This window comes from Allobosea sp. (assembly GCF_017308015.1).
Classification (GTDB): domain Bacteria; phylum Pseudomonadota; class Alphaproteobacteria; order Rhizobiales; family Beijerinckiaceae; genus Allobosea.
The window spans coordinates 111,264-168,543 of sequence record NZ_JAFKFW010000007.1 but is presented as its reverse complement, the minus strand read 5'-3'; the positions used below and the strand labels follow the sequence as shown (position 1 = coordinate 168,543).

The 57,280-nt window shown below is 66.1% G+C and carries 52 protein-coding genes and 1 tRNA gene (2 of these 53 only partly in view); 33 read left to right on the top strand and 20 right to left on the bottom strand.

Translation table 11 applies throughout. The annotated features are described in order from the left end of the window. Positions 1-985, bottom strand: partial view of an NAD(P)/FAD-dependent oxidoreductase gene (locus tag J0I42_RS08630; RefSeq protein WP_291654413.1) — the 5' portion only. It extends 311 nt beyond the left edge of the window; 985 of the gene's 1,296 nt are visible here — the first part of the coding sequence; its start codon is at positions 983-985; its stop codon lies off the left edge, out of view. A 47-nt stretch (positions 986-1,032) separates the two neighbouring features. Then, positions 1,033-1,212 carry a hypothetical protein gene (locus tag J0I42_RS08625; RefSeq protein ID WP_291654412.1) on the bottom strand — a complete coding sequence of 60 codons (180 nt, stop codon included), beginning with the start codon at positions 1,210-1,212 and terminating at the stop codon, positions 1,033-1,035. Positions 1,213-1,653: 441 nt separating this feature from the next. Between J0I42_RS08625 and J0I42_RS08620 the strand changes: the two genes are divergently transcribed. The 7 genes from J0I42_RS08620 (at position 1,654) to J0I42_RS08590 (ending at position 10,089) form a co-directional block, all read left to right on the top strand. After that, a complete protein-coding gene (locus tag J0I42_RS08620) occupies positions 1,654-2,553 on the top strand; it encodes a LysR substrate-binding domain-containing protein (RefSeq protein WP_291654411.1) in 900 nt (299 codons plus the stop codon). 106 nt (positions 2,554-2,659) lie between these two features. Beyond that, entirely contained in the window at positions 2,660-3,631 is a 972-nt protein-coding gene (locus J0I42_RS08615; RefSeq protein WP_291654410.1) for an ABC transporter permease, read from the top strand. Further along, positions 3,631-4,551: an ABC transporter permease gene (locus tag J0I42_RS08610; protein ID WP_291654409.1), complete on the top strand. Its 921-nt coding sequence runs from the start codon at positions 3,631-3,633 to the stop codon at positions 4,549-4,551. Before J0I42_RS08615 ends, J0I42_RS08610 begins: the two co-directional genes overlap by 1 nt. Before the next feature lie 3 nt (positions 4,552-4,554). Next, positions 4,555-5,526 carry an ABC transporter ATP-binding protein gene (locus J0I42_RS08605; protein ID WP_291654408.1) on the top strand — a complete coding sequence of 324 codons (972 nt, stop codon included), beginning with the start codon at positions 4,555-4,557 and terminating at the stop codon, positions 5,524-5,526. After that, on the top strand, positions 5,523-6,551 hold the full coding sequence (locus tag J0I42_RS08600) for an ABC transporter ATP-binding protein (protein WP_291654407.1): 1,029 nt from the start codon (positions 5,523-5,525) through the stop codon (positions 6,549-6,551). Before J0I42_RS08605 ends, J0I42_RS08600 begins: the two co-directional genes overlap by 4 nt. Positions 6,552-6,565: 14 nt before the next feature. Further along, positions 6,566-8,173, top strand: a complete 1,608-nt coding sequence (locus J0I42_RS08595) for an ABC transporter substrate-binding protein (RefSeq protein ID WP_291654406.1) — start codon at positions 6,566-6,568, stop codon at positions 8,171-8,173. 11 nt (positions 8,174-8,184) lie between these two features. Further along, positions 8,185-10,089 (top strand): CocE/NonD family hydrolase, encoded by a 1,905-nt coding sequence (locus J0I42_RS08590; protein ID WP_291654405.1) that lies wholly within the window; start codon positions 8,185-8,187, stop codon positions 10,087-10,089. Between the two features lie 146 nt (positions 10,090-10,235). Here the strand turns inward: J0I42_RS08590 and J0I42_RS08585 are convergent, their stop codons facing one another. Beyond that, entirely contained in the window at positions 10,236-10,901 is a 666-nt protein-coding gene (locus J0I42_RS08585; protein ID WP_291654404.1) for a L,D-transpeptidase, read from the bottom strand. A gap of 12 nt (positions 10,902-10,913) precedes the next feature. After that, entirely contained in the window at positions 10,914-11,552 is a 639-nt protein-coding gene (locus tag J0I42_RS08580; protein ID WP_291654403.1) for a DsbA family protein, read from the bottom strand. Positions 11,553-11,695: 143 nt separating this feature from the next. On the opposite strand from J0I42_RS08580, the gene J0I42_RS08575 reads away from it, so the two are divergent. From J0I42_RS08575 to J0I42_RS08520, 12 genes are all read left to right on the top strand, one after another. Next, positions 11,696-12,358, top strand: a complete 663-nt coding sequence (locus J0I42_RS08575; RefSeq protein ID WP_291654402.1) for a response regulator — start codon at positions 11,696-11,698, stop codon at positions 12,356-12,358. Beyond that, the gene (locus tag J0I42_RS08570) at positions 12,355-13,737 is read left to right on the top strand and encodes an ATP-binding protein (RefSeq protein WP_291654401.1); all 1,383 of its coding nucleotides are present in this window, start codon (positions 12,355-12,357) and stop codon (positions 13,735-13,737) included. The genes J0I42_RS08575 and J0I42_RS08570 overlap by 4 nt, the downstream gene beginning before the upstream one ends. Before the next feature lie 451 nt (positions 13,738-14,188). After that, positions 14,189-15,658, top strand: a complete 1,470-nt coding sequence (locus J0I42_RS08565; RefSeq protein WP_291654400.1) for an ABC transporter substrate-binding protein — start codon at positions 14,189-14,191, stop codon at positions 15,656-15,658. Positions 15,659-15,733: 75 nt separating this feature from the next. Next, the gene (locus tag J0I42_RS08560) at positions 15,734-16,711 is read left to right on the top strand and encodes an ABC transporter permease (protein WP_291654399.1); all 978 of its coding nucleotides are present in this window, start codon (positions 15,734-15,736) and stop codon (positions 16,709-16,711) included. A gap of 11 nt (positions 16,712-16,722) precedes the next feature. Next, positions 16,723-17,559, top strand: a complete 837-nt coding sequence (locus J0I42_RS08555; protein ID WP_291654398.1) for an ABC transporter permease — start codon at positions 16,723-16,725, stop codon at positions 17,557-17,559. A 1-nt stretch (position 17,560) separates the two neighbouring features. Continuing rightward, positions 17,561-19,216, top strand: a complete 1,656-nt coding sequence (locus J0I42_RS08550) for an ABC transporter ATP-binding protein (RefSeq protein ID WP_291654397.1) — start codon at positions 17,561-17,563, stop codon at positions 19,214-19,216. Positions 19,217-19,275: 59 nt separating this feature from the next. Beyond that, the gene (locus J0I42_RS08545) at positions 19,276-20,322 is read left to right on the top strand and encodes a histone deacetylase family protein (protein ID WP_291654396.1); all 1,047 of its coding nucleotides are present in this window, start codon (positions 19,276-19,278) and stop codon (positions 20,320-20,322) included. 38 nt (positions 20,323-20,360) lie between these two features. Further along, the gene (locus J0I42_RS08540) at positions 20,361-21,791 is read left to right on the top strand and encodes an aldehyde dehydrogenase family protein (protein ID WP_291654395.1); all 1,431 of its coding nucleotides are present in this window, start codon (positions 20,361-20,363) and stop codon (positions 21,789-21,791) included. Positions 21,792-21,883: 92 nt separating this feature from the next. After that, positions 21,884-22,570 carry a GntR family transcriptional regulator gene (locus J0I42_RS08535; RefSeq protein ID WP_291654394.1) on the top strand — a complete coding sequence of 229 codons (687 nt, stop codon included), beginning with the start codon at positions 21,884-21,886 and terminating at the stop codon, positions 22,568-22,570. 46 nt (positions 22,571-22,616) lie between these two features. Continuing rightward, a complete protein-coding gene (locus J0I42_RS08530; protein WP_291654393.1) occupies positions 22,617-23,774 on the top strand; it encodes a phosphotransferase in 1,158 nt (385 codons plus the stop codon). A 5-nt stretch (positions 23,775-23,779) separates the two neighbouring features. Then, positions 23,780-25,102 (top strand): aspartate aminotransferase family protein, encoded by a 1,323-nt coding sequence (locus tag J0I42_RS08525; RefSeq protein WP_291654392.1) that lies wholly within the window; start codon positions 23,780-23,782, stop codon positions 25,100-25,102. A gap of 211 nt (positions 25,103-25,313) precedes the next feature. Continuing rightward, positions 25,314-26,564 carry a Zn-dependent hydrolase gene (locus J0I42_RS08520; RefSeq protein ID WP_291654391.1) on the top strand — a complete coding sequence of 417 codons (1,251 nt, stop codon included), beginning with the start codon at positions 25,314-25,316 and terminating at the stop codon, positions 26,562-26,564. 251 nt (positions 26,565-26,815) lie between these two features. Here J0I42_RS08520 and J0I42_RS08515 read toward each other — a convergent pair. The 3 genes from J0I42_RS08515 to mnmA all read right to left on the bottom strand — a co-directional run bounded on the left by J0I42_RS08515 (position 26,816) and on the right by mnmA (position 28,846). Then, a tRNA-Met gene (locus J0I42_RS08515) sits at positions 26,816-26,892 on the bottom strand. A 66-nt stretch (positions 26,893-26,958) separates the two neighbouring features. Beyond that, positions 26,959-27,615 carry a class I SAM-dependent methyltransferase gene (locus tag J0I42_RS08510; protein WP_291654390.1) on the bottom strand — a complete coding sequence of 219 codons (657 nt, stop codon included), beginning with the start codon at positions 27,613-27,615 and terminating at the stop codon, positions 26,959-26,961. 43 nt (positions 27,616-27,658) lie between these two features. Continuing rightward, the gene (gene mnmA, locus J0I42_RS08505) at positions 27,659-28,846 is read right to left on the bottom strand and encodes a tRNA 2-thiouridine(34) synthase MnmA (RefSeq protein ID WP_291654389.1); all 1,188 of its coding nucleotides are present in this window, start codon (positions 28,844-28,846) and stop codon (positions 27,659-27,661) included. A gap of 256 nt (positions 28,847-29,102) precedes the next feature. Between mnmA and J0I42_RS08500 the strand changes: the two genes are divergently transcribed. From J0I42_RS08500 to flbD, 8 genes are all read left to right on the top strand, one after another. Then, positions 29,103-30,563: a flagellar hook-length control protein FliK gene (locus J0I42_RS08500; RefSeq protein ID WP_291654388.1), complete on the top strand. Its 1,461-nt coding sequence runs from the start codon at positions 29,103-29,105 to the stop codon at positions 30,561-30,563. A 15-nt stretch (positions 30,564-30,578) separates the two neighbouring features. Then, positions 30,579-31,250 carry a flagellar hook assembly protein FlgD gene (locus tag J0I42_RS08495; RefSeq protein WP_291654387.1) on the top strand — a complete coding sequence of 224 codons (672 nt, stop codon included), beginning with the start codon at positions 30,579-30,581 and terminating at the stop codon, positions 31,248-31,250. Between the two features lie 107 nt (positions 31,251-31,357). Continuing rightward, complete coding sequence (sciP, locus tag J0I42_RS08490) at positions 31,358-31,633, top strand: CtrA inhibitor SciP (protein WP_038359348.1); 276 nt, start codon at positions 31,358-31,360, stop codon at positions 31,631-31,633. A gap of 201 nt (positions 31,634-31,834) precedes the next feature. Further along, positions 31,835-33,532: a flagellar basal-body MS-ring/collar protein FliF gene (gene fliF, locus J0I42_RS08485; RefSeq protein WP_291654386.1), complete on the top strand. Its 1,698-nt coding sequence runs from the start codon at positions 31,835-31,837 to the stop codon at positions 33,530-33,532. Between the two features lie 104 nt (positions 33,533-33,636). Next, entirely contained in the window at positions 33,637-34,626 is a 990-nt protein-coding gene (gene fliG, locus J0I42_RS08480; RefSeq protein WP_291654432.1) for a flagellar motor switch protein FliG, read from the top strand. A 1-nt stretch (position 34,627) separates the two neighbouring features. Further along, complete coding sequence (locus J0I42_RS08475) at positions 34,628-35,215, top strand: FliH/SctL family protein (protein WP_291654385.1); 588 nt, start codon at positions 34,628-34,630, stop codon at positions 35,213-35,215. Between the two features lie 11 nt (positions 35,216-35,226). After that, on the top strand, positions 35,227-35,577 hold the full coding sequence (fliN, locus tag J0I42_RS08470) for a flagellar motor switch protein FliN (protein WP_291654384.1): 351 nt from the start codon (positions 35,227-35,229) through the stop codon (positions 35,575-35,577). Between the two features lie 44 nt (positions 35,578-35,621). Next, on the top strand, positions 35,622-36,986 hold the full coding sequence (gene flbD, locus J0I42_RS08465; RefSeq protein ID WP_291654383.1) for a sigma-54-dependent transcriptional regulator FlbD: 1,365 nt from the start codon (positions 35,622-35,624) through the stop codon (positions 36,984-36,986). A 12-nt stretch (positions 36,987-36,998) separates the two neighbouring features. Here the strand turns inward: flbD and J0I42_RS08460 are convergent, their stop codons facing one another. The 3 genes from J0I42_RS08460 to J0I42_RS08450 all read right to left on the bottom strand — a co-directional run bounded on the left by J0I42_RS08460 (position 36,999) and on the right by J0I42_RS08450 (position 39,249). Next, on the bottom strand, positions 36,999-37,313 hold the full coding sequence (locus J0I42_RS08460; protein WP_291654382.1) for a hypothetical protein: 315 nt from the start codon (positions 37,311-37,313) through the stop codon (positions 36,999-37,001). Positions 37,314-37,449: 136 nt separating this feature from the next. Continuing rightward, positions 37,450-38,892, bottom strand: coding sequence for an MFS transporter (locus J0I42_RS08455; protein ID WP_291654381.1), 1,443 nt, complete (start codon positions 38,890-38,892; stop codon positions 37,450-37,452). 69 nt (positions 38,893-38,961) lie between these two features. Continuing rightward, positions 38,962-39,249 carry a hypothetical protein gene (locus tag J0I42_RS08450; protein ID WP_291654380.1) on the bottom strand — a complete coding sequence of 96 codons (288 nt, stop codon included), beginning with the start codon at positions 39,247-39,249 and terminating at the stop codon, positions 38,962-38,964. Positions 39,250-39,471: 222 nt separating this feature from the next. Here J0I42_RS08450 and flhA point away from each other — a divergent pair, with 222 nt between their 5' ends. Continuing rightward, the gene (gene flhA, locus J0I42_RS08445; RefSeq protein WP_291654379.1) at positions 39,472-41,601 is read left to right on the top strand and encodes a flagellar biosynthesis protein FlhA; all 2,130 of its coding nucleotides are present in this window, start codon (positions 39,472-39,474) and stop codon (positions 41,599-41,601) included. An 83-nt stretch (positions 41,602-41,684) separates the two neighbouring features. Then, positions 41,685-42,572, top strand: coding sequence for a DMT family transporter (locus J0I42_RS08440; RefSeq protein ID WP_291654378.1), 888 nt, complete (start codon positions 41,685-41,687; stop codon positions 42,570-42,572). A gap of 115 nt (positions 42,573-42,687) precedes the next feature. Here the strand turns inward: J0I42_RS08440 and J0I42_RS08435 are convergent, their stop codons facing one another. Together J0I42_RS08435 and copM are read right to left on the bottom strand one after the other, a co-directional pair. Further along, complete coding sequence (locus J0I42_RS08435) at positions 42,688-43,725, bottom strand: lysylphosphatidylglycerol synthase transmembrane domain-containing protein (RefSeq protein WP_291654377.1); 1,038 nt, start codon at positions 43,723-43,725, stop codon at positions 42,688-42,690. 159 nt (positions 43,726-43,884) lie between these two features. Beyond that, complete coding sequence (gene copM / locus J0I42_RS08430; RefSeq protein WP_291654376.1) at positions 43,885-44,268, bottom strand: CopM family metallochaperone; 384 nt, start codon at positions 44,266-44,268, stop codon at positions 43,885-43,887. Between the two features lie 296 nt (positions 44,269-44,564). Here copM and J0I42_RS08425 point away from each other — a divergent pair, with 296 nt between their 5' ends. Next, entirely contained in the window at positions 44,565-45,458 is an 894-nt protein-coding gene (locus J0I42_RS08425; RefSeq protein ID WP_366509810.1) for a GNAT family N-acetyltransferase, read from the top strand. Between the two features lie 54 nt (positions 45,459-45,512). On the opposite strand, the gene fliJ is transcribed toward J0I42_RS08425, so the two are convergent. Continuing rightward, the gene (gene fliJ / locus J0I42_RS08420) at positions 45,513-45,917 is read right to left on the bottom strand and encodes a flagellar export protein FliJ (RefSeq protein WP_291654375.1); all 405 of its coding nucleotides are present in this window, start codon (positions 45,915-45,917) and stop codon (positions 45,513-45,515) included. A gap of 234 nt (positions 45,918-46,151) precedes the next feature. Here fliJ and J0I42_RS08415 point away from each other — a divergent pair, with 234 nt between their 5' ends. Continuing rightward, positions 46,152-47,357 (top strand): MFS transporter, encoded by a 1,206-nt coding sequence (locus J0I42_RS08415; protein WP_291654374.1) that lies wholly within the window; start codon positions 46,152-46,154, stop codon positions 47,355-47,357. A gap of 72 nt (positions 47,358-47,429) precedes the next feature. On the opposite strand, the gene fliI is transcribed toward J0I42_RS08415, so the two are convergent. Further along, positions 47,430-48,776: a flagellar protein export ATPase FliI gene (gene fliI, locus J0I42_RS08410; RefSeq protein ID WP_291654373.1), complete on the bottom strand. Its 1,347-nt coding sequence runs from the start codon at positions 48,774-48,776 to the stop codon at positions 47,430-47,432. A gap of 434 nt (positions 48,777-49,210) precedes the next feature. On the opposite strand from fliI, the gene ctrA reads away from it, so the two are divergent. After that, positions 49,211-49,912, top strand: coding sequence for a response regulator transcription factor CtrA (ctrA, locus tag J0I42_RS08405; protein WP_038359314.1), 702 nt, complete (start codon positions 49,211-49,213; stop codon positions 49,910-49,912). A gap of 185 nt (positions 49,913-50,097) precedes the next feature. Here ctrA and J0I42_RS08400 read toward each other — a convergent pair whose 3' ends face one another. The 6 genes from J0I42_RS08400 to chpT form a co-directional block, all read right to left on the bottom strand. Then, positions 50,098-50,982, bottom strand: coding sequence for a CheR family methyltransferase (locus J0I42_RS08400; RefSeq protein ID WP_291654372.1), 885 nt, complete (start codon positions 50,980-50,982; stop codon positions 50,098-50,100). Next, entirely contained in the window at positions 50,979-52,100 is a 1,122-nt protein-coding gene (gene cheB / locus J0I42_RS08395) for a chemotaxis-specific protein-glutamate methyltransferase CheB (protein ID WP_291654371.1), read from the bottom strand. The genes J0I42_RS08400 and cheB overlap by 4 nt, the downstream gene beginning before the upstream one ends. A gap of 82 nt (positions 52,101-52,182) precedes the next feature. Beyond that, entirely contained in the window at positions 52,183-52,548 is a 366-nt protein-coding gene (locus J0I42_RS08390; protein WP_038359309.1) for a response regulator, read from the bottom strand. 30 nt (positions 52,549-52,578) lie between these two features. Then, complete coding sequence (locus tag J0I42_RS08385) at positions 52,579-53,082, bottom strand: chemotaxis protein CheW (RefSeq protein ID WP_291654370.1); 504 nt, start codon at positions 53,080-53,082, stop codon at positions 52,579-52,581. Next, a complete protein-coding gene (locus tag J0I42_RS08380) occupies positions 53,079-55,706 on the bottom strand; it encodes a chemotaxis protein CheW (RefSeq protein ID WP_291654369.1) in 2,628 nt (875 codons plus the stop codon). The genes J0I42_RS08385 and J0I42_RS08380 overlap by 4 nt, the downstream gene beginning before the upstream one ends. 109 nt (positions 55,707-55,815) lie before the next feature. Further along, complete coding sequence (chpT, locus tag J0I42_RS08375) at positions 55,816-56,457, bottom strand: histidine phosphotransferase ChpT (RefSeq protein ID WP_291654368.1); 642 nt, start codon at positions 56,455-56,457, stop codon at positions 55,816-55,818. A 125-nt stretch (positions 56,458-56,582) separates the two neighbouring features. Between chpT and J0I42_RS08370 the strand changes: the two genes are divergently transcribed. After that, positions 56,583-57,280, top strand: the 5' portion of a protein-coding gene (locus J0I42_RS08370; protein WP_291654367.1) for a 3'(2'),5'-bisphosphate nucleotidase CysQ family protein. It continues 136 nt past the right edge of the window; only the first 698 of its 834 coding nucleotides appear in the window; its start codon is at positions 56,583-56,585; its stop codon lies off the right edge, out of view.

Here is a 57,280-nt window from a genome sequence, read left to right as displayed (position 1 = left end):
AGCGGCGCTCGAAACGGTCGCGCAATGCGCGCACGGCAGCGGCCTGCGCGATCTCGGCGTCATGGGCGTAGAGCGAACGGACCATGAGACGGTCACGGCCGATGCGGCGCAAGGTCGTGCCGAGCCGGTGTGCGGGCAGGAGGCCCCAGGCAGGGGACTGGCCGAGATGTTCGATATCGGCGTCCTTTACCGCTTCGGTGACGGCGGCATAGGTGAAGATCGTCGCCATGCGCGACTTCAGGTAGCCGAGCCGGGGAATGAAGCCGTTATTAGCCAGCACGACCGTCCGGCAGCGGATGCTGCCGCCCTCGGTGGCGAGCCGCCAACCGGAGCCTTCCCGGCGCATCTCGCGGACCGGACTCTGCTCGTAGAGCGTGATGTTCGCGGGGAGCGCATCGACAAGGCCACGGATCAAGGCCGCTGGCTGCAGCAGCCAGGTGTCGTGCAGATGGATGCCGTAGCGATAGTAATCCGCGCCGATGCGCTCGCGGATGCCGGCCCGGTCGAGGATCGTATGCTGGAGGTTGTTGGCCCGGGCGACCTCGGCGACCTTGCGCAGGGTGGCCTCGCCCTCTTCGGTCGCGGCGGCGCGGATCGAGCCGACCTTCTGCATGTCGCAGGCGATATCGTTGTCGCGGATGATGCCTTGCAGCCAGACGAAGGCTTCGGTGAAGAGCCTCGTCTGATTGCGGGCCTTGTCCGCCATTTCCAGCGAGGCCGTGCGCGGCAGCACGTCGGGGGCGGTGAAGCCCGAATTGCGCGCGGACGAGCCTTCGCCGACCGTCGTCGCCTCGATGAGGGCGATGCGCGCCTGCGGATCGAGCTCGTGCAGGCGCCGGGCCGCGGCAACCCCGGTATAGCCCGCGCCGATGACGGCATAATCGGCCGCTATGTCTTCGCTCAGCGCGGCGCGCGGCGTGCGCGCGGGAAGCATCGCGTTCCAGCCGCAATGGTTTGTGTACTTCGGGTAGGTCAGCTTGGACATGGCTTTGCTGCGAAAGGAGGGAGGCCGTGCCCGAAAGGCGCGGGCCCCTAGTTCAACGCGACGACGAGGAATGTCGAGAGGATCGTTGCGGACAGGGCGAAGGCCGAGAACAGGACGACGTGGAAGATGCCGGTGCCGAAGGCGGCGATCGCTGCTGCCGCCGCCACGGCGGCAAGGAGAAGAATGGTCAGGATCGTTCTGTTTCGCGTCACTTCGGACAAGGTCATGAGAGGCTCCGATTTTATCGTGGCGGATATAGCGGTCTGATCGGGACTGTCTTTGCGATGAAGCAAAGAGGGAGAGCGTTGCGTCCGCTCGCTCCGGGGGGCGGGAAAACACGGCATCCATAATGAAGGCGGCCTCTCGACCATCCAGCCGGGCTGACGCGCCGCCGACCTTTTCGTGCGGCCCGAGGAAGCGTGCGCGACCGGATGCCTTGGAGCGCGTGGCTCATCGTCGCCCAGGTCATCGGGCCCAAGCCATCGTCGATCATATGAGGGGAGCGTCGTGCCGAGAGCGGAGGGAAGGCGGCTTTTGCGTTACGGCCTTCTTGTCGAGACCCGATCGTCCGGGGCAGGAAAGAAGTGCTGGCGGGGGCGAATGATCCGCTATTGGATCAGGCCACCGGCTGAAGAGCCGGCACCGACCCATCGCGAGACTTCCGATCGATGAAGATCCGGCAGATCGAAATCTTCCGCGCCGTCATGGCCGGCGGTTCCACGACCGCCGGTGCCGCCACGCTCGGCCTGTCGCAATCGGCGGTCAGCCGGCAGCTCACGCAGCTCGAGGAGGAACTGGGCTTCGAGCTGTTCGAGCGCAGCAATGGCCGCCTTCTGCCGCGGCCGGAAGCTTTCGCCCTGATGGACGAGGTCGGCGAACTCGCTTCGCTGGTCGCGCGGCTGAAGCGCTATACCGAGGACCTGCGGGCGGGAACCGCCGGCCAGCGCTTCCTCAAGGTGGCCGTGCCGCATTCCTTCATCGCAACCGTGATGCCGGAGGTGATCGAGATCTATCTGGCGGAGCGCCATGACGCCTCGGTCGAGCTGATCGGCGGACATTACGACGCGATCGAGCAGATGGTGCTGGCGCGCGTCGCCGATCTCGGCTTCGTCAGCCTGCCGCCGCGCAACAAGGGTTTCGAGGCCCGCGAGATCGTGCGCTCGGAGTCAGTCTGCATCATGCCGGCCGGCCACCCGCTGGCGGAACGGCCGAATCTCGTGCCGCGCGACCTGTCGGGACATCCCCTGATCATGCTAGGCCGCCAGCGGCCGGCGCGCCTCGCCTTCGAGCGGCAATTGCGGCGGGCGGGCGTCTTCCCGATCGTGCGCATCGAGGTCCATTCGGTCGAGGCCACCTGCGGGCTCGTTGCCCGCGGGCTCGGCGTCGCGGTGGTGCCCGAGCTGATCGCCGGGCTCTACCGGCACCTGCCGATCGCGCAGCGCCCGTTCAGCCCCTGCATCCACGGCGCCTATGGCATCGTCACGCTCAAGGGCGCGCCGATGTCGCGCTCGGCGGAAGCCTTCACGGAGATCCTGAAGAGCCGGCTGGAGGCGCAGGCCGGCACATAGCCCGATGCGCTTTGCGCATAAGGTTGCGGAGATTCTCGGCGCCGCTCATGGTCGGCGCGACAGGTGAACGGCGATCACGCCGCCCTGCCGTAGCCGGGAGCCATCGATGACCGTCTTCGTCATCCGACGATTGATGCAGAGCCTGCTGGTGCTGGCGGCGACCGCCGTCATCGTCTTCGTCGGGGTCTATGCCATCGGCGATCCCGCGGAGATGCTGATCGCGCCCGACGCCACGCCGGCCGAACGGGCGCAGGTCGAAGCCTCGCTCGGTCTCGACAAGCCGCTGCCGGTCCAGTTCCTCGCCTTTCTCGGCAACGCGCTCAAGGGCGATCTCGGCCGCTCCTTCGTCTTCAACCAGCCGTCGATCTCGCTGATTCTCGAGCGCCTGCCGGCGACGCTGGAGCTGGCGCTGGTCGCGATCCTGATCGCGCTGGTCATCGGCATCCCGCTCGGGCTGATCGCCGGCCTGAGGCCACGCTCCGTCGTCGACGAGACGATCATGACCGGCTCGATCCTCGGCTTCAGCCTGCCGAATTTCTGGCAGGGCATGATGCTGGTGATGATCTTCTCGGTCTGGCTCGGCTGGCTGCCCTCCAGCGGGCGCGGGCCGACCGGGCAGATCCTCGGCATCGAGACCAGCTTCGCCTCCTGGGAGGGCATCCGCCACCTGATCCTGCCGGCGACCAACCTCGCCCTGTTCAAGCTCTCGCTGGTGATCCGGCTGACTCGGACCGGCGTGCGCGAGACCATGCCGCTCGATTTCGTCAAGTTCGCGCGTGCCAAGGGGCTGACCGAACGCCGGGTCGTGCTGGTGCATGTGCTGAAGACGATCATGATCCCGCTGGTCACCGTGATCGGTATGGAGATCGGCTCGCTGATCGCCTTCGGCGTCGTCACCGAGACGATCTTCGCCTGGCCCGGCATCGGCAAGCTCCTGATCGACTCGATCATGCGGCTCGACCGGCCGGTGGTGGTCGCCTACCTGCTGGTCGTCGTCAGCCTCTTCATCGTGCTGAACTTCGCGGTCGACGTGCTCTACTCGATCCTCGATCCGCGCATCCGCCTGGGGCGCAACTGATGGCGCTTGCGAAACCCGCCCTCTTCGCGGCGCTCCGCCCCGATGCCGACAGCCTGCTGGCGCGCTCGCTCGCCGGTATCCTGAAGAGCCCGAAGGCGACGATCGCGGCTATCGTCTGCGTCCTGCTGATCCTGACCGCGGTCTTCGGTCCGGCGCTGGCGCCGCAGGACCCTTACGACCTTTCGACGCTCGACATCATGGATTCGAAGCTGCCGCCGGGCTCCGAGAGCATGAGCGGCGCGACCTACTGGTTCGGCACCGACGTACAGGGCCGCGACATGCTCTCGGCCATGATCTACGGCCTCAGGACCTCGCTCTTCGTCGGCGTCCTCGCCGGCGTCGTGGCGCTCCTCGTCGGCACCGTGCTCGGCCTCTCGGCCGCCTATTTCGGCGGCCGCGTCGACAGCGTGATCATGCGGCTGGTCGACCTGATGCTGGGCTTCCCGACCCTTCTGGTCGCGCTGATGCTGCTCGCCATCCTTGGGCAGGGCGTCGGCAAGGTCATCTTCGCACTGGTACTGGTGCAATGGGCGATGTTCGCCCGCGCGGTTCGCGCCGCGGCGCTGGTCGAGAAGGGCAAGGACTATATCGAGGCGGCGAAGATGCTGGGCCTGTCGCGCCCGCGCATGCTCTTCGGCCATCTCCTGCCGAACTGCCTCTCGCCCTTGATCGTCATAGGCACGCTCCAGGTCGCGAACGCGATCTCGGCCGAAGCGACATTGTCCTTCCTCGGCATCGGCCTGCCGATCACCCAGCCCTCACTCGGCCTCCTGATCGCCAACGGCTATCAGGTGCTGCTCTCCGGCCAGTACTGGATCAGCGTCTATCCCGGATTGCTGCTGCTCACCCTCGTCTTCAGCATCAACATCGTCGGCGACAGGCTGCGCGAAGTGCTGAACCCCCGCCTCGCGGAGCGCTGAGCCATGACCCCGGTGCTCGTCGTCGAGAATCTCGAAACCCAGTTCGCCAGCTCCGCCGGATTGGTCCGTGCCGTGGACGGTGTCTCCTTCAGCGTCGACCGCGGTGAAATCCTCGGGCTCGTCGGCGAATCCGGCTCGGGCAAGTCGATCACCGGCTTCTCGATCCTGGGGCTGATCGAGCCGCCCGGACGGATTGCGGGCGGGCGCATCCTGTTCCAGGGCGAGGATCTCGTCGGGCTTCCAACCGAGCGGCTCAGGCGCCTGCGCGGCAAGAAGATCGCGATGATCTTCCAGGATCCGATGATGACGCTCAACCCGGTGCTCTCGATCGAGACGCAGATGGTCGAGGCCGTGCTCGCCCATGACGCGGTCTCGCGGGAGGAGGCGCGGGTACGCTCGCGCGATGCGCTCGGCCTCGTCGGCATTCCCTCGCCGGAGGAACGCCTGAAGGCCTATCCGCACCAGTTCTCCGGGGGCATGCGCCAGCGCGTCGCCATCGCGATCGCGCTGCTGCACAAGCCCGACCTGATCATCGCCGACGAACCGACGACCGCGCTCGACGTCACCATCCAGGGCCAGATCCTGTTCGAGGTGCGCCGGCTGGCGAGCGAGTTCGGCATGGCGCTGATCTGGATCAGCCACGATCTCGGCGTCGTCGCTGGCCTCGCCGACCGGATCGCGGTGATGTATGCCGGCCGCATCGTCGAGACCGGCGCCACCGACGATGTGCTCGACCGGCCAGCCCATCCCTACACGCGCGGCCTGATGGAGGCGCTGCCGGCCAACGCGGCGCGCGGCGAGCGGCTGCATCCGATCCCCGGCCTCTCGCCTTCGCCCTTGGCGCGGCCCGCCGGATGCGCCTTCCGCACGCGCTGCTTCGCGGCGAGCGAAATCTGCCAGCAGGAACCCGTCCTACAGGGCGAGCATCACAGCTTCCGTTGTCACCATCCGCTCTTGCCCGGAGTCGCCGCATGACCGGAGCGCTCATCGAAGGACGCGGCCTCGTCCGGCGCTTTTCCCGCGGCCTCGACGCGGCGGAGAAGCTCGCCCGCGCGCTCGGCGCAAACATCTCCGAGGAAACCGTCCATGCCGTCGAAGGTGTCGACATCGCCATCCGGCAGGGCGAGGTGCTCGGCCTCGTCGGCGAATCCGGCTGCGGCAAGTCCACGCTCGGCCGCCTGCTGGCCGGGCTCTTGCCGCTGACCGAGGGCACCCTGCTCTGGCAGGGCAAGGATGTCGCCTCGCTCTCGCGCAGCGAGGCGCTGGAGATGCGGCTTGCCGTGCAGGTGATCTTCCAGGACCCGATGTCCTCGCTCAACCCGCGCAAGCGCGTCGTCGACCTCGTCGGCGAGGCGCCGCGGGTGCATGGCCTCGTCCGGGCCGGCGAGGTCGACGACTACGTCGCGGAACTGCTCGAGAAGGTCGGGCTCGACCCGTCCTACCGCAAGCGCTACCCGCACCAGTTCTCCGGCGGCCAGCGCCAGCGCATCGGCATCGCCCGGGCGCTCGCGGTCAAGCCACGGATGATCGTCTGCGACGAGTCGGTCTCGGCGCTGGACGTCTCGATACAGGCGCAGGTCATCAACCTGTTCATGGACCTGCGCGAGGAGCTCGGCCTGACCTATCTCTTCATCAGCCATGATCTCAGCGTGGTGAAGCACATCAGCGACCGCGTCGCGATCATGTATCTCGGGCGCGTGGTCGAGACCGCGCCGGCCGATGCCTTCTTCGCCGCGCCGAACCACCCCTATACCGCGGCCCTGCTGCGCGAATTGCCCTCGGTGAAGGAGCGCCGGCGCGCCTTCACGCCGATCCGCGGCGAAATTCCCTCGCCGCTGCATCCGCCGAGCGGCTGCGCCTTCCATCCGCGTTGCCCGCGCATCTTCGCGCCTTGTGCGCAGGCGCGACCGCCTCTCGAACCGATCGCTGACGGACATCTCAGCGCCTGCCATCTCAATGCCATCGCCGCCGCGCCAGTCACGGCCGGCGGCAGCGCCTGAAGAGGAGACATCGCATGACCTCCAAGCTTCGCATGACCCGCAAGCCGCACCTCACCGCGCTCCTGCCCCTGCTGGCCAGCGCCGCCTGGCTGGGCACCGCGAGCCTAGCCGGGGCCGCCGATCTCATCATCGGTACGGCGAGCGAGCCCTCGGCGATGGACCCACTGTTCTCCCGCACCGGGCCGAACCAGAACATCGCCATGCAGATCTTCGACCGGCTGGTCGAGACCGACGCGCATCTGCGCATGCAGCCGAGCCTGGCCGAGAGCTGGAGCACGATCGACCCGACCACATGGCGGATCAACCTGCGCAAGGATGCCCGTTTCCAGAGCGGCAAGCCGGTCACGGCCGATGACGTCGCCTTCTCGCTGGAGCGCGCCCGCAACGTGCCCAACAGCCCGGCGCCGTTCTCCAACAACGTCTCGGGCGTGACCTCGGCCAAAGCGGTCGATGCGACGACGCTGGAGGTGAAGACCGAGGCGCCGACTCCCGACCTGATGGAGCGCATCGGCTTCGTCTACATCCTCGAGCGCGCCTCTGCCGAGGGCAAGAGCCTGCAGGACTACAACAAGGGCGACGGGCTCGTCGGCTCCGGCCCCTACAAGTTCAAGGAATGGGTGCCGGGCGACCGCGTCATCCTGACCCGCAACGAGGGCTATTGGGGACCGAAGCCCGCCTTCGAGACCGTGACGATCCGCTTCATCGCCAATGACGCTGCCCGCGTGGCGGCGCTGCGCTCGGGCGCGGTCGACCTGATCGACGGCGTGCCGCCGGCCGACCTGCCGGTGCTGGAGAAGACGGCGGGTCTCAAGGTTCACGCGATTCCCTCGGCCCGCCTGATCTATCTCGCCCTCGACACTGCGCGCGAGGAGAGCCCCTTCGTCACTGACAAGGACGGCAAGCCGCTGAAGCCCAACCCCCTGCGGGACCTGCGCGTGCGCCAGGCGCTGGCCAAGCTGATCAACGTGCCGGCAATCGTCGAACGGCTGCTCAACGGAGCGGGCGTGCCGGCCGGTCAGCTCGTGCCCGAGGGCGTCGCCGGCTTCGATCCGACGCTCAAGCCGGTCGCCAACGACCTTGCCGGTGCCAAGGCGCTGCTTCAGCAGGCCGGGCTGAAGGACGGGTTCGGCATCACCATCCATTCCTCGAACGACCGTTTCGCCGGCGACAAGGATATCGCGCAGGCGATCGGCCAGATGTTCTCGCGCGGCGGCATCAAGGTGAACGGCGTGATGACGCAGCCCTATAACGTCTATGCCGGCGCCGCGAGCCGGCAGAGCTTCTCCGCCTTCATCTTCTCGCTGGGCACGACCACGCCGACGGCGGGGCCGGGCATGCGCAACCTGTTCATGACCGCTGACTCGAAGGCCGGCACCGGCGGCTTCAACCGGGCGCGCTATTCCAACCCCGCCTTCGACAAGGCGCTGGCCGAGGCGCTGACGCAGTTCGACGACAGCAAGCGGATCGCCGGCATCCAGGCCGCGACCAAGATGGTTTTCGCCGACCTGCCGGTGATCCCGCTCTACTGGCAGAAGATCGCCTGGGCCTCGAAGGCCAACATCACTTACGAGGCCAACATGGCCGAGGACACCACTGCGGCGCGGGCGGGGCTGGCCAAGTGAACTCCCAATCGATGAAGGCTGCCGCCCCGGAAAGCGGCGATGATGTCGTCACGCTGAAGGACGTCATGGTGACGATGCGCGACGGCGTCCGGCTCGCCACCGACGTTTACCTGCCGGCGCGGGATGGCAAGGCCCTTCCCGGTCCCTTTCCCGTGGTGATGGAGCGCACGCCCTATGGCAAGGCGGAGCTCTCGCGGTCCGAGATCGGCCGCGGCGAGGCCAAGCCGATGGCCCGCACCGGTGTCGCGGCCCATTTCGTCCGGGCCGGCTATGCCGTGGTCTATCAGGATTGCCGCGGGCGCTATGGCTCGGAAGGCGAGTTCGTCAAATACGTCTCCGATGCCGAGGACGGCTACGATACCTGCGCCTGGATCGTCGCACAGCCCTGGTGCAATGGCCGGATCGGCACGATGGGCCTGTCCTATGCCGCCCATACCCAGGCGGCGCTGGCCTCTCTTACACCGCCCGGTCTCGCCTGCATGATCCTCGATTCCGGCGGCTTCTCGAACGCCTTCCAGTGCGGCATCCGCCAGGGCGGTGCCTTCGAGCTGAAACAGGCGACCTGGGCCTATAACCGGGCGCAGGAAAGCCCGGACGCGCTTACCGACCCCGTCGTTGCCGCCGGCCTCGCGGCTGAGGATCTGCACGCCTGGTTCCGCGTGATGCCGTGGAGCGAAGGCCGCTCGCCGGTGCGCTGGGTGCCGGAATACGAGACCTATCTGCTCGACCAGTGGCGCGCCGGCACGTTCGGCCCGGAATGGAAACGGCCGGGCCTGTGGCTGGAGGGCTTCTACGACGCGGTGCCGGACATTCCGATCCTGCTGATGTCGAGTTGGTACGACGTCTATGTGAAGACCACCTTCGACAATTTCGCGGGCCTCGGCGCTTCAGGCCGCCGGCATCTCAACGTCATCATGGGGGCCGGCCTGCATGGCAATCGGCAGTCGACCTTCGCCGGCGACGTCTCCTTCGGCGAGGCCGCGCCCTTCGACGGCAATGTTGGCACGAACTGGCTCGATTTCCGCAAGCGCTGGTTCGATCGCTGGCTTCGGGACGAGCCCAACGGGCTTGAGGCCGACCCGACCTTACGCCTGTTCATGATGGGCGGCGGCTCGGGCGAGAAGGATGCCGACGGACGCCTTGTTCAGGGCGGGCGCTGGATCGAGACTTCGCAATGGCCGCTGCCGGACACCGACCAGCAGTCCTGGTACATTCACGGCAATGGCCGGCTCTCACGCGATGCGCCGGCTGCGGACGCCGCGCCGCTGACCTATGATTTCGATCCGGCCGATCCGGTGCCGACCATCGGCGGCGCGCTGACCAGCGGCCAGCCGATATTCGAGGGCGGCGGCTTCGACCAGCGTGAGGGACCGCGCTTCTTCGGCTCGCGCGATGCCGGCATGCCCCTGATCGCGCGGCGTGACGTGCTTGCCTTCGAAAGCCGGCCGCTGGAAGAGGATATGGCGGTGATCGGGCCGATCACGGTCGAGCTCTGGGTCGCCTCCGATGCGCCAGATACGGATTTCACCGCCAAGCTGGTCGACATGCACCCGCCCTCGGCGGACTATCCCACCGGCTTTGCGCTCAACCTGACCGACGGCATCCTCCGCTGCCGCTATCGCAAGTCATGGGAGAAGCCGGAGCCGATCGAGCCGGAGGTTCCGTTCCGGATCACCATCGAGCCCTTCGCGACGGCGGCGCTGTTCAAGGCCGGGCACCGGATCAGGCTCGACATCTCCTCGTCGAACTTCCCGAAATTCGACGTGAACCCGAATACGTTCGATCCGGAAGGGCAGGGGCGTCGGCGGCAGATCGCCCGCAACACGGTGTTCTGCGATGGCGCGCGCGCGTCCCGGATCGTCATTCCGGTCGTGCCGCTGGCCTCGCTGACGTATCTGACAAGCCTCGCAGGCTGAATGAAAACTGCCTGCGTCATCCAGAACGACCCGGCGCCTCATGGAGCAGTTCGGCGATTCTTCGAAGCGCGGAACTGCTCCATGCCTCTGTTTCTCGATGCGCACGGGGGAGAAGCGGAGGGCGGTTGCGGTCGGTCACCCCGCGATCAACCTGCCAGGACCACGACTTTCGCGCCTGCAGCGACGCGGCGATAAAGATCGATCACGTCCTGGTTCATCATGCGGATGCAGCCCGACGAGACGGCCTCGCCGATCGTCTCGGGTTCGTTGGTGCCGTGGATGCGGTAAAGCGTATCGCGGCCATCCTTGAATAGATACAACGCCCGAGCACCGAGCGGGTTATCCGCACCGCCCTTCATCCCGCCTGCCCATTTCGCATATTTTCCGGGCTCGCGCCGGATCATGTCGGGTGTCGGCGTCCAGTTCGGCCATGCGCGCTTGGTCGCGACATTGGCTGATCCTGACCAGGCGAGGCCCTCACGGCCAACACCGACGCCGTAGCGCAAGGCCTTCCCGCCTTCCTGGACGAGATAGAGGAACCGGTGCTTCGGATCGACGATGATGGTTCCCGGCGTTTCCTTCGTCCGATAGTCGACGAGCTGGCGCAGATTGTGTGGACGCAAGTCCTCGAGCGAGACGGCCGGAACATGAAAAGGCTCGCCATCAACCTCGCCGTAGCGCTCGATGTCGAGCGCGCTGAAGCGCGGAGCGGGTGCAGGCTCGGGGCGCTGGGCCATTGTGGTGCATCCGGCGGTCACGGCAAGTGCCAGTGCCACGGCGAGCCCACGCAGCGGAAACACGGATGAAGCCATTTCCGGTCGTCCCTACTCGCCGGCCTGCTTCTTGTCGCCGGCCTGTTTCTTGCGGGCGTCGGAAACGACTTGCTTGAAGCCTTTGTAGTCCAGCGTCGAGGTGCGGAACGGCCCGACCAGATAGGTTGGCGTTCCCTGCAACCCGAGGGAGTCGGCCTGGGCCATGGTGCGCTTGAGCAGGGCGAGAATCTTGTCGCCGTGGCTATCGAGGTCGGCCTGGAGCCTTGCGAGGTCAAGCCCGGCTCCCTTGATCGCTGCCGAGATCTGCTGCCTGGTGAGCCTCCCTTTGGTCGCCATCAGCGCATCATGCGCTTTCTGGTAGCCGCCCTGGTACGCCGCGGCGAGGGCGAGCTGGGCGGCATAGACCGAGGTTTCGGCGATGACCGGCCAGTCCTTGTAGACGAGCCGAATCTTGCCGTCCTCCTTGACCACACGGGCGAGCTCGGCGGCCGATGTCTTGCAGAACGGGCAGTTGTAGTCGAGGAAGGCGACGATGGTGACGTCGCCACCAGGATTACCGCCGACGGGCGCCTCGGGATCATTGAGGATGGCATTCGTATCGATCTGGCTGTCCTGCGCCAACGCCAGGCTCGGGAGCCCTGCGGCGAGGAAAGCGAGTCCCCCCAGAACGGTGCGGCGGTCATGATGCATGGTTCTGCGCCTCTTCGATGTCCGGCTACGCAGCGCCGACGGTGGCGCGGCATCTGCGGGTCTCTTGCGGGTATCGGGCATCGACTTCCACCAGCTTAAGGCAGCCTTAAGCTGCGAAAGACAATCGGCGTCGAGGGAATGAAATGCGCGTTCTGATCGTCGAAGACGACCCCATCCTGGCCGACGGGCTCACCGTCGGCCTGAAGCTCCACGGTATCAGCGCGGAGGTCGTCGGTTCCTGTGCCGACGGCCGGCATGCGCTGGCTGCCGGCTCTTTCGACGCCATCGTACTCGACATCATGCTGCCGGACGGCTCGGGGCTCGACCTGGTCGACAGCCTGAGGACGGAAGGCGAGCGGCGGCCGATTCTTCTGCTTACGGCTCTCGACGATACGCGAGACCGGATCGCCGGACTCGACCGCGGGGCGGACGACTACCTGGGCAAACCCTTCGATCTCGACGAACTCGCCGCACGTCTGCGCGCGATTGCCCGGCGCGGCGAGGGCAGAGCTGCCGCCACCATCGCCGTGGCCGGGCTCGTTCTCGATCCCGCGAGCCACGAGGTCGCGCAGGATGGCGTCAGACTCGACGTAACGCGACGGGAATTCGCCATCCTGCGCGCGCTCGCCGAACGACCCGGCACGATCCGCTCACGCGCCGAACTGGAAGAGCGCCTCTATGGCTGGCAGGAGGATGTGGAGAGCAACGCGATCGAGGTGCATATCCATAATCTGCGCCAGAAGCTCGGCCGCGAACGGATCGAGACCGTGCGCGGCGTCGGCTATCGCCTGAGGGGCGCGCCGTGACGTCGCTGCGTGCCAGACTGTTCCTCATCCTTGTGGCCACCACCGGCGTGATCTGGCTGGCGGCGACGATCTGGATCTATCTCGGCACCAAGCGGGAGCTGGAGCATGTTCTCGATACGCGTCTTCAGGAGGCCGCCCGCATGGTTTCCTCGCTGGTCCGGGACGATGGCGGGGCGACCGGGGATGCGATTGCGGCGGCGCCGTCAGCCAACGCCGGTGGCTACGCGCGGCAGCTTTCCTGTCAGATCTGGTCGCTGGGCGGACGTCTCGTGGCGTCCTCCGGCACGGCTCCGGCAGAACGGCTGACCGAGGCGCGGGAAGGATTTTCGGACAGCGTCGTCAATGGCGAGACCTGGCGTGTCTACGCCATCGAAGATGAGGCGAAAGGCGTTCGCGTGCTGGTCGGCGACAGGCTCGGGCTGCGCGAGCGGCTCGTCCAGGATCTCGTCTCGGGTCTCGTCGTGCCGATTCTGCTCATTCTGCCACTCTTTGCCGGACTGATCTGGCTGAGCATCGGGCGCGGCCTGGGGCCGCTGAAACAGATCGCGGCAGACCTCAAGGGCCGGGCACCCGACGATCTCGCGCCGGTGCGCGCCGAAGCGATAGACGAGATCCGCCCGGTCACCGACGCGCTGAACGGCTTGTTCCGGCGGCTCGGAGCCGCCTGGCGGCACGAGCGCGAGATCACGGCCTTCGCTGCACATGAGCTGCGAACACCGCTCGCCGGCATCCGCACCCAGGCCCAGGTCGCTCGGGCGGCGACGGAGCCTGCCATGCGCCTTTCCGCTCTCGACCAGATCATCGCCGGCGTGGATCGGACCGGCCGGCTGGTGAGTCAGTTGCTCGCGCTTGCGCGCCTCGATGCGGGGCTCGCCGAGCCGACGGCAGGGCGCGTCCTGGTCGGGCCACTCCTGCGCGAGATCGATCGCGAGCGCCTGCGAAAGGATCTCATCGTCGAGATCGATCCGGAGCTCGATGCCTTTGCGATCACCGGGGCTTCCGACATTCTCCGGCTCGCGTTGCGCAATCTGCATGAGAATGCCTGCGGATACAGCCCGCAGGGCGGATGTGTCCGCTGGCGACGGATAAGTCAGCGCACCATCGCGGTCGAAGACCAGGGGCCCGGCATTCCCCCAGACGAGCTGTCCCTGGTCACTCAGCGCTTCTACCGAGGCCGCGGGCACATCCAAAATGGCAGCGGACTGGGCTTGGCGATAGCGGAGGCCGCGCTTGCGCATATCGGTGGCGGTAAAGTCGCGCTGGAAAACAATGTCGGTGGCGGACTGAGAGCGACCGTATCGGTTCCGGTCGCTCCGGGAGAGCCCGGGCCAGACGACAGGGAGCCCATAGGGGACCGGCACCGGGGCGCAGGCCCGTAAGCAATGACCGACGTTCGCTGCAATGCGGATGCTCACGCGTGGAGATGAACACCAACTGCCCGGCTGCGCGCTTAATCGCCGGGCGGCATATGGCGCGATAGGCGCATTCCAAGGCGCGTCGCGGGTCGCTCTTTCCCCATCGAAAGATGTGGCCGCCTCTTGACCGTTTATGATGCATCATAATATGATGCATCATAATTCGACGTCTGGAAGCAAGCAGCCGAGAGGCTTCCGGCAGGGGCTTTCAGCTTACGCGAGGTCGACGACAAGGCCAGGTAAATTAGAGTCGAAAACAGCAATTTGCGAATAATCGCAAATAATAAAAAATAATCCGGAGGAAATCAGCATGTTTCAATTGACGCGACGCGGCGCGCTCGCCGCTGGCCTTGTGCTTGCCGCAACAGGCGGCGTAACCGCTCAGGAAACGCCGGTCAAAGGCGGAATACTGAATATGATCGCGCAGCCCGAGCCTCCCATGCTGATGGTCGGCCTCAACACGCAGGGTCCCACTCTGTATGTCGGCGGGCAAATCTATCAGAGCCTCCTCACTTACGGCAAAGACCTGCAGCCGCTGCCGTCCCTGGCCAAGTCCTGGGCCGTTTCGCCGGATGGCCTGACCTATACCTTCACTCTTCAGGACAACGTCAAATGGCATGACGGAAAACCGTTCAGCGCCGACGATGTCGTGTTTACGGCCGACAAATTCCTGCGCGAGTCGCATCCGCGCTGGCGCCTGATCGCGGCGACCTATGTCGAGAGCATCACCGCACCCGCCCCGAACCAGGTCGTCTTCAAGCTGAAGAAGCCGTTCTCGGCGTTTCTCTATGCTTTCGAGCTGAGTTCCTTCCCGGTCATCCCGAAGCATCTCTACGACGGCACGGATTACCGCACCAATCCCGCCAACCAGACGCCGATCGGCACGGGCCCGTTCAAGCTCAAGGAGTGGAAGCGCGGCTCCTATATCCACCTCGTCCGCAACGAGGATTACTGGAAGCCGGGCAAGCCCTATCTCGACGAGCTCTATTTCCGCATCATCCCGGATGCCGCCTCCCGCGCGGTCGCCTTCGAGAAGGGCACGGTCGACGTGCTGCGCGGCGGCGATGTCGAAGGTTTCGAGGTTCGTCGACTGGTCAAGCTGAAGGATGTCGAGAGCACGACCAGCGGCTGGGAGGTCTATGGCCCGCTCGTCTTCATGCAGCTGAACCAGCGCAAGATGCCGTTCTCGGACAAGAACGTGCGCAAGGCCCTGATGCATGCGATCGACCGCGATTTCATCGTGAAGAACATCTTCTTCGGCCTGGGCAAGGCCGCTACCGGTCCGTTCGCGTCGACGACGCTGTATTACACGCCCGAGGTCACGGCCTATCCCTTCGATATGGCCAAGGCCAAGAAGCTGCTCGCCGATGCGGGAATCAACCCGGCTGACCACAGCATCAAGCTGATGCCCTTGCCCTATGGCGCGGCCTGGGACCGGATGGCCGAGTACATCAAGCAGCAGATCTCGCAGCTCGGTTTCAAGATCGACATTCAGGGCGTGGATGCCGGCGGGTGGTCCCAGAAGCTCGCGGATTTCGACTTCGACATGACCTTCAACTTTACCTATCAATATGGCGAGCCGGCCCTCGGCGTGGCCCGCCACTATCTGTCGGGCAACGTCGTCAAGGGCACGCCCTACGGCAACAACCAGAACTACCTGAACCCGAAGGTGGACGCGCTGCTGGCTGAGGGAGCGAGCGCGGTCAGCAAGGATGTCGCCACCAAGGCCTATGCGGAAGCGCAAAAGATCCTCGTCGACGACGTGGCGCTGAACTGGCTCTACGAGATGCAGAACGTCACGATCAACCGCAAGAAGGTAAAGAACCTCGTCAATACCGGTATTGGCCTGAACCAGTACATGGACGAAGTCTGGATCTCCAAGTAAGCGCGCCGATCACGTCCGGACCGGCGTCACGATGCCGGTCCGGCCCTACGCCATGCGGCCGTCGGGAGAATAACCTTGAAATCACTCGATTTCGTGTTTCAACGCCTGCTCAAGGCGGCCTTCGTCGTGCTCGGCGTGGTCATCCTGAACTTCCTGCTTATTCACATGGCGCCGGGCGATCCGGCTTCGGTGCTGGCCGGGGAGGCGGGAGCGGGCGATGCCAAGTACATTGCCCAGCTACGTGCGCAGTTCGGCCTGGACCAGCCGCTGTACCAGCAGCTCTTCACCTATCTGAAGGGCGCCGTGACCGGCGACCTCGGCTTCTCCTACCGCAACCAGCTCCCGGTAATGACCCTGATCCTCGACCGGCTGCCGGCGACGTTGCTGCTGACCGGGTGCGCCTTCGTGTTCTCGCTGGCGCTCGGCATCATGCTCGGTGTCGTCGCCGCCTATCGGCGCGGCAGCGTCACCGACAGCGCGGTCATGACCGGTGCCCTGATCTTCTACGCCACGCCGCTGTTCTGGGTCGCGCTGATGGCCGTGCTGGTGTTCTCTCTGCATCTCGACTGGCTGCCGCCCTTCGACATGGAAACCATCGGCAGCGGCTATAGCGGCTGGGCCCGGGCGCTCGACATCGGGCACCACCTCATCCTGCCCACCGTCACGCTCGGCCTGTTCTTCACCGCGATCTATACGCGTCTCACCCGCGCCTCGATGCTCGAGGTGATGTCGCTCGACTTCGTCAAGACCGCTCGCGCCAAGGGCGTCCCCCAGGCGCGGATCATCCGGCGGCACGTGCTGCGCAATGCGATCCTGCCGGTCTTCACCTTCGCCAGCATGCAGGCCGGGCAACTCGTCGGCGGCGCCGTGCTGACGGAAACCGTGTTCGCCTGGCCCGGCATCGGGCGCCTGATGTTCGATGCGCTCCTGCAGCGCGACTATCCGGTGCTGCTGGGCGTCTTCCTCGTCACCGCAGCGGTCGTGGTCTTCGTGAATCTCGTCTCGGACCTGCTCTACCGCTTCGTCGATCCGCGCATCGAAGCCGCAAGCTGAGGATCGCAGTCGTGAAATTCTTCCAACGCTACGCCAAGAACTACGGCGCTCTCATCGGCCTCGGCATCCTCGTCGTCGTGGCGATCGTCGCGCTCGCCGCCCCCCTGCTTTTCCCGGTCAGCCCCTGGCAGAGCGTCGGCGATCCGCTGCTGGCGCCGTCCGAAGATCCGGCTTTTCCGCTCGGCACCGACATGCTCGGGCGCGACATCGCCGCCGGTCTCGCCTATGGCGCACGCGTCTCGCTGCTCATCGGCCTGATCTCGACGGCGGTCGCAGTCGTCATCGGCGTCTCCATCGGGGCTCTCGCAGGCTACTACGGTGGCCGGATCGACGACGTGCTGATGCGCTTCACCGAGTTCTTCCAGACCATCCCGGCCTTCGCCATGGCCATCGTCCTGGTGGCGATCTTCAATCCGAGCATCACCTCGATCACGCTCGCCATCGCGATCGTCTCCTGGCCGCCCGTGGCGCGCCTTGTCCGTGGCGAGTTCCTGAGCCTGCGTTCGCGCGAGTTCGTTCAGGCCGCAGTGGTCATCGGCCAGAGCGGTCCGCGCATCATGTTCACCCAGATCCTGCCCAACGTGATCTCGCCGATCATCGTGACCGCCTCGCTCATGGTGGCGACCGCGATCCTGACCGAGAGCTCGTTGTCGTTCCTCGGCCTCGGCGATCGCAACATGATGAGCTGGGGCTTCATGATCGGCGCCGCTCGCACGATGCTGCGCGAAGCCTGGTGGATGAGCGTTTTCCCGGGCGTCGCCATCCTGCTGACCGTGCTGGCGATCAACCTGATCGGCGAAGGCCTCAACGACGCGATGAATCCGCATCTGCGCGGGCGGAAGGACTGACATGACAGGCCGCTCCACCCCTCTGCTCCGTGTCGAGAGCCTGTCGATCCCGCTGCCGGCCGGTCTCGATCGCGCGTTCGCCGTCGAGAACATCTCCTTCGATCTCCAGGCCGGCGAGATCCTCTGCATCGTCGGCGAATCCGGCTCCGGCAAGTCCCTGACCGCCAATGCCATCATGGGGTTGCTGCCGCGCTACCTGCAGCCGAGCGGCGGGCAGATCCTGTTCAATGGCCAGAATCTGCTCGCCATGAGCGAAGCGGAACTGGAGACCCAGCGCGGCCGCGCGATGGCGATGGTGTTCCAGGAGCCGCTTTCGGCCCTCAATCCGCTGATGAAGGTCGGGGATCAGGTCGCCGAAGTCCTGGAGGTCCATGGCGAGAAGAACGCGGCGGTCCGCGAGCGCCGCGTGCTCGAGCTGTTCGAGTTCGTCGGGCTTCCCGATCCCGCGACGTTGCGCAACGCCTATCCCTTCCGCCTCTCGGGCGGGCAGCGCCAGCGCGTGATGATCGCGATGGCGCTGGCACTCGAACCGGCGCTGCTCATCGCCGACGAGCCCACGACCGCGCTCGACGTCACGACACAGGCGCAGATCCTCGCCCTGATCCGCAAGATCCAGCAGGCGAAGGGTATGGGCGTGATGTTCGTCACCCATGATTTCGGTGTGGTCGCCGATATCGCCGACCGCGTCGCGGTGATGGAGCGCGGCGTCATCGTCGAGCAGGGCCCGGCCGCGGAAATCCTCAATCGGCCGCAGCATCCCTATACGCGGCGCCTGATCGCCGCCGTGCCCCATCGCGAGGACAAGGGCGTGGCTGCAAGCGCGACCGGCGCCGAAGGCGCGCGGCTGCTCGAGGTCAAGGGACTGCGCAAGGTCTATCGCAGCGGCGGCGGGTTCTTCTCCAGGCCGCGCGTAGTCAATGCCGTCAACGACATCAGCTTTAACCTCCGGCGCGGCGAGACGCTCGGCATCGTCGGTGAATCCGGCTCCGGAAAATCGACGCTCGGGCGCTGCCTGCTGAAGCTCACGGAAATCGACGCCGGCGAAATCCTGTTCCATGGCAAGGATATCGTGCCGCTTTCGCCCAGCGCCTTCCGCCCGCTGCGCCGGCATATCCAGATGATCTTCCAGGACCCGTTCGCCTCGCTCAATCCGCGCCAGACGGTCGGGCGTATCCTGACCGACGGCCCGACGGCCAACGGTGTCTCCCAGGCCGAGGCGGAGAGGAAGGCGCGCGAGCTGCTGGAGCTGGTTGGACTGGAGGCCTCCGCCTTCGATCGCTATCCGCAGGAATTCTCCGGCGGGCAGCGGCAGCGCGTCGGGATCGCCCGGGCCCTGGCGCTGGAGCCGGAACTGCTGGTCGCCGATGAAAGCGTCTCCGCGCTCGACGTCTCCGTCCAGGCGCAGATCCTGACGTTGCTGCAGGAACTCCAGAGCAAGCTGAACATCGCGATCATCTTCATTACCCATGACCTGCGCATCGCAGCGCAGATCTGCGATCGCATCGCCGTGATGCATCGCGGCGAGATGGTCGAATACGGGCCGCCGGAGCAGATCTTCGACGCGCCGCGGCACGCCTATACGCAGCGTCTGATCGCCGCCATCCCCGGCTCCCACTGGAACCCTCGCCTCGCAGTGCTGGACGAGGCTGCGCCATGAGGTGCGGCGCAGAAGCGCGCCGACCGATGATGTGATCAGGACGACAGGAGCAAGGCGCCATGCGAGCATTCTTCCATCCGGACCAGAGCCTGCACGATCCTCAGCAGTTCATGCAGGTCGGCCGCATCCGCGAGCCCAAGGACCTGCCGAGCCGGACCGAGGCGCTGCTGGGCGCTCTCAGGCAGCGGGGCATCGCGACGGAGCAACCTTCCGACTACGGGACGGCGCCGGCGCTGGCCGTCCACACGCAAAGCTATCTCGATTTCCTGGAGAGCGCCTTCGAGCGCTGGCGGCAGGTGCCGGAGGCCGGCCCCGAGGTCCTTCCCAACGTTTCGCCCTATTGGAACGGCCGACCGGACATGGCGCATCGCCGGCCTTGTCGTTCCAACTGGATCGTGGCCGAAGCCGGCTACTATCTGGGTGACATGGCGGTGCCGATCGGCCCGAACACCTGGCGGTCGGCTCTGCGCTCCAACCATACTGCTGTCGCGGCAGCGGACGCCGTGATCGCCGGCGAGACGACGGCCTATGCCCTGTGCCGCCCCTCAGGCCACCATGCCCGCGCCGACCGGGCCACCGGCTTCTGCTACCTCAACAATTCGGCCACCGCGGCCGAGCGTCTGCGCCAACGCTTCGGCAAGGTCGCCGTGCTCGATGTCGACGCCCATCACGGCGACGGCACGCAGGAAATCTTCTACCGCCGCAACGACGTGCTGACGGTTTCGATCCATGTCGATCCCAACAGCTACTATCCATATTACATCGGCTACGCGGACGAGCGCGGCGAGGGGGAGGGCGAGGGCTGCAACGTCAACCTGCCGCTCGCGCCAAAAGCGGACGACACCGCTTTCCATCAGGCGGTGGACCGAGCGCTCGCGACGGTGCGCGAGTTTGGCGCCGAGGCGCTCGTCGTGGCGCTCGGCTACGACAGCCACCGCGAAGACCCGATCGGCCTGCTCGACGTCTCGACCGCGGGCTTCCGCGGCATTGGCGAACGGGTCGGCGCCGCGGGACTGCCGACCGTGATCGTTCAGGAGGGCGGCTACCAGATCTCGGTCATCGGGGACTGCCTCGGGGAGTTCCTGGACGGGCTTATGACCCGCTGAAGCCATCCTCATTGCTTGCCAAGGAGTCGAGACAGATCATGACGCATAATCTCCAGTTCTACATCGACGGTTCCTGGGTCGCTCCGACGGGCGGCGCTACGCTCGACGTCGTCAATCCGGCCACCGAAGAGGCCTATGCGCGCATCGCCATGGGCGAGCGCGCCGATGTGGACAAGGCCGTCGCAGCCGCACGGCGCGCCTTCGCCTCCTATTCGCTCACCAGCCGGAAGGAGCGGGTGGAACTGCTGAGCAACGTCATCGCCATCTACAAGAAGCGCTATGACGAGATGGCGGCCGCCATCTCCGACGAGATGGGGGCCCCGCTCGGCTTCGCGCGGGATGCCCAGGCGGCTGCGGGTCTCGGCCACCTGTCGCAGGTTCTGGAGGTGCTCAAGACCTATGAGTTCGACGAGATCATCAACCGGACGCTGGTTACCCGCGAGCCGATCGGCGTGTGTGCCTTCATCACGCCGTGGAACTGGCCGATGAACCAGATCACCTGCAAGGTCGGCCCGGCGCTCGCCACCGGCTGCACCATGGTGCTGAAGCCCAGCGAAGTGGCGCCCATGTCCGGCCTGCTCTTCACCGAGATCATGCACGAGGCCGGCGTCCCGGCCGGCGTCTACAACATGGTCAACGGCGACGGCCCTTCGGTCGGCGCCGCTCTGTCGTCGCATCCCGATGTCGACATGGTCTCGTTCACCGGCTCGACCCGGGCCGGCATCGCCGTGGCGCGCGCCGCGGCCGACACCGTGAAGCGTGTTGCGCAGGAACTGGGCGGCAAATCGCCGAACATCATCCTGCCCGGCGCCGATCTTGCCAAAGCTATCACGCATGGCGCGCGCCAGTGCTTCAGCAATAGCGGCCAGTCTTGCAACGCCCCGACGCGCCTGCTGGTGCCGCGGGACCAGCAGGAAGCGGTGATCGAGATCGCACGAAAGGTCGCCGAGCAGACAGTCGTCGGGGATCCGCGTGATGCGGCGACAACGATCGGGCCGGTCGTCAGCAAGGTACAGTTCGACAAGATCCAGGCGCTCATCGAAGCCGGCATCGCGGAAGGTGCCCGCCTGGTGGCTGGTGGGCCCGGCCGCCCGGAAACCCTCAACCGCGGCTACTATATCCGCCCGACGATCTTCGCCGATGTGCGTAACGACATGACGATCGCACGCGAGGAGATTTTCGGCCCCGTGCTCTCGATCCTGCCCTACGACACCGAGGCGGAGGCGATCGCCATCGCCAACGACACGGTCTACGGGCTTTCGAGCTATGTTACCGCGGGTAATCTCGATCAGGCACGCAAGGTGGCACGGCAGATCCGCGCCGGCATGGTGCATCTCAACGGGGCTCCCGGCGATCTCGCCGGCGCCTTCGGCGGCTACAAGCAGTCCGGCAATGGCCGGGAATGGGGCAGGTTCGGCTTCGAGGACTTTCTCGAGACCAAGTCGATGTTCGGCTTCCAGGCTGCCTGAGATCTGGCCGGGGCGGGGGCCGACATCAGCCCTCGCCCCGCAAGGCCAACGCTAAGCAGGCCGGACAGCGCCAAGCTTATGGGGACCTCATCGTGAATTTCGAGCATCGAGGCGGGGGCCAGAACAGTCTCGGCGGCAGCGTGTACCAGCAGATCGCCGAGGCGCTGACCAAAGGCGCGCTGAAACCCGGCGACCGTCTCAAGATCCGCGATCTCGCCCAGCAGGCGGGCACCAGCGTGACGCCCGTGCGCGATGCGGTCCTCCGGCTGGTTCACGAAGGGGCGCTCGCACTGAGAAGCCCGCGCGACATCCGCGTCCCGAACCTGCCTGAAGAACGTTATCTCGAAATCCGCCTGATCCGCCTGAAGCTCGAGGGGCTCGCGGCGGAGAGAGCCGCCATGAACGCGACACCGGCCGATATCGCGAGGCTGGAACGGCTGACCGAAGACAACGAGCAGGCCCTGGCATGCAAAGAATTTTCGCGCGCGACGGCGATCAACCAGATTTTCCATTTCGAGCTGGCCGAGATCGCCGCCATGCCGACCCTGCGAGGCATCCTGCAGAATCTCTGGCTCCAGATGGGGCCTGTCATCGCCGCGGCCTATGCAGATGGCGGACGAACCATGATCGAGCATCACTACCACGTCATCGAAGCGATCCGGCGCCATGAGCCACAAGCGGCAAAAACGGCGATCCGTGAGGATATCCTCGCCGGAGGCGGCGTCATCCTCAACAACCACATCCTGATCCCGCCCGACAGCCCGGACCCGCAGTCCTAGCCGCGCGCGCACCGAACCTCCCGATCATGCGGCGACGAACCTGCCGATGGCCCTCCCGAGGCGCCGGCTGCAAGGAACGCACGGTCAAGATCAACACCGATGCATCGCCAATCAAGACCCCGCGGCGACGCATCCAGGAAGCCTTGCCATGACGATCAGCCAGATTGCGGACACAAGCGTCCTTCTCGACACGGCTTCGCCGGCGCTGTCGCTGCACGACGTCGAGCGCATGGCCCATGATGTCTTCGGCCTTGCCGGCGAGGTCCGCGAGCTGACCGGCGAACGTGACCGCAACTACCATCTGCGCCACGGCGAGGCGCACTACGTGCTGAAGGTCAGCAATCCTGCCGAGGATCCGCAGGTCATCGATTTTCAGACAAAGGCGCTGCTCCACATCGCGGCCGTCGATCCCGGCCTGCCGGTCCCCCGCCTCATGCGCACCCGTTCCGGTGCCGCCGACTGGCTGCTCGAGGACCGGGACGAGGCGCCGCGCCTGGTTCGGGTGCTGTCGTTCCTGCAGGGCGTCCCGATGCACAAGGTCGCCCCCGGCAAAAGCCTGCAGCACGATCTGGGGCTTCACGCAGCCCGCCTGGACCTCGCACTGCGCGGCTTTTTCCATGCCGGAGCCGGGCATGAGCTGATGTGGGACCTGAAGCACGCCAACACCGTGCGCTCCCTGCTGGCGCATATTCCCGATCCGGCACAGCGCGCGCTGGCGGAGCGCATGCTCGATCGGTTCGACCTGTACGCGATGCCCCGGCTGGGGGGCCTGCGGGCACAGGTGATCCATAACGATCTCAATCCGCACAACGTGCTGGTGGCGCCGGACGATCACGGCCGGGTCGTCGGGATCATCGATTTCGGCGACATGGTCCACGCGCCAATGATCAACAACCTGGCTGTAGCCGCCGCCTATCAGGTCTCTGAAACCGGTCATCCGCTGGAGATGGCGGCGGAGATGATCGCAGCCTATCATCGGCTCGTGCCGCTGGAGCCCGTCGAGCTCGACCTCCTGTTCGATCTCATCACGACGCGCATGGTTCTGACCGTGGCGATCTCGGGCTGGCGCGCAGCCCGCTACCCCGAGAACCGCGACTATATCCTGCGCAACAACCTGCAGGCCTGGGTGCGCCTGGCCCGCTGCGACGCGTTGGATCGGGCGGAAGCCCAGGCCTATCTGCGCCAAGCCTGCCGGTTGGAGTGAAGACGATGACGATGATCAATGCCTACGACCCTGCCGCCGCCCATGCCCTGGCCGAGCGCGAGCGGGAGATGGTCGACCGCCGCCGGCGCCTGCTTGGCCCGGCCTACCGGCTCTTCTATGCCGATCCGGTGCATGTGACCCGCGGCGAGGGTGTCTGGCTCTACGATCCGGAGGGGCGCCCCTATCTCGACGTCTACAATAATGTCGCCTCGGTCGGGCATTGCCATCCGCATGTCGTGGCCGCACTTGCGGAGCAGGCCGGGCGGCTCAACACTCATACGCGCTATCTCGGCGAGACGGTCCTGGACTATGCCGAGCGGCTGCTCGGCTATTTCCCGCCGGAGCTCGGCCATGTCATGTTCACCTGCTCCGGCAGCGAGGCCAATGACCTCGCCTTCCGTGTCGCCCGGGCCCATACTGGCGGCACCGGCTTCATCATCACGCAATTCGCCTATCACGGCGTCACCAATGCGATCGCCGAGATGTCCCCGTCGCTCGGCGCGGGCATGGAGCTCGGTCAGGATATCTATCGGGTGCCCGCTCCCGACGCGTACCGCAATCCCGACGAAGATATCGGCCGCATCTTCGCAGATCATGTCCGGCAGGCGCTGGCTCAGATGCGGGCCGACGGGGTCAGTCCGGCTGCGCTTCTGGTCGACACGATCTTTTCCAGCGATGGCGTGTTTGCCGATCCACCAGGCTTCCTGCGCGAGGCTGTCGAGGCCGTGCGCGAGGCAGGCGGCGTCTTCATCGCCGATGAGGTCCAGCCGGGCTTCGGGCGGACGGGCGATGGCATGTGGGGTTTCCAGCGCCACGGCGTCGTCCCCGATATGGTCACGCTCGGCAAGCCCATGGGCAACGGGCACCCCATCGCGGGCATGGTCGCGCGGCCGGAGGTGCTCGCACGCTTCGGCGAACGCCTCCGCTATTTCAACACCTTCGGCGGCAATGCAGTCTCGGCCGCCGTCGGCATGGCGGTTCTCGATGTCATCGAGCGCGAAAATCTGATCGAGAATGCCGCGACAGTCGGAGCCCATCTGCGCAAGGGGCTGGAAACCCTGGCTCAGCGGCACCTCATTATCGGCGATATCCGTTCCGCCGGCCTGTTCGTCGGGGCGGAACTGGTGCGCGACCGTGCGACGCGCGAGCCGGCGGCCGAAGAAGCGGCGCGCGTCGTCAACGGATTGCGCGCCCGGCGCGTTCTCATCAGCGCGGCGGGACCGACCGCAAACGTGCTCAAGATCCGACCGCCGCTCGTCTTCTCGAAGGAGAACGCCGACCTGTTCCTCACCGCGCTTGACGATGTGCTGACGGACATCACCGGCTGATCGGGTCCGTCCCGGGGGCTGATCCTCCGCCGTTCCAAGGCAAGGATCGGCGCATAACGAGCGACTGTTCGGGAACCGCGGGGGGCATCCGCCGATCGGTTCATATCCGTGATCGACCCGTATTCCGGAAGCTTCTGCCAGACACCAGAGGCGCGGTCCGGGTTTTGATCACATCGAATATCTATCGAACTTCCTATCCGGAGGCCTGAGCATGAACGTGCACAACAACGTAAGACCAAATATGGCGCGCCTTTGGTCGATGCTCATGCGCTCGGCTGAAATTGGGGCAACTCCCGGTGGCGGCCTGAACCGGCTCGCCCTGTCCGACGATGACGCGACCATGCGGCGCCAGTTCATCGATTGGTGCGTCGAAGCAGGTTGCCGGATCCAGATCGACGGGGTGGGCAATATTTTCGCTACTCGTGCGGGACGTGACCCTTGTGCAAAGCCGGTGCTCGTGGGCAGCCACCTGGATACTCAGGTTCACGGCGGCCGATTTGATGGTATTCTCGGCGTTTTGGCAGGGTTGGAGCTCGTCCATACGCTGAACGAGTTCGCGATCACGACAAAACATCCGATCACCGTCGTGAACTGGACCAATGAAGAGGGCGCGCGCTTCGAGCCGCCGATGATGGGCTCTGCGATCTTCACGGGCCACCGGACACCGGACTATGCATGGGCCCGCACCGACAGACACGGGGTCACTCTGGGCGAGGAACTCGACAGGCTCGGCTTCAAGGGAACCGACACGCTCACTCCCGATCTCTTCGATAGCCTGTTCGAACTGCACATCGAACAAGGGCCGCGGCTCGATGCAGAGAAGGTGCCGGTTGGCGTCGTAACCGGAGCCTTCACCGTGCACGGGCATGTGATCCAGATTCGCGGGGAAACGGGCCATGCGGGTCCGACACCGATGCCCAGCCGCCGAAACGCCCTCGTCGCCGCCAGCCTCGTGATGCTCGCCGTCGACGAGATCGGCTGGCAGTTCCACGGCGAAGAGGGCAAGTCGACCACCACGCGTCTCAAGGCCGAGCCCAACCTGCTTGGTGCAATCCCGAAATTTGTCGAGCTGAACTGCGACATGCGCCACCCGACCGCTGCCGGCGCAGACGCGATGATTTCTGCCTTCAGAAAGCGGCTCCCCGAACTCGAGGAGCGATCCCGCTGCTCCATCGAGGTTACCGAAAGCTGGACCTACGGGGGCGTGGAGTTGGACAAGACGTGCACCGATCTGGTTCGATCTGCCGCCGCACGCTTGGGTTATGCAACGAAAGACTTGCTGACCGAGGCAGGGCATGACGCGCTTCACACCGCGAGCGTTCTACCGGCCACGATCATTTTTACCCCTTGCGAAGGGGGAGTGTCGCATAACGAAAAGGAAAACGTCACGATTGCGGATATCGAGCCCGGCATGAACGTCTTGCTTCAAGCCGTTCTCGCGCGAGCCAAACTGGCCGAGTGATGCTCCCGGTGCGGTATCGTGCCTGGCGATGCGAGAGCGCTGAACCGTCGAGAGAAGCGGCCTGACGGTTCACCCCCGCCGAGATGTCCGAGCCAGAGCGGTTCCGCGATGATCCGAAACACGGAGCCGCTCTGCTTTCGTCTCAATGCATTTTCTTCATGCGAACGGGGCATTTCGCGCGAAAACGCTCCAAGCTCCCGAAAAAGTGCCGTGAGTCGGAGGACAAAGCCGAAAAGCGAAATGAAAAGAAATGGTAGCGGGAGAGGGACTTGAACCCCCGACACGCGGATTATGATTCCGCTGCTCTAACCAGCTGAGCTACCCCGCCACAGGGTCGAAGCCGGCAAGCCGGCTTGTCTTCGAGGCGCGATATAGGCGTCGCGCCGGGGCCGCGTCAAGCCTTGGATTGCGTGTTATCGGCAGAAGCACGCTTGCGCAGCCGGACGACCTTGAAGTAGCCGCGCCCGACATGGACTGTCTCGTAGCGGCCCGTCGCCTTCGCCCAATCGGTCAGGCGGCTGACCTTGAAGTCGGAGCTCCAGCCGATCGCCTTCGACAAGGGAGCAACCGCGCTCCAGAACGGCGCGAGCGGGCCGCCATCGTCGACGAGGCGGCTGGAGATGATGATCTCGCCGCCGGGCTTCAGGACGCGGTCCATTTCGGCCAGAGCCTGCTCGGGATTCGGAACGAGCGTGATGACGAATTGTGCGGTGACGGCGTCGAAGCGTTCGTTGCCGAAGCCGAGCCGGCAGGCATCCATCACCATCAGTCCGCGGACATGGTCGAGCTTCTGATTCAGGACCTTGCGATGGGCGACCTTGAGCATGTCGAGCGAGAGATCGGCGCCAAGCACGCGTGAATCCGTCGTGAAGTAGGGCAGGGTGAGGCCGGTGCCGACGCCGATCTCGAGGATGTCCCGCCCGCAGGCACAGGCCGCTTCCACCGCTTCGCGCTGCGGGCGCGCCAGCATGCGCTGATAGATCCGGTCGTAGAATTTCGCCCAGGTCGCATAGACGCGCTTCTGGCCGTCGAGATCGTAGGTCACCGGCATGAGTCTGGGGTCCGAGCGGAAGAGCGAGCCTGAGCCTGAGTGGTCAGGACAGGGCGAGAGCGGCCGGCACGCAGGCCGCCGACACAGTGAGCGGGCGCCGGAGGATGGTGCCGCCGCCGAGGACGCGGGAGCCGGGCCCGGCATCGGCATAGATCACGCAGGCCTGGCCCGGCGAGACGCCCTCCTCGTCGCTGGCGAGTTCGATGCGCAGGCCGTCCTCGTCGCGGAAGAGGCGGGCCTCGCGCGGGGCGCGGGTCGAGCGGACGCGGACGGCGACGTCGAGCCCTTCCGGTGGCAATGCATCGAGCGAGGTCTCGCCGATCCAGTTAAGGTCGCGCAGGCGAATCTCGCCCACGCTCAGGGCCTCGCGCGGGCCGACGATGACACGGGCGGCGTCTGCGTCGAGGCGCAGCACGTAGAGCGGCTCGCTCGCGCTGATGCCGAGTCCCTTGCGCTGGCCGACGGTGTAATGGAGCACGCCGTCATGATGGCCGAGGATGCGGCCGTCGAGATGGACGATGTCGCCGGAGCGGGCGGCGCCAGGCTTCAGCCGCTCGATGACCTCGGCATAGCGGCCGTTGGGCACGAAACAGATGTCCTGGCTGTCGGGCTTGTCGGCGATGGCAAGGCCGAGCTCGGCTGCGAGCGCTCGGGTCTGCGTCTTGTCGATATGTCCGAGCGGGAAGCGCAGCAGGTCGAGCTGCTCCTGCGTCGTCGCGTAGAGGAAATAGCTCTGGTCGCGGCTCGAATCCGCGGCGCGGAACAGGCCGCGATGGCCGGTGCCGAGATCGCGGCTGAGCACGTAGTGCCCGGTCGCCAGCGCGTCGGCGCCGAGTTCCTTCGCCAGATCGAGGAGGTCGCGGAACTTCACCGTGCGGTTGCACTCGACGCAGGGGATCGGCGTCTCGCCGGCCAGATAGCTCTCGGCGAAGCGCTCGATCACCGCATCGCGGAAGCGGCTTTCGTAGTCGAGCACATAATGGGGTATGCCGATGGCCTCGGCGACGCGGCGTGCGTCATGGATGTCCTGCCCGGCGCAGCAGGCTCCGGCGCGATGAACGGCGGCGCCATGGTCATAGAGCTGCAGGGTGACGCCGATGACATCATAGCCCTCGCGCTTGAGCAGGGCGGCGACCACCGAGGAATCGACGCCGCCGGACATCGCCGCGACCACGCGTGTCGCCGCGGGCGGCTTGGCGATGTCGAGGGAGTTGCGGAAGGGCGCGGTCATACTCGGTTGTGTCGTGGCTGGCTCGGAGGCTCGAAAAGGGGCGGCATCGGCGCGTCTGCCGGCTCTATACCGGCTTTGGCCGGATGCCGCCAGCAGGATCGGCAAATCCTGCCGGCCCGGGCTTGCGGAGTCGGGCTCATATTGCCTGCTCCGGCGATGATGTGGTGCTAAGGCCTTGATTCAGCAAGGGGCGCTTCTGGCGCGTAACTTGCTGAACAGGGCCGGGCGCGTTGTTGCCCGCGTCACGGAACCATTCATGCCGATCCAGTCCGCGTTCTCCAGTCAGGCCACTGCCGAAGCACCGGCTGCCCGTCCGCGCGCCGGCCAAACCGGGCAGCGCGAGGGAGGCGAAGCGTTCTCGCTGCCCGAGATCGAGGCCGCCGCGGCCAAAGCTGGCGCGACCGTCAAGGCGGCGGCGCCCCCGGAGGCGGCGGCAGTCGAAGACGCCGCCGGCGCGGAAGGACACGTCGACGCGGCCAAGGTGCGGGGGCAGTTCGAGCCATCGCGCGCCGTCGTCCCGGCTGCCGTGCCGACCACTCAGCCCGTTCAGACGGGCATGCCCGCGCCACAGGAGCCAAAGCCGGATGCGAGCGGAGTCGCGTTCCTGATCGCGATGGCGGCAACTCAGACGGGCTTGCAGGCCAAGCCCGCCGGCGAAGGCGAGGCTGCCGGCGAGACGCAGGAAAGTTCGACCGAGAAGGGGGCCAAGGCAGCGGGCGAAGGCGAGACTGTCGCGCCGGTGACGCTCCCGGTCGCGGAAGTCCAGATCCCGGCGCCGCCTGCTCCCCTCGCGATCCTGCCCGCATTGCTGCCCCAGGGGCCACTCCTAGCCATCGATGCCGCCGAGGGGGATGCGGTCGAGGCGATGCCGACCGCGGGCAATGCGAAGAAGGATGCCCCGCGGCCGCAATCGATGGCTGCAACCGTGGCGCTGTCTGCCGTCAGCATGCCCGCGGCTGAACAAGCTCCCGCTGCTGGTGCCGTCGCTCACGATGGCAAGACCATACCGGGTGGTATCCATGCCGTCGGAGCGGCCGGGCCGGAGCTCGTGGAGCGTTTCGTCAAGACCGACCAGCCGGCTGCGACCAATGGCGCGACGGCTTCCACCGATGCGAAAGCGCTCGAGGCCCTCCAGCAGCAGCCGACCGCACCGTTCGACCTTTCGACCCTGTTGCAGCAGGCACCCGGCAAATCCGGGCATGACCGGCTGCTTCAGCCCTTCGACCCGAATGCGGCAGGAGTGCCCGCCGGAGCTTCGGGGCAGGGCACGGCGAGCGGCCAGCCGACGCCGATCCATGTCGTGCCGATCGAGATCGGCCTGCGCGCGATGTCCGGCTCGCGCCAGTTCGATATCCGGCTCGACCCGGACGAGCTCGGCCGGGTCGACGTCAGCCTGTCGATCTCCGACAAGGGTGAGGTCAGCGCAAAGCTGGTCGTCGATCGCGTCGAGACGCTTCACCTCCTGCAGCGCGATGCACGGACGCTGGAGCGCGCTTTCGAGCAGGCGGGCTTGAAGCCGTCCGATGGCGGCGTCGACATCACCCTGCGCGATCCGTCCGACCAATCGGCCTTCCGCCAGAACCGCCAGCAGGACGAGGCGCCGCAGCGCCCGCGCCAGTCTGGCGGCAGCGAACCGACCGAGGACGCCCCCCTTTCGATCGACCCCGTTCCGCAGCGCCGTCTCATCCGGCTCGGCGGCGTCGATCTCAGCATCTGAACGAGGACAAGCGCCATGGCGGTTTCGGGAACGAGCGGCACCTCCGGCACATCGGGTACCGGCAATAGCGGTGTGACGGGTAGCACCACCGGCATTGCCAATAATTTCGATCAGTTCCTGAGGCTGCTGACGACGCAGCTCAAGAACCAGTCGCCGCTGGACCCGCTCGACACCAACCAGTTCACCCAGCAACTCGTGCAATTCGCCGGCGTCGAGCAGCAGCTCAGGACCAACGAGACGCTCGCCTCCTTGCTCAGCCTCAGCGCGGCGGGGACAGCCACGAACGCGGTCGGGTTCATCGGCTCCACGATCACGGCCGACGGTGCCACGTCACGGCTGCTCGACGGCAGGGCCGACTGGAAAGTCACCATGCCCTCTGCTGGCACCGCGACGATCACGATCAAGGATTCGAAGGGCAGTGTGGTCCAGACGGAGACCAGATCGTTGAGCGCCGGTGACCAGACCTATAGGTGGGATGGAACGACCTCCACGGGCAGCAAGGCGGCGGACGACGAGTATACCGTCACGATTGATGCCAAGAGCGTGGCTGGCGATGCCATCACGGCGAAGACGCAGATCAGCGGCGTGGTCGACGGCGTCGACTTCACCTCCTCGATTCCGATGCTCAAGATCGGCGGGATCAGCATCCCGATCGACAAGGTGAAGAGCGTGGTCCGCGGCGATTGAGTGGTGGCGAATCAGTCGTGGACATCCGAGGCGATCGTTTTAGCCAATTCTTAAAGCCGCCCGCCTATGCTGCCCTCAGTAGCTCTGTTGAGTTGTGTGAGAGTACCATGACCGAGCCATTGCGACCGCGGGTGAAATACGTGATCGGACCGGACGGGAGTCCGCTGACGATTGCGGATCTCCCGCCGATGAATACCAGGCGCTGGGTCATCCGGCGGAAGGCCGAGGTGGTGGCTGCCGTGCGCGGCGGGCTGCTCAGCCTCGAAGAAGCGTGCCAGCGCTACACGCTGACCGTCGACGAGTTCCTGAGCTGGCAGATGTCGATCGATCAGCACGGCCTCGCCGGTCTGCGGACGACCCGCATCCAGCACTACCGCCAGTAGGAAGCAGCATTTCTGTTTCTTTTCAAAGGCGTCGGCCCGGACAGGGCCGGCGCCTTTGGCGTTTGCATCGTAGGCCCGGCAAGAAAGATTAACGACCCGCGTCCAAAAATTAACCGCCCGCTAACCATGCGCTGGGAAAAACTTGCCTAGTGGGTCGGAGCAGGTGCGCCGTCCCTGCGATTCTGTGGGACGGATGGCGGCGTGAACGGCCTGATCGAGCAGTTTGCCAAATTCGGCGCGGCGCGCCTGGCGGCCATGCTGGCCGTTACGCTGGTTCTCGTCGGCTTCTTCGGCTTCGTCATGCTCAGGATGTCCCAGCCGGCGATGAGCGTGCTGTTCTCGGAACTGTCGAGCCAGGATGTCAGCGCCATCCTCAAGGATCTCGACGCCCGCGGCATCAAATACGAGCTGCGTGGTGACGGCCAGACCGTGCTGGTTCCGAAGACCGACGTGCCGCGCCTGCGCCTCGATCTCGCCAGCAAGGGCATTCCGGCCGGCGGCGGCGTCGGCTACGAGATCTTCGACAAGGGCGATGCCTTCTCCTCGACCAGCTTTGTCCAGAACATCAACCATCTGCGTGCGCTCGAAGGCGAATTGTCACGCACCATCCGTTCGATCGGGCGGGTGCAGGCGGCGCGCGTCCATCTCGTCATCCCGGAGCGACGCCTGTTCGAGCGTGACCGTGAGCCGCCGCGCGCCTCGATCGCGCTCAAGCTCGCGGGCGATCTCGACGCCGCGCAAGTCCGGGCCGTGCGCCATCTCGTCGCTTCGGCGGTCGACGGTCTGAAGCCGGAGCGGGTATCGATCGTCGACGAGCGGGGTCGTCTGCTGGCGGACGGCGCGCAGAGCGACCAAGGCCTGATCGGGCTGGGCATCGAGGAGCGCCAGACGGCGATCGAGAAGCGCATCAAATCGCAGGTCGAGGACATCGTCGCCAGCGTCGTCGGCCATGGCCGGGCACGGGTGCAGGTTTCGGCAGCGCTCGACACCAACCGGGTCGAGAGCCGTTCCGAGAGCTTCGACCCCGAAAGCCGGGTTCTGCGCTCCAGCCAGAACCGCACGGAGGCCTCGACCACGACGGAGGGCGGTAACGGCACGGTCACCGTCGGCAACGAATTGCCGGGCGCCCAGCAGACGCAGGGCGCGCAGCAGAACCAGCGCGAAAACTCCTCGAAGAACGAGGAAGTCTCCAATTACGAGATTTCGCGGACGACCCGTACCGAGGTGCTGGAGGGCGGCCGGGTCAAGAAACTGTCGGTCGCGGTTCTCGTCGATGGCAACTACACGCGCAGCCCGGCTGGCGAGCTCTCCTACCAGCCGCGCAACAACGAGGAACTGGAGCGCATCGGAGAGCTGGTGCGCACCGCCGTCGGCTTCGACCAGGGCCGTGGCGACAAGGTCGAGGTCGTCAACCTGCGCTTCGCGGACGCGCCGCCGCCGCCGTCCGAGCTCGCCGAACAGACGCTGATGCAGCAACTCACCTCCTTCACCAGGGAGGATCTGATCCGCTTCGCGGAGCTCGGCGTCATCTCGCTGCTGACGCTCATCGTGCTGATGACGGTGGTGCGTCCGCTGCTGAAGCAGGTCCTGGCTTCCGACAACAGCAATGTCCGGGCGATCCCCTCCTTCATGCGCAACGGCGGTGCAGTGCTCGCCGGCCCGGCCGGCGCGACCGGCGATCCGGCCGGGAGCGGGCGGGCGGTGACGGTGGGGACCGACGGCGAGCCGCTTTCTGTCGAAGTGGAAGCGGCACCCTCCGAGCGGATGCTGGCGATCGCGCAGGTCAAGGGGCAGCTCAAGGCGCAGTCCGTGGAAAAGATCGGGGCTCTGGTCTCGCAGAATCCGGCCGATTCGGTCGCGGTGCTGCGGAGCTGGATCCACGAGAAGTCCGCAGCGTGACGGAGCGCTGAACCATGGCCGAGACCCGCTCCATCGCGACGCGCAATACGGGCTTCCAGGAAGCCGTCGAGGGCGGCGGCTTCGGCGTGACCACGATTGCGGAGATGACCGGTCCGCAGCGCGCGGCGGTCATCCTGCTCGTGCTCGGCGAAGATCATGGACGTTCGATCTGGCAAGAGTTCGACGACGACGAGATCCGGATCATCACACGGGCCATGGCCGAACTCGGCACGGTCGATGCGGACGAGGTCGAACGCCTGATGCTCGATTTCGTCGGCAAGCTTTCCAGCGCAGGCGCCGTCACGGGCTCCTTCGACCGGACGATTTCGCTGCTCGAAAAGATCCTGCCGACCGAGCAGGTCGCGCTGATCATGGAGGAGATCCGCGGGCCGGCGGGCCGCAACATGTGGCAGAAGCTCGGCAATATCGATGCCGTCGTGCTGGCGAACTTCCTCAAGAACGAATACCCGCAGACCATCGCGGTCATCCTGTCGAAAATCCGGGCCGAGCATGCCGCGAACGTGCTGCGCAATCTGCCGAACGATCTTTCGATCGAAGTCGTCGGGCGGATGCTGCGGCTGGAATCGGTGCAGAAGGAAGCGCTCGATCATATCGAGAACACGCTGCGCACCGAGTTCGTCTCGACCTTGACCCAGACCCGCCGGCGCGATCCGCACGAGATGATGGCCGAAATCTTCAACGGCTTCGACCGGCAGACCGAGATACGCTTCCTTTCGGCGCTCGATGCCTCGAACCAGGAATCGGCCGAGCGCATCCGCGCCCTGATGTTCACCTTCGAAGACCTCGGCAAGCTCGACCCGGCCGGCCTGCAGACGCTGATGCGCCAGGCCGACAAGGACATGCTGGCGCGCGCGCTCAAGGGCGCCAGCCAGACAATGCGCGATTTCTTCTTCGGCGCCATGTCGCAACGCGCTGCCAAGAACATGCAGGACGACATGGAGGGACTGGGCCCGCTGCGTCTCAAGGAGGTCGACGAGGCCCAGACCAAGCTCGTGCAGATGACCAAGGACCTGGCCGACAAGGGCGAGATCGTGCTGTCCAAGAACAGCGCTGACGACGAACTGGTGTATTGATATGGCCGCGACCAAGTTCATGTTCGGGACGGACTTCCGCGAAGGCAGTCGCAAGGCAGCCGGCGAGGCCGAGCTCACCGCGGCCCGTGCGGAGGGGTTCCATGCAGGGCAGGAGCAGGCGCATCGCGAAGCGCAGTCGCAGCTCACGGGCCTGACGGGGCAGCTCGCGCGCTCGGCGGAGCGGCTTTTCGCGCAGGAGGCAGCCCGCACGGCCGCGATCGAGGAGCATGCGGCGCATGTCGCGATTGCGACCGCGAAGGCGCTGGCCGGGGCCGCGCTGGCGGAGAAGCCGCTGGCCTCGCTCGCGGGGGCCATCCGGGAGTGCCTGGGCCATGCCCGTACCGCGCCTCATCTGGTGCTGCGCGTCCATGACAGCGTGGTCGAGGCCGCCGAGGAACTGGCCCGGAAGCTTGCGACGGAGCACGGTTTCTCCGGCAGGCTGATCGTGCTCGGGCAATCCGACATCACGCCGGGCGACGGGCGCATCGAATGGGCGGAGGGCGGTTTCGTCCTCGACAGCCAGCAACTCACGGCCCTGGTCGAGCAGGCGGTCGCCCGCGTGTTCGGCCATGGCCACGCAGAATCATGAAGGTCTGAGCCATGAGCACGGAGAACGATCTCAACCTGCCGCCGCTGAACCAGGCCGACCTGTCCTTCGATCAGAACGACATGTCTGTTGCGCGTTCGGGGCCGGTTCCGGTCAAGACGGCCGAGGATCTCGAACAGGTCTTCGACGTGCCGGTCAAGGTTTCCGCCGTGCTCGGTTCCTCGAAGGTCGCGGTCGGGGATCTGCTTCAGATCGTGCCGGGCGCCGTGATCGAGCTCGATCGGCGCGTCGGCGAGGCCATCGACATCTTCGTCAACGAGCGGCTGGTCGCGCGCGGGGAGGTCGTGGTCGTCGAGGACCGGCTCGGTGTGACCATGACGGAAATCATCAAGGCGGACCGGTGACGGCCCGCTCCATGACCAGAACGACAAGCAAAAGGACCTGAGCCATGCGCCTCGTCATCGCCGGCGGTCTCAAGGGACAGATCATCGCAGCCGCCAAGATCGCCATGTCGCATGGCGCGGCCGTCACCCATACCGAAAATCTCGACCAGACGCTCGCCGTACTGCGTGCCAAGGGTGCCGACCTGCTGATGGTCGATGTCGTCCAGCCGATCGCCGCTTACGTGGCGGCTCTGGAAAGTGAGCGCATCCGCACGCCGATCGTCGCCTGCGGCACCTCGACCGATGCGCGTGCCGCCGTGGCCGCAATCCAGGCCGGCGCCCGCGAATACGTCCCGCTGCCGCCCGACCCGGAGCTGATCGCGGCGGTGCTGGAGGCGGTCGCGGCCGACCAGTCGAGCCTGATCTGGCGCGACCCGGCAATGGAGCGCGTCGTGCAGCTCGCCTCGCAGATCGCGCGCTCGGAAGCACCGGTTCTGGTCACTGGCGAGAGCGGTACCGGCAAGGAGGTCATCGCGCGCCACCTCCACCAGAAGTCCGGCCGCAAGGATCGGCCCTTCATCGCGGTGAACTGCGCGGCGATCCCAGACAACCTGCTCGAATCCGAATTGTTCGGCCATGAGAAGGGTGCCTTCACCGGCGCCATCGCGCGGCGCATCGGGAAATTCGAGGAGGCCAATGGCGGCACGCTGCTACTCGACGAAATTTCGGAAATGGATGTCCGCCTGCAGGCGAAGCTGTTGCGCGCGCTGCAGGAACGGATGATCGATCGCGTCGGCGGCGCGCAGCCGGTCAAGGTCGATATCCGGATCATCGCGACTTCGAACCGTAATCTCGCCGAGGCTGTGCGCGAGGGCTCATTCCGCGAGGACCTGCTCTATCGTCTGAACGTCGTGCACCTGCGTCTGCCGGCGCTGCGCGAGCGGCCGGCCGACATCCTGGTGCTGGCCGAGCATTTTGCGAAGAAATATGCCGAACTGAACGGGTTGCCGGTGCGGCCGATCGCAGCCGACGCGCGCAAGCTATTGCTGGCCAGTGCCTGGCGCGGCAACGTCCGTGAGCTGGAGAATACGATGCACCGGGCGGTGCTGCTGGCGAGCGGGGCCGAGATCGCGGCTTCGGCCGTGCTCAGTCCGGAAGGGGAAGCGCTGTCGCCGGCTCCGTCGCGGGACCCGGCAGCACGCGCGGCCCAGACGGCGGAGGCGATGACGCGCTCGCTGGTCGGACATACGGTCGCCGATGTCGAGCGCGAGTTGATCCTCGATACGCTCGATCATTGCCTCGGCAACCGCACGCATGCGGCCAAAATCCTGGGAATCTCGATCCGCACGCTGCGCAACAAGCTCAGCGAATATACGTCGGCCGGCATAACGGTGGCCGAGCCGGGTCAGACGCGCATCAATGCGGTCTGACCCGAGAAACGATCAATAGTAGCGCCGGCGGTAGTAGTAGCGCGGGCGGGCGTAGTAGCGCGGCCGATAGTAGTAACGCGGGCGCGCATAATAACGTGGGCGTGCATAGTAGCGCGGCCGGCGATAGTAATAATACTGGCTGAACTCGGCATCCGCCTTGTCCAGCGCCTCCTTCATCTCGGCGGTCACGGCTTCGTCGCCCTTGCTTGGCTCGACGTCCGGCAGCGGTGCCAGCTTGGGCTGTGCCGCTTCAGCGGCGGCGATGCCGCCCATGCCGGCCGCGGCAAAGCCACCAACCAGTGTCATCAGGAATGAGCGTCTGTCCACGACGGCCTCCAGGCTGTTGTCACCACATCTCCCACGGCATCCCTAGGCGAGGAATGCCCGTGTGGAATAATGCATTTAAATGATGCTTTGTTCCATCCGGGCAGATTTCGCCCGCTATGGTTACGCGGGCTCACGCTCAATCCACCGCGTTGAGCGGCCGGGCAACGCTTTCGAGCGGCTGGCGCTCGGCACGAATCGCGAACCGGGCGGCGATGATCGCCGCCGCCAGCATCAGGGCAGCCCCCAGTAGGTAGCCACCGAAGACGCTGCCGCGCGAGCCTGTGTCGATCAGGATGCCGAAGAGCCACGGGCCGGCGATGCCGCCAGCACCGGTGCCGACCGCATAGAACACCGCGATGGCCAGCGCCCGCATCTCGACCGGAAAAGTCTCGGAGACCGTGAGATAGGCCGAGCTCGCTGCCGCTGAGGCGAAGAAGAACACGACACTCCAGCACAGCGTGAGTTGCGAGGCCGTCAGCCAGTCCCTCCAGAAGAGATAGCCCGTCCCCGTCAGCAGCAGGCCGGAGAGGGCATAGGTCGCGGCGATCATCGCGCGGCGGCCGAGCGTGTCGAACAGCCGTCCGATGAGGAGCGGCCCAAGGAAATTGCCGGCGGCGAAGGGCAGGATGAACCAGCCGATATTCTGCGAGGGAACCGCATAGAAGTCGGTGAGGATCAGAGCGTAGGTGAAGAAGATCGCATTGTAGAAGAAGGCCTGCGACAGCATCAGGGCCAGGCCCACCAGCGCACGCTCGCGATGGGCGACGAACAGAGTGTGGAAGACCTCGCGGAGCGGGGTGGCGGCACGCGGACGCAAACGGGTCACTGGCAGTCTTTCGCCTTCGGGCGGGACGAAGCCGGCGCGGCGCTCGATATCGGCGACGATCGCCGCGGCGCGTTCGGGATGGCCATGGCTGATCAGCCAGCGCGGGCTTTCCGGAATCCACTGCCTGAGGAACAGGATGATCAGGCCGAGCAGGGCGCCGATGAAGAACGCGAGGCGCCAGCCATATTCCGGATCGATCCAGGCGGGATCGAGCAGGACGATCGAGCCGATCGCGCCGAGCGCCGCACCGACCCAGAACGAGCCGTTGATGACGAGATCCGTCCAGCCACGCACGCGGGCGGGGACGAGTTCCTGAATGGTGGAGTTGATGGCGGTGTATTCGCCGCCGATGCCCATGCCGGTCAGGAATCGGAAGAGGATGAAGCTCGCGACGTTCCAGGAAAAGGCGGTAGCGGCCGTCGCGGACAGATAGACAAGTACGGTGATCGTGAAGAGCTTCTTGCGCCCAAGGCGATCAGTGAGCCAGCCGAAGAAGACCGCTCCCAGCACCGCGCCGGCGATATAGGCGGCGCCGGCGAGGCCGATCTCGGTATTGGTGAACTTGAGGGTCGGGCTTTCCTTGAGGGCACCCGAGACCGAACCTGCGAGCGTGACCTCCAGCCCGTCGAGGATCCAGGTGATGCCGAGGGCCACGACCACGAGCGTGTGGAAGCGCGACCAGGGCAGACGGTCGAGCCGTGCGGGCACGTCGGTTTCGACCGTGCCATGGTGCTGGTTGCCCGGCGGCGTCATGCCGGAGGTCTCCCGATCTTCGGTGGCGAATGAAAAGGCCGGCACCGCGAGGTGCCGGCCCGTTGCAGGTCAGCGGACCCAGTAGACCCGGCCGTTGCGGACCACGCGTCGCGGGCGGCGGTGATGGACCGGCGGCGGTGGCGGGCGGCGGTGACGCCGCGGGCGGCGGTGATGATACTGGGTGAATGCGGCATCGGTCTCGTCGAGGCCGGCCTTGAGAGCAGGATCGATGTCGCCGGTCTTGGGTTCGACAGGCGCGGGGGCGGTTTCAACCAGGCTCTTCGCCATCGCGGTGCCGCCGACCGCGGCAACCGCAAGGCCGCCGACAAGGCTCGTCAGGAAAGAACGTCGATTCAAGATGACCTCCAATATCGTCGGGATCCGGCGAAGTTCAGCCGTCCCTGAGCCAAGTGGGCCGGCGAATGCGGCCACAACGCGGCGTTTTGACAACCATCCGTTCATCTGATGGTTCCGAGAGGGTATTAATCCGTTTCTTAACAATTCGTTCACCATGCGCCCGGCAAGAATTGCCGAGCTGCACCCCGCTTCGGGGCGCGCGGGCGTGGGGCGGAGCGGTCGATGACCGATGTGACGGCAGGGCAGGGCAGAGGGTTCGCCGTTCCCGATCGCGGAGCGCTTGGCAAGCTGTTCAACCGGCCCGACCTGTTCCTCGCCGTCGGCGTCATGGGCATCCTGGTGGTGCTCATCTTCCCGATGCCCGCGGTTCTGCTCGACCTGCTGCTGGCGCTGTCGATCATCCTGTCGGTGCTGGTGCTGATGACCGCGCTCTTCATCGAGGAGCCGCTGGAGTTCTCGGCGTTCCCGACCGTACTGCTGATCGTCACGATGTTCCGGCTGGCGCTGAACCTCGCCTCGACGCGTCTGATCCTCGCCCATGGTCATGAGGGTTCATCGGCGGCTGGACATGTGATCGAAGCTTTTGCCGGTTTCGTGATGAGCGGCAATTTCGTGATCGGCGTGATCGTCTTCACGATCCTGATCATCGTCAATTTCGTCGTCATCACCAAGGGTTCGGGCCGCATCGCCGAGGTGGCGGCACGCTTCTCCCTCGACGCCATGCCGGGCAAGCAGATGGCGATCGACGCCGATCTCTCCGCAGGCCTGATCGACCAGGAAACCGCAAAGGTTCGCCGCAAGGCACTGGAGGACGAATCCTCCTTCTTCGGCTCGATGGACGGTGCCTCGAAATTCGTGCGCGGCGACGCCATTGCCGGCCTGCTGATCACCTTCATCAACGTGCTCGGCGGCATCATCATCGGAGTGGCACAGCAGGGGCTGAGCTTCGGTCAGGCGGCGACGAACTACACTCTCCTCACCGTCGGCGACGGTCTCGTCAGCCAGGTCCCGGCGCTGATCGTCTCGACGGCGGCCGGCCTGCTCGTGTCGAAGGCCGGCGTGCGCGGCGCGGCCGACAAGGCGCTCGGCAAGCAGCTCTCGGGTTATCCGAAGGCGCTCGGCATGTCGGCGGCGGTGATGCTGCTGATCGGGCTGCTGCCGGGCATCCCGATGCTGCCCTTCCTGCTGCTGGCGGCCGGCGCCGGTTTTCTGGCTTACCGTTTCGGCAAGGCGGCCAAGGCCCGCGAGGCTCAAGCGGGCATGGCCGATCCGGCGCAGGCCGGTGGCGCGGTCGCGGCGGACGGTACGCCGCGCGAGGAAACGCTGAACGACCTCCTCAAGATGGACGAGCTCAAGATCGAGATCGGCTACGGCCTCCTGCCGCTGGTCAATGCGCCGAGCGGGCAGGACCGGCTGACCGACCAGGTCCGGGCGCTGCGCCGGCAGCTTGCGGCCGAGCTCGGCTTCGTCATGCCGGCTGTGCGCATCGTCGACAACGTCCAGCTCGAGGCCAACCACTATTTCATCAAGATCAAGGAGATCGATGCGGGCCAGGGGATCGTCTATGCCGGCCAGTACATGGCGATGGATCCGATGGGCGGGGCGGTGAACCTGCCAGGCCACAACGTGCTGGAGCCGACCTTCGGCCTGCCTGCGACCTGGATCGATGCTGCCTTGCAGGATGAGGCGCAACTGCGCGGCTACACCGTGGTCGATGCCGCCACCGTGATCTCGACGCATCTCACCGAGGTGCTGAAGTCGAACATGCCGGAGCTGCTCTCGCATTCCGAGGTGCAGAAGCTCTTGCGCGAATTGCCGAAGGACCATGCCGATCTGGTCAAGGAGATCGTGCCGAGCCAGATCTCGACCACCGGCATCCAGCGCGTGCTGCAGCTCCTGCTCTCCGAGCGCATCTCGATCCGCGACTTGCCGACGATCATAGAGGGGGTTGCCGAGGTCTCCGCAAGCGTGCGCAGCCCGCGCGAGCTCGCCGAGCATGTCCGTGCGCGGCTCGCCCGCCAGATCTGTGCCCAGTTCTCGAACATGCAGGGCGTACTGCCGATCATCACGCTGTCGCCGGCCTGGGAGAGTGTTTTCGCCGAGTCGATCATCGGCCAGGGTGAGGATCGCCATCTCGCCATGCAGCCCTCCCGCCTGCAGGAGTTCGTGCATCACGTCCGTGACAAGTTCGAGGACGCCGCGCGCATTGGCGAGATGCCGGCGCTGGTCACCTCGGCCATGGCGCGGCCCTTTGCCCGCCAGATCATCGAGCGCTTCCGCCGGGAGACGCCGGTGCTGTCACAGGCGGAAATCCATCCGCGCGTGAGGCTCAAGACGGTGGGCAGCGTCTGATATCAACGCGCCTCCGCTTTCCACGGGGGCGCGATGCCTGCGGCGCAATGGTCAGCGCCATAGGCTGCGGCTAAGCGGACATCATGTCGCGCAATGCTGCTCTCTTCACTGTCATGTGTCTCGTCTGGGGTCTGACCTGGATGCCGATGAAAGTCGGTTCGATGCATGTGCCGCCGGTCTTCCTGGCGGCGGCGCGCTTCTCGATTGCCGGCGTCCTGATGCTGCTTTGGGCAGGGCGCGACGTGGTCAAGGTGCCGGGCGGCGCCTGGCCGCGCCTGATCGGCACCGCGTTGTTGCTCAATACCGCCAATTACACGCTGCTGTTCTGGGGCACGGCGCATGCGCCGACCGGGCTCGCGGCGATCGTCAATTTCGCGACGATCCCGATCTACACGCTGCTGGCGAGCCGGGTAATCGAGGGCGTGCGCATCGACCGGCGCAAGATCGTGGCGATCGCCCTTGGAACCGTGGGGCTCGGTTTCCTGTTCGCGACACGGGCCATGGGAGGGCTCTCGGCCGCGCAAGGCGATCCGATGGAGATGATCGGGCTCGCCGCCGTCGCGGCAGGCACGCTGTTCTACTGCGTCGGCGCGGTGCTCTCCCGGCCGATCGCCGGGACGATGCCGACGCTGACGCTCGCCGGCTGGCAGACGCTGATCGGTGGCATCGGGCTGACGATCGTCTCGCTCGCGCTGGAGCCGGTCGGTCTTGACGAGATCCGCGCGCTGGCGAGCTGGCCGGTGTTGCCGGCTGTCCTCTTCCTCATCGTCGGCGGCTCGCTGATGGGCTTCACCATCTACATGCGGCTGCTGCGAGACTGGGGGGCGTTCCGTGCCGGGCTCTACGCCTTCGTCAGCCCGGCCGTCGCGGTCACGGTCGGCGTCGCGGCGCTCGGTGAGCCCTTCGGCTGGTCGGAGGCGATCGGCGCGCTCCTGATGTTCGGCGCCGCGGCGATCGCACTGAAGCGATAAAGGCGTCATTCCCGGCGGAGCGAAGCGCAGTCCCGAGAGTTTCCGGCAGTACCGAACGCAATAGCCCCTTTCGGCATCTGATGCTCGGGTCACGCCCCGGCATGACGAGGCGTTCCTATGGCGGCGGGGCGATGCGGGTGCTGCGCTTGAGCTGCGCCCGTTCGAAGGCGAGCACGATCGGCAGCGAGAAGACCAGCGGCAGGATGAGATAGAACAGCCGCCAGATCAGCAACGCGGCGAAGACTGCCGGCGCAGGCACACCCGGCATCACCGCGAGGAAGACCGCCTCCATCACGCCGACGCCGCCCGGCACCTGGCTCAGGAGGCCGGCCGAGAACGACAGCAGGAAGGCGCCGAGCACGATCAGGAAGCCCGGATTGCCCTGCTCGGGCAAGGCGAAATAGATGATGCCGGCCGCACCTGCGAGCTCGATCGGGGCGGCGAGATATTGCCGGGCGACGATCGGCAGGCGCGGATAGATGATCTCGAACTTGCCGATCTTCAGCGGCTTGAAGCGCAGCCAGGAGCCGACCGTGTAGAGCGCGACGAAGGCGAGCATGCCGACGCCGATCCACCGGGCGGTGCTGTCGGTGATCGCGAACCATTTCGACATCCGCTCCAGCGGATGCAGGATCTGCGGCTCGTACAGCAGCACGAGCCCCATTAGGAAGATCGTCCCGAAGGCGAAGGTGAAGGAGCAGAGCGCGACGAGGACCGCGACCTCGGCCGCCGTCAGGCCCTTCGCGGTATAGGCGCGGTAGCGCACCATGCCGCCCGAAAAGACCGAGGCGCCGATATTGTGCGAGAGGGCGTAGGTCACGAAGGAGCAGAGCGAGATATAGGGCCAGGAGATGCCCTTCTCCTTGCCGAGATGGATCAGCGCGATGCGGTCGTACCAGGCGAGCGCGGCATAGGCGACGAGCGTCGCGAGCGCCGCATGGAAGAAGGCGTCCGGCGGGATCACCGCGATCTTGTGGCCGATGCGATGGGCGATGATCTTGATGCTCTGCCAGAGCCCCGCATTTTCCAGCAATGCTTCGACGGTGGCGTCCGACCCGGCCTCGGCCTTGAGTTTGCCCCAGAGCAGTTCCACCGACCAGACGACAGCGACGAGCCCGATGATCGGCCAGAGATAGTCGAGATAGCGTTTCATGGAGGCCGCGGAGCTCAGGACGGATTGGTGACGGCGACAGTTGGCCCACGTCTTCACCGCTGCGGCGCGAACCTGTCCCTTCTCTGCCAGCGGGAAAGGGCGAGGGCAAGCGCCTCAAGACGCCCGCGCTCGCCCAAGGTCCAGGCGTTGAGGAGAGGGCTACTTGCCGTTCTTCTTCAGCCAGTCCTGCATCATCGCCACTTCCTTCTCCTGATCGCGGATGACGTTCTCGGCGAGCTTGCGGATCTCGGGGTCCTTGCCATGGGCGAGGACGATCCTGGCCATATCGATCGCGCCCTGATGGTGCGGGATCATGCCGCGGACGAAATCGGCATCGGCATTGCCGGAATAGGGGATGTCCATATCCTTGTGCATCCTGGTGTTGGCGTCCCGATAAGCCTTGGTCGAGGCGCTGTCGCCGGGCTTGGCTGCGGCGGGAGTGCCGTGGCCGGCATGGCCGCCATGAGGCTGCTGGGCCTGTGCCGGACCGGCCAGAAAGCCGGCGGCGAGCAGGGCTGCCAGGATGATCGTGTTACGCTTCATCTGTCTTGATCCTTGGTCGATGAAAATGCGGACCGCGCCGAAAAGCGGCATCTTGATCCGCCGGAATCGAGGGTTCAGGCGAAATTCGCGGGTCGCGGCGGTCGTTCTGCCGGCTCGGTTGAGCGATTTCGAGCCGCAGCGACCGGTGTCGGCGGCAATCGCGACCAACAGACCGTGGCGAGCAGCAAGGGGGCGGCTGGCGCTTCGGCGATCAGGCCGCAGCCGATCGTGCAGCAGGGAGGTGCCGCGGAGGCCGGGGTCTTCGCATCTCCGTCCTCATGGCAAGGGGCGGATGCTTGCGCCTGCTCGTCGAGGGTGGCTTGCATAGATCCGGCATGGTGTGCCGGGCCGGGCATACGCAGCATCGTCGCGGCCAATGTCAGATGCGGCAAGACGGCGAAGCACATCACCAGGAGACCGAACAGCCAGCCGGAAGACCGGCCACGCCGTGGCCGCCGCCATCCACCTATGCTCTCGGGCCGGGCGTGTGTCATTGCGTCGTGATCTTTCGAACGCGATCATGTCATGATCGCGGCGATGATCCTGATTTTCGAGCGAGCCGCGACCTCCCATCCATGACCCAGAGCCTGAGCATCACCCTGACCGGAACGACCGACCTGCCGCCCGGCAAGATCGCGACGATCGTGACATCGCTGGAGATGTTCGCGCACCCCCCGCAACGGCCCGATCCGGCCGGTACCGAACGTTTCTCGCTCGAACTGATGAGGCATTCAGAGATCGAACGCTATCTCACCGTCTACCGGCTGCTCGGCGAGCGCTGGATGTGGTTCAGCCGCCTGACCAAGCCGCGCGCCGAGCTGGAGGCGATCTTCACCGACCCGGCCATCACAGTCTACGCGGTTCGCTTCGAGGGGCGCGATGTCGGGTTGCTCGAACTGGATTTCCGCGTGTCGGGCGAAGGCGAACTCGCGTTCTTCGGGCTGGATGAGCCGGTGGTCGGGAAGGGGGCGGGCCGGTGGTTGATGAACCGGGCGCTCGCGCTGGCCTGGACGAAGCCGATCTCGCGATTCTGGGTGCATACCTGCACGCTCGACCATCCGGCTGCGCTGGGCTTCTACCAGCGCTCGGGCTTCACGGTCTTCAAGCGCGGGGTCGAGGTCGACGACGATCCGCGCCTGACCGGCAAGCTGCGGCGCGACTCCGTCGAACACCACCCCATCATCGCATAAAGAAAAAGGCGACGTCCCGAGGACGCCGCCTTTTTCTGAACTGTGTCTGCACTCTCAGGCGCGCGATCGCAACCCGATCGCATCCATGGCCGACTGATCCCGGGCGGCTTCCGCCGCGCGCTCCGAGGCGCGTTCGCGATCGTCGAGGATCTCGACCTTCTTCATCTCCTCGAAGGCTTCCTGCAACTCGGCCTTGGCCTCGTCGAGCTGGCCCTTCAGGTTGTCGGCCGACTGGCGCAGGTTGTCACGGCGGCCGAGAGCTGCCTTGGCATAGGTCGGATAGGCGAAATGGGCGGGGTCGGCGATGCCGGCGCGCGATTCCTCCGCCTGGATCTCGCGATCGAGATCGCTCGCCATTCGGTGAAAATCGGCGATCATCATCTCGATCTGGCTTACCCGGCGACGTTTCTCGTCGACCTGGAAGCGCTTGAGCCGAAGAAGCGTCTCTCGCGACTTCATGTCGTTTATCAACTCCTGATTACGCATCGGCGCTGCCGACCCCTCGGCGAGCGCCAGAACTCCATCCGCGAGACGAGGAGCAACATGGCGCAAGGAGGTTGACCTTTCCTTACCGGGACGGGCTGCCTTTGATGCATGATCAGGCCGCGTCGCGGCTGCTGCCGGCCGTGACCGGAATGATCTAGTGAGGCAGGCGCTTGGCCATCCGGCCTTTTGCCCAGCGGATATCCTGTCTTGGCTGCCATTTCTCGTTTCGGCGGGCACGGCCCCCTGCTTTGCGGCCTTGCGCTGAGCCGCATCATCGGCTGGGGCTCGACCTTCTATTCGCCCTCGGTGCTGGTCGGCGCGCTCGATCGCGAGATCGGTCTCAATGCCGAGATCGTCTTCGGCGGTATCACCATCCTGCTGATCACCGGGGCGCTGGTCGCGCCTGCGATCGGGCGCTTGCACGACCGCGAGGGCACGCGCCGCTCGATGTGCATGGGCGCTTTGATCTGCGCGCTCGGGCTCGGCGTGCTGTCGCTGGCGCAGGGGCCGGTGAGCTATCTCGCAAGCTGGTTCGTGATCGGGCTCGGCCATGCGCTGTCGTTGGCCAATACCGGCAATGTCACCATCGCCCAGTTGATGGGCGACCGGACGCGGCGCGTGATCGGGCTGATGATGCTGGTCACGGGCCTCTCCTCCAGCGTGTTCTGGCCTTTGACAGCGGTGCTGATGAACGCTTTCGGCTGGCGAACGACATTGCTCATCTTCGCGGCGATGCAACTCGTCATCGTGCTGCCGATCTATGCGTCGATCCCGCGCTACCGGCGTGTGCCAGTGCTTGCGGCCAAGCCGGAGGCGACCTCCGTCGGTGAGCGCGGGCGCGTCGCGCCGGAAGCGCGCAGGGCGGCGTTCTGGCTGGTGGCGCTCGCCTTCTCCGCCAGCGGGCTTGTCTCCTGGGGATTGCCGTTGCACCTGATCAGCCTGTTCCAGGAGGCCGGGCTGACGCAGGCCGAGGCCGTCTGGGTGGCGACGCTGAGCGGCCCGGCGACGCTCGCAGCGCGCGCGATCGACGCGACGCTCGGCGAGCGGCTGCCGGCCGAGAGGGTCGCGCTGTTCGGCCTGCTGCTGGGGCCGGTCCTGTGCCTTGTCCTGCCCTTCTTGCCGATGACGATCCTGGCCGCGGCGATCTTCGTCGTGCTGTTCAGCGCGGCGCTCGGCGTGATCTCGATCGCGCGGGCGACGCTGCCGCTCGCCCTGTTCGGGCGCAACGGTTTCGCGTCGATGCTCGGCAAGCTCACGGTGCCGCAGAACATGGCCTTCGCCGCAGCGCCGCTGCTCTTCGCCGTGATGGTCGAGCGGCTCGGCGCGAACCCGACTCTGGTCGCTTCCGCCGCGATCCAGGCAATCGGCTTTGCTGCAATGCTCGCGCTGGTGCGGATGGTGGAGCGAGGCTGAGCGCCGCGCAGGTTCAAGCCGGCACCGCGGCGGCCACAGGTCGGGCACTGGCCCGGGGCCGTACGGCCAATGTCAGACGGTTTCGCTCATGATCGCGGCCAGACGCGCATAGCATTCCGGCAAGGGCGTCGCGTCGTCCTTGGCCTGCTTCAGAAAGGCCTCGAGCGCGGGATGCAGGCGGATCGCCTCGTCGACCTCGGCCGAGGCGCCCTGGCGATAGGCGCCGAGCCGGATCAGTTCTTCCATGTCGGCATAGGTCGCGAGCGTCGAGCGCGCCTTCTGCACGACCGGATAATACGCCGGATCGCAGGAGCGGGGCATGGTGCGCGAGACCGACTTCAGGATGTTCACCGCCGGATAGCGCCCGCGTTCGGCGATCGAACGCTCCATGACGATATGGCCGTCAAGAATGCCGCGCACCGCGTCGGCGACGGGCTCGTCATGGTCGCCGCCATCGACCAGCACGGTGAACAGGCCGGTGATGGCGCCGTCGCCGATGCCGGGGCCGGCGCGTTCGAGCAGGCGCGGCAGTTCGGCGAAGACGGTCGGGGTGTAGCCCTTGGTCGTGGGCGGCTCGCCGGCCGCCAGGCCGATCTCGCGCATCGCCATGGCGAAGCGCGTCACCGAATCCATCAGGCACATCACCTGCAGGCCGCGATCGCGGAAATATTCGGCGAGCGTTAGCGTGGTCAGGGCCGCCTGCTTGCGCATCAGCGCCGGCTCGTCCGAGGTCGCGACCACGACGATCGAGCGGGCGAGGCCTTGCGGTCCAAGGTCCTCCTGGAGGAATTCCTGCACCTCGCGGCCGCGCTCGCCGACGAGGCCGATGATGTTGACGTCGGCCTGGGCGTAGCGCGCCAGCATCGAGAGCAGCACGGACTTGCCGACGCCGGAGCCGGCGAAGATGCCCATGCGCTGGCCGATGCAGCAGGTCAGGAACGTGTTCAGGGCGCGTACGCCGAGATCGAGCGGCGGCCCGACCCGGCGCCGTGCATGGGCGTTCGGAGGATCGTTGCGATAGGCGAAGAGCGTGTCGCCCTGCGGCAAGGGCGGCCCGCCATCGACCGGGCGGCCGAGGGCATCGACGACGCGGCCGAGCCAGGCCGGCGTGGGGCGCAGACCCGGCTGGGCCCGGTCGACATGGACGGGACAGCCGCGGCGGACACCGTCGAGACCGCCGAAGGGCATGACGAGCGCCTTGTCGCCGGAAAAGCCGACGACCTCGCAGGGGACGCGCGTGCCCGGCGCGATCTCGATGCCGACGCGCCCGCCCAGGCTCATCGCGCCGATCGGCCCGGCGACCTCGACCAGCAGGCCGCGCACGCCGATGACCCGGCCATAGATGGTTACGCCCTCGATGTGCTCGATGGCGGTGGCCAGAGCGGAGAGGCGGTCGTGGCCGTGGGATGGAGAATTCATTCGGAACGCGTCGGTTGAGCCAGTGAGTTTGGGCCAACCATAACCGCTGCCGGCCACCCTGTGGATGATTCGGTAAGGGTTCCTAACAAATTGCGCTCATTTACCACCTGTTAAGCTCTGTGATTAACACTGCGGATCGAGGCTGCCGCGTGTCGCAGCGCCATTATGGCGCTGTTTCCCGAAGCTGCCTCCGCGAAAGGCGCTTTCGCGGCCGAGAAATTCAGCGATCCGTGTCAAATTCGACTCACCTCGACAAGGATCGTTCACTTTCTCCGAGGAAGCGCTTGCGCTCGGGAATCACGGTTTGTTAACCAGTTTCCTCGTAGCGTGTCGCGTGGCGTTTCATTGGGCAAGTGCGTCGTCGCCCGGGGCCGAACGGTCCGGGCGGAAACAACGGTCAAACCTGCCCTGCGGGCGAAATTGGGGACGTGGACATGCGGGTTCTGCTGATCGAGGACGATAGCGCGACCGCTCAAAGCATCGAGCTCATGCTCAAATCGGAGAGCTTCAACGTCTATACGACGGACCTCGGCGAAGAGGGCGTCGATCTCGGCAAGCTCTACGACTACGACATCATCCTGCTCGACCTGAACCTTCCCGACATGTCGGGTTACGAGGTTCTGCGCTCGCTGCGCGTCGCGAAGGTCAAGACGCCGATCCTGATCCTCTCCGGTCTCGCCGGCATCGAGGATAAGGTGAAGGGCCTCGGCTTCGGCGCCGACGACTATCTCACCAAGCCGTTCCACAAGGACGAGCTGGTCGCCCGCATCCACGCGATCGTGCGCCGCTCGAAGGGGCACGCCCAGTCGGTCATCACCACCGGCGACCTGGTCGTCAATCTCGACACCAAGACGGTCGAGGTGGATGCCGCCCGCGTGCACCTCACCGGCAAGGAATACCAGATGCTGGAGCTGCTCTCGCTCCGCAAGGGCACGACGCTCACCAAGGAGATGTTCCTCAACCATCTCTATGGCGGCATGGACGAGCCCGAGCTCAAGATCATCGACGTCTTCATCTGCAAGCTGCGCAAGAAGCTCGCCAACGCATCGGACGGCAAGAACTACATCGAGACTGTCTGGGGCCGCGGCTATGTGCTGCGCGAGCCTTCCGATGTCGAGGAACGCATCCCGGCCTGACGTATTTCCGTCGCCCGCCCGTCATCGGCCGGTCATGAAGCGACGTCATACCAGTTCTTGACCTGATCGTCGGATGTACACGACAGGTCGACGGGGACCCCGCCGAGAGGCGGGGTTTTTGTTTGTGCGGCGTCGCGCTCCGCGGAATGACGAGGGGGCTCCGTCAAAACGGGCGGAATTTCCTCTCAGCCACGCAGCGCGGCGGTGGTCCGCGGGAACTGAAGGGCGGGCGCGGGGGAGATGGCGGGCGGCCCCCCGATCGCGGCGTGGCGATAGAGGCCGCGATGCAGCGGATCGCAGACGAGCTTCGTCGCGAGCCCCAGCACGGTCTCGGCGGCGCCGAGCAGGAATGCCCCATCCGGCACGAGGCGCGGAGCGAGCAGCTCCAGGACCTTCACCTTGGTCGGTACGTCGAAATAGATCAGCACGTTGCGGCAGAAGATCACGTCGAAACGACCGAACCGGTCGTTGCGCTCCAGAAGGTTGTGCTGGGTGAATGTGACCATCGAGCGGATACGCTGCGAGACTTGCCATTTGTCGCCGATCTGCTGGAAATGCTTCAGCAGCATCTGGATCGGCAGGCCGCGCTGGATCTCGAACTGGCTGTAGATACCGGCGCGGGCCTTGTCGAGAATTTCCGCGGAGATGTCGGTTCCCAGGATCTCGATCTTCCAGCCGGCCAGCCGGTCGCCGAGCTCGTCGATCAGCATGGCCAGCGAATAGGCTTCCTGGCCGCTGGAGACGGCCGCGCACCAGATCCGCAACGAGCGGCTGGCGGCGTTGGCGGCAAGACGTTCGGGCAGGATGACGTCGCGGAAGAGGTCGAACGGCGTCTGGTCGCGGAAGAACAGCGTCTCGTTGGTGGTCATGGCGTCGACCACGGCGCTCTCCAGGGCCGGGTCGCGGGAAAGCCTGAGCTGGCGGACGAGGGCTTCGAGATCGGCAATGCCGCGCCGGCGGCAAAGGATGCCGAGCCGGCTCTCGGCCAGATAGCGCTTGTCCGTGGTCAGCGACAGTCCGGATCGCTGCTGCAGCAGGAGGCGCAGGAAGGAGAAGTCGGCCTCGGTCATACCGGCTGCACCCCGCGCACGAGGCAGCGGATCGAGGCGCCGATCTCGTCGAGCGCGATGACGGCGCTGGCATGGCGGGCACGCACGACGGATCCCGGCATGCCCCAGATCGTGCTGCTCGGCTCGTCCTGGGCGATGACGGCGGAGCCGGCCTTGCGCAAGGCACCCGCGCCGTCGGTGCCGTCGCTGCCCATGCCGGTAAGGACGAGGCCGAGGGCGGCTGCGCCGAGATGGCGTGCCGCGTCGCCGAAGAGCACGTCGACGGCGGGCCGGCAGAAATTGACGGGCGCCTCGTCGCCAATCCGCGCGACGATATGGCCGAGCCTGCGGTCGATGCCGAGATGGCGGCCGCCCGGCGCGATATAGACGATGCCGCGCATCAGGCGCTCGCCGTCGAAGGGCTCGCGGGCAGGCACGCCGATATGGCTCGCGACCTGCTCGGCGAAGGAGGCGGTGAACAGCGGTGGCATGTGCTGGACGACGATGGTCGTCAAATCGTTGAGGCCGTCGCCGATGTCGAACAGAACCTTGGCGACGGCGCGCGGGCCACCGGTGGAAGCGCCGACCACGAGATAGCGCGGCATCACCGAGACGAGCGGGCGCAGGTTGACGGGCCCGGCATGCGGCAGATCCGTGTCGATCTCGGGCGGCAGCGACCCCGGCCTGACCGGCGTCTGGACGATATTGCCGAGCTTGAGCAGGAACTCGCTGCGAAAATCGAGGGACAGGGTCATGCCGCTGCGGCTGTCCGGCTTGGAGACGACGTCCATCGCCCCTCGCGTCATGCATTCGAGAGCGATGCGGGTGTTGCGCTCGTTCAGCGTCGCGGCGATCAGGACGCCTGTGTTAGGGCTTTCCCGGAGGATCTGGGGGAGGGCGGCGGCGCCGTCGATGCCGGGCATGTCGAGGTCGAGCACCATCACGTCCGGCTTGAAGCGGGTGGCGTGGGCGACTGCGGTTTCGCCGTCGCCGGCGACCGCAACGACGTGGAAATTCCCCGCCTCGCCCAGCCAGCGCGCGAAAAGCCCGCGCACCACGACGGAATCGTCCGCGATCACCACGGTCTTGTGCCGTGATGCGAGGCTGGCGGGAAGCGCGCGCGGAGACAACATCGACATGTTTCTCACTGGGCAGGCGGTAGAGGCGAAAGTATTCCGGGCGAAGCGGCCCCGATGCGCGCTCGCACCGGGGAGCATCCGTTCAGAGCAATCCGACCTGATGGAATTTCGAAGCCACGATCTCCTTGTCGAACGGCTTCATGATGTATTCGTCGGCACCAGCATGCATGGCGCGGGCGATGTGGGCGATATCGTTCTCGGTGGTGCAGAACACGACCTTGGGACGCTTGCCGCCCGGCATCTGGCGCAGCGTTCGCAGGAATTCGTAGCCGTCCATGATCGGCATGTTCCAGTCGAGCAGGACGGCGTCCGGCATCTCGCCCTTGCAGGCGTCGATGGCGCGCGCGCCGTCCTCTGCCTCGGCAATGCGGAACTGCAGTCCTTCGAGAATGCGGCGGGCCACCTTTCGGATCACCGCTGAGTCGTCGACGACGAGGCAGTATTTCATGGTGAGGTCTCCAGAATGGTGGCGCTGCTGTCAGGCCGCGCTGCGAAGGTCGAGGTCGAGGACGGCGTCGAGGTCGAGGACGACGAGCAATTCGTCGTCCAGGCGATGAATGCCCGTCGCCAGCGCCGCCCAGACGCGATCGAGATGAACCGGAAGCGGCTCGAAGGTGGACCGGTCGAGCCGGATGACCTCGCCGACCGCGTCGACGATGAGTGCATAGGCCTCGCCGCCATGGTCGATGCCGATTGCCGTCAATTCGTGGCGGCCCTGGCTGTCTAGCCTGAGCTCGACCGGGCGCCCGAGCCGCTTGCGCAGGCAGATCGCGGTGACGATGCGGCCGCGCAAGTTGATCAGGCCGACGATTTCGTCGGGCGCGTGCGGCACGATCGTGATGTGGTTGGCGATGAAGACATCCTGGACGCGGCCGATTGGCAGGCCGAGGAGCTGTTCGCCGACGCGGATCGTCACATAGTCGAGCGAGTCGCCGAAACCGGACGCAGCCGCGGCAGGAGCCTGTGGTTCGCTCGGCATCATGCGGCATGCCTCAGATCGGCGCCCGCCGTGTTGAGTTCGCTGAGCAGGGCACGGCGGTCGAATTTCGCGATGACGTCGTCGAGGCCGGCCTGGACCGCCCGCATGTGCAGGTCGGGGGTGGCGCAGGTTGTGAGGCCGAGAATGCGCAGGCGCTCGCCCCCGGCGCGTTCGCGCAGCAGGGCAGCGAAGGCAAAGGCGGTATCGGCGTCGCGGTCGAGGTCGAGCAATGCGGTCAGGATCGGTTCGCCTGCCGTCGTCAGGGCCGCCTCGCTGAAGTCGGCGATCGGCGCGATGATCCGGCCGGAAGCCCTCAGTACCGGAGTCAGCATGTCGCGCAGGAAGTCGGATGGCTCGACCAGCAGAATCCGGCCGGGAAGCGCGGCGTTGCGCCCGGCCGCAAACCAGCCGGGCTCGTTCAGCGGCAGGTAGTGGGCGAGATCGAGGATGTCCGTGGCGCGGCCACGGATCATGGCGGAGCCGATGATGCCGCGCGCGTCGGCCGACGCTATCTCCAGCTCGAAGGTTTCCTCGACGATGTCGACGATCGCCTCGACGGCGAGCGCCACGGTGAGATCGCCGTTCGAGACGATGACGAGCGGCTGGATGCCCTCGGAGCGCAGTTGCGTGTCCGCCACCGGTGTCACCGGGACCAGGCGCTCGCGATAATGCAGCAGCGTCCTGCCGCCGCTGCGCTGGAACTCGCCGGCCTCGATCTCCTCGAGCCGCGTCACGAGCGACAGGGGAAGGGCCTGAAGGCTGCCCGTGCCGGCCCTGAAGACGAGCATGGTCATCCGCTCGCCGCGATGCGCCTCCGCCGTCTCCTCGTGCGATTCCTCCTTCGTGTCCTCGGACGTCGTCGCGCCGACCAGGCGGGCGACGCCGTTGGGATCGACGATGAGGACGACGGTGCCGTCGCCCAGGATGGTGTTGCCCGAGAACAGGTGGATGTGACGAAGCTTGCTCGACATCGGCTTCACCACGATTTCCTCGGTATGGAAGACGCTGTCGACGAGGATACCGAATTGCCGCTCGCCGATCTGGGTGACGACGATGAAGCCTTCGCCGTCCGTGCGCCTGGCCTGCTGCTTGCCGGGGCTGGCCATCAGCCCCGGCAGCGAGACGATCGGCAGCAGGCGCCCGCGCAGCCGCAGCACCGGAGCGCCGTTGATCTCTTCGATGCGGTTGTCGTCGCCGGCCTTGGCTCGCACCAGCTCGCGCACCGCGATCTGGGGGATGGCGTACCGGTCCTCGCCGGCGACCACGATCAGCGCGGAGATGATGGCGAGCGTGAGCGGGATCTTGATGGTGATGGTCGTGCCGAGACCCGGGCGGCTGGCGATATCGACCGTGCCGCCGATCGAATCGACATTGGCCTTGACGACATCCATGCCGACGCCGCGGCCAGAGACCGCGGTGACGCTGTCGGCGGTGGAGAAGCCGGCATGGAAGATGAAGCGGCCGATCTGCGCGTCGCTGAGCTTGTCGAGTTCGGCCTCGGTCGCGAGCCCCTTGGCGACGGCCTTGCTGCGGATACGCTCGATATCGAGGCCGCGGCCGTCATCGGCGATGGAGATCGTGACCGAGCCGCCCTCGTGATAGGCGGCTAGCCGGATCGTGCCGTGCTCGGGCTTGCCGGCCTCGCGCCGGTCTGCCGGCAACTCGATCGCATGGTCGGCGCAGTTGCGGACCATGTGGATCAGCGGGTCCTTGATCAGGTCGAGGATCTGCCGGTCGAGTTCGGTCTCGGCGCCGTCGGTCAGAAGCTCGATGCGCTTACCCAGTTCCGCGCTCAGGTCGCGCACGATGCGCGGCAGCTTCGACCAGGCGTTGCCGACCGGCTGCATCCGCGTCTTCATCACGCCGTCCTGGAGTTCGGCGGTGATCAGCGACAGGCGCTGCAGCGGGGCCTTGAGCCCGGCATCCTCCTGCCGCCGCGCGACCTCGAGGAGCTGGTTGCGGGTCAGCACGAGCTCCGAGACCATGGTCATCAGATGCTCGATCGTGTCGACATTGACGCGCAGGGTGACCGGGCCGCCGCCGCGGGACGGGTTTTGCGAATCCTCGGCGGGGGCGGGGGCCTCGCTGCCTTCGATGCGGCCATCGCGCCCGCGCTGCGGGCCGGGGGCACTGCGGAAGACGATGTCTTCGGCGCTGGCCGGGGCGTGGGCGGGCTGGCCGTGGCGCGCGAGATAGGCGGCGACGGGGTCGAGCGACGATTCAGCAGGAGGCTGCTGCTTGAGCTCACCTTTGGCGTGCTCGGCCAGAGCGAGCAGTTCCCCGATCAGCGTCTCGTCATTACCTTCGGGCTCCTGCCCCTTCTCGGCCAGCTCGGCCAGAATGTCCTTGATCCGGTCGATCGTCTCCAGGATCGCTGTGACGGCTATGGGCTTGACGGTGGCGCCGTCACGGAATTGCCCGATCACCGACTCGGCGGCATGCGTAAGCGCTTCCAGCCGCGGCAGGCCGATGAAGCCGCAGGTGCCCTTGACCGTGTGGACCAGCCTGAAGATGTTCCGCAGGATGTCCCGGTCGTTGGGATCCTGTTCAAAGCGAACGAGTTCCCGGTCGACCGTGTCGAGATTCTCGCCGGTCTCCGTCAGGAACTCTTGCAGCAGCTCGTCCATGCAGGAACTTCACTCAACGCGGAACGCTGCAGGAATTAAAGCAGCAGAACGGTTTATGATCGGTTGAGATCGCATCTCGACCGGTAACCACCGTTCGGGCCGTTGTGGTTCAGCTTGTCCTGGCTGCCTTGATCGTCACCGTATCGCCGTCGATGGCGAAGGCGATGTCCATCCCGGCGGCGCGAGCGACCATGCCTGTATAGAGCGGCTGGACGGCATGGGCGTCGATCGTACCTGTCTCCGAGCGACCGGCCAGGAGTTCCTCGACATGCGCGGGGATCCGGGCATGCGAGCCGGTCGCGGTGATCTCGAACGTGCCTTGCTCACCCTCGACCGTGGCGCGCGAGACCAGCTTGCCGCCGCGCGGCACGGCCTGCGTCGCGATCACCAGCAGGTTGAGCAGCAGCTTGACCTGATTCTTCGGAAGCAGCGCGCGCGGAGCCTCCCAGTCGAGCGAGAGCTTCTCGTCGTTGAGGAAGCCGTTCGCGACATTGCCGGCATCGCCGAGATCGATCATCGCACCGGCGGAGCCGGCCGCACCGAAGGCGAGGCGGGCGAATTGCAGGCGGGCGGAAGCGGCCCGCGCGCTCTTCTTGATCAGTTCCAGCGCGAAATCGCGCATCGACGGATCGTCCTCCTCCAGAACCTCGAGAGCGTTGACAATCGCTCCGACCGGGCTGATCACGTCGTGGCAGACCCGGCTGCAAAGAAGCGCGGCCAGATCGAGCGGCTCGAGCGAGATGTCGGTCATGGGGGCGAGGTCCTGGGAAACGGGGATGCGCCGGATTGAGGCGTCGTTGCCGCTTGATATGCTGCCATCTTGGTTTTCATGTGGTTAATCGCCATATCGGGCGATTGCGAGAAGGAAGGGCCGCGATGATCGGCCATGACGATCCCCGCCTGCGCGATCGCGAGGGGCTGGGATGTAAACTTGCTGAAGCAGCCGCGATCAGCGCCGCCGTCCTGCTGGCGAAGCGGGCCGCGCGTGATGTCACGCTCAAGAGCGACGGTTCGCCGGTTTGTTCAGCCGATCTCGCGGCCGACCGTGCCGCCAAGGAAGCACTGGCGCGTCTGCTGCCCGGCTTTGCGATCGTCAGCGAGGAAACGGCTCAGGATGCCGCGCCTGGCGCCATCTTCATTCTGCTCGATCCGCTCGACGGTACGCGCGAGTTTCTCGCCGGCGGCGACAGCTATTGCGTCGCGATCGCGGTCGTCTGCGACGGTCGGCCGATCGCGGGCGCGATCGCGGCTCCGGCCACGGGGCGGCTCTGGTTCTCGGGCACTCATGCCTATGAACAGGACTTCGCCCCGGATGGAGCCCTTCTCGGCGAGGCGCGGCGAACGGGCGTCCGGGACCTGCCGGGCGAGGGGCCGGTCGCGCTGGTCAGCCGTTTCCATGGCGACCGGCGCAGCGACGGCATCGCCGCGGCGATGTGCTGCAGCAGGGGCATCCCGGTCTCGTCGGCGGTGAAGTTCGGCATGATCGCCTCGGGCGAGGCCGATCTGCATGTCCGCTGCGGCCAGACGATGGAATGGGACATCGCGGCGGGCGATGCCATCCTATCGGCGGCAGG

Bases quoted from the DNA above. Each gene is read 5' to 3' on its own strand.
- J0I42_RS08625 (WP_291654412.1), bottom strand. From the start codon at position 1,212: ATGACCTTGTCCGAAGTGACGCGAAACAGAACGATCCTGACCATTCTT.
- J0I42_RS08620 (WP_291654411.1), top strand. From the start codon at position 1,654: ATGAAGATCCGGCAGATCGAAATCTTCCGCGCCGTCATGGCCGGCGGT.
- J0I42_RS08615 (WP_291654410.1), top strand. From the start codon at position 2,660: ATGACCGTCTTCGTCATCCGACGATTGATGCAGAGCCTGCTGGTGCTG.
- J0I42_RS08610 (WP_291654409.1), top strand. From the start codon at position 3,631: ATGGCGCTTGCGAAACCCGCCCTCTTCGCGGCGCTCCGCCCCGATGCC.
- J0I42_RS08605 (WP_291654408.1), top strand. From the start codon at position 4,555: ATGACCCCGGTGCTCGTCGTCGAGAATCTCGAAACCCAGTTCGCCAGC.
- J0I42_RS08600 (WP_291654407.1), top strand. From the start codon at position 5,523: ATGACCGGAGCGCTCATCGAAGGACGCGGCCTCGTCCGGCGCTTTTCC.
- J0I42_RS08595 (WP_291654406.1), top strand. From the start codon at position 6,566: ATGACCTCCAAGCTTCGCATGACCCGCAAGCCGCACCTCACCGCGCTC.
- J0I42_RS08590 (WP_291654405.1), top strand. From the start codon at position 8,185: ATGAAGGCTGCCGCCCCGGAAAGCGGCGATGATGTCGTCACGCTGAAG.
- J0I42_RS08585 (WP_291654404.1), bottom strand. From the start codon at position 10,901: ATGGCTTCATCCGTGTTTCCGCTGCGTGGGCTCGCCGTGGCACTGGCA.
- J0I42_RS08580 (WP_291654403.1), bottom strand. From the start codon at position 11,552: ATGCATCATGACCGCCGCACCGTTCTGGGGGGACTCGCTTTCCTCGCC.
- J0I42_RS08575 (WP_291654402.1), top strand. From the start codon at position 11,696: ATGCGCGTTCTGATCGTCGAAGACGACCCCATCCTGGCCGACGGGCTC.
- J0I42_RS08565 (WP_291654400.1), top strand. From the start codon at position 14,189: ATGATCGCGCAGCCCGAGCCTCCCATGCTGATGGTCGGCCTCAACACG.
- J0I42_RS08550 (WP_291654397.1), top strand. From the start codon at position 17,561: ATGACAGGCCGCTCCACCCCTCTGCTCCGTGTCGAGAGCCTGTCGATC.
- J0I42_RS08545 (WP_291654396.1), top strand. From the start codon at position 19,276: ATGCGAGCATTCTTCCATCCGGACCAGAGCCTGCACGATCCTCAGCAG.
- J0I42_RS08540 (WP_291654395.1), top strand. From the start codon at position 20,361: ATGACGCATAATCTCCAGTTCTACATCGACGGTTCCTGGGTCGCTCCG.
- J0I42_RS08530 (WP_291654393.1), top strand. From the start codon at position 22,617: ATGGCCCTCCCGAGGCGCCGGCTGCAAGGAACGCACGGTCAAGATCAA.
- J0I42_RS08525 (WP_291654392.1), top strand. From the start codon at position 23,780: ATGACGATGATCAATGCCTACGACCCTGCCGCCGCCCATGCCCTGGCC.
- J0I42_RS08520 (WP_291654391.1), top strand. From the start codon at position 25,314: ATGAACGTGCACAACAACGTAAGACCAAATATGGCGCGCCTTTGGTCG.
- J0I42_RS08510 (WP_291654390.1), bottom strand. From the start codon at position 27,615: ATGCCGGTGACCTACGATCTCGACGGCCAGAAGCGCGTCTATGCGACC.
- mnmA (WP_291654389.1), bottom strand. From the start codon at position 28,846: ATGACCGCGCCCTTCCGCAACTCCCTCGACATCGCCAAGCCGCCCGCG.
- J0I42_RS08500 (WP_291654388.1), top strand. From the start codon at position 29,103: ATGCCGATCCAGTCCGCGTTCTCCAGTCAGGCCACTGCCGAAGCACCG.
- J0I42_RS08495 (WP_291654387.1), top strand. From the start codon at position 30,579: ATGGCGGTTTCGGGAACGAGCGGCACCTCCGGCACATCGGGTACCGGC.
- sciP (WP_038359348.1), top strand. From the start codon at position 31,358: ATGACCGAGCCATTGCGACCGCGGGTGAAATACGTGATCGGACCGGAC.
- fliG (WP_291654432.1), top strand. From the start codon at position 33,637: ATGACCGGTCCGCAGCGCGCGGCGGTCATCCTGCTCGTGCTCGGCGAA.
- J0I42_RS08475 (WP_291654385.1), top strand. From the start codon at position 34,628: ATGGCCGCGACCAAGTTCATGTTCGGGACGGACTTCCGCGAAGGCAGT.
- fliN (WP_291654384.1), top strand. From the start codon at position 35,227: ATGAGCACGGAGAACGATCTCAACCTGCCGCCGCTGAACCAGGCCGAC.
- flbD (WP_291654383.1), top strand. From the start codon at position 35,622: ATGCGCCTCGTCATCGCCGGCGGTCTCAAGGGACAGATCATCGCAGCC.
- J0I42_RS08455 (WP_291654381.1), bottom strand. From the start codon at position 38,892: ATGACGCCGCCGGGCAACCAGCACCATGGCACGGTCGAAACCGACGTG.
- flhA (WP_291654379.1), top strand. From the start codon at position 39,472: ATGACCGATGTGACGGCAGGGCAGGGCAGAGGGTTCGCCGTTCCCGAT.
- J0I42_RS08440 (WP_291654378.1), top strand. From the start codon at position 41,685: ATGTCGCGCAATGCTGCTCTCTTCACTGTCATGTGTCTCGTCTGGGGT.
- J0I42_RS08435 (WP_291654377.1), bottom strand. From the start codon at position 43,725: ATGAAACGCTATCTCGACTATCTCTGGCCGATCATCGGGCTCGTCGCT.
- copM (WP_291654376.1), bottom strand. From the start codon at position 44,268: ATGAAGCGTAACACGATCATCCTGGCAGCCCTGCTCGCCGCCGGCTTT.
- fliJ (WP_291654375.1), bottom strand. From the start codon at position 45,917: ATGAAGTCGCGAGAGACGCTTCTTCGGCTCAAGCGCTTCCAGGTCGAC.
- fliI (WP_291654373.1), bottom strand. From the start codon at position 48,776: ATGAATTCTCCATCCCACGGCCACGACCGCCTCTCCGCTCTGGCCACC.
- ctrA (WP_038359314.1), top strand. From the start codon at position 49,211: ATGCGGGTTCTGCTGATCGAGGACGATAGCGCGACCGCTCAAAGCATC.
- J0I42_RS08400 (WP_291654372.1), bottom strand. From the start codon at position 50,982: ATGACCGAGGCCGACTTCTCCTTCCTGCGCCTCCTGCTGCAGCAGCGA.
- cheB (WP_291654371.1), bottom strand. From the start codon at position 52,100: ATGTCGATGTTGTCTCCGCGCGCGCTTCCCGCCAGCCTCGCATCACGG.
- J0I42_RS08390 (WP_038359309.1), bottom strand. From the start codon at position 52,548: ATGAAATACTGCCTCGTCGTCGACGACTCAGCGGTGATCCGAAAGGTG.
- J0I42_RS08385 (WP_291654370.1), bottom strand. From the start codon at position 53,082: ATGATGCCGAGCGAACCACAGGCTCCTGCCGCGGCTGCGTCCGGTTTC.
- J0I42_RS08380 (WP_291654369.1), bottom strand. From the start codon at position 55,706: ATGGACGAGCTGCTGCAAGAGTTCCTGACGGAGACCGGCGAGAATCTC.
- chpT (WP_291654368.1), bottom strand. From the start codon at position 56,457: ATGACCGACATCTCGCTCGAGCCGCTCGATCTGGCCGCGCTTCTTTGC.